This window comes from Amycolatopsis sp. FDAARGOS 1241, from assembly GCF_016889705.1.
Classification (GTDB): domain Bacteria; phylum Actinomycetota; class Actinomycetes; order Mycobacteriales; family Pseudonocardiaceae; genus Amycolatopsis.
Window position 1 is genome coordinate 2,027,273 of sequence record NZ_CP069526.1, and the last position, 56,729, is coordinate 2,084,001.

At 70.8% G+C, this 56,729-nt stretch carries 52 protein-coding genes, 1 tRNA gene and 2 pseudogenes (2 of these 55 running past the window's edge); 31 read left to right on the forward strand and 24 right to left on the reverse strand.

The genetic code is table 11. The features are described 5' to 3' along the window. Window positions 1–47, forward strand: the 3' portion of a protein-coding gene (locus I6J71_RS10050) for a sigma-70 family RNA polymerase sigma factor (protein WP_204094474.1). The gene continues 868 nt to the left of window position 1, outside the view; only the last 47 of its 915 coding nucleotides appear in the window; the start codon falls outside the window, past its left edge; the stop codon is at window positions 45–47. Window positions 48–50: 3 nt separating this feature from the next. Here the strand turns inward: I6J71_RS10050 and I6J71_RS10055 are convergent, their stop codons facing one another. The 4 genes from I6J71_RS10055 to I6J71_RS47890 are packed head-to-tail and all read right to left on the reverse strand — an operon-like array spanning window position 51 to window position 2,499. Further along, window positions 51–380: a YciI family protein gene (locus tag I6J71_RS10055; protein WP_204094475.1), complete on the reverse strand. Its 330-nt coding sequence runs from the start codon at window positions 378–380 to the stop codon at window positions 51–53. Between the two features lie 34 nt (window positions 381–414). Beyond that, window positions 415–876, reverse strand: coding sequence for a nitroreductase family deazaflavin-dependent oxidoreductase (locus tag I6J71_RS10060; protein WP_370542202.1), 462 nt, complete (start codon window positions 874–876; stop codon window positions 415–417). A gap of 15 nt (window positions 877–891) precedes the next feature. After that, window positions 892–1,629 carry a thioesterase II family protein gene (locus I6J71_RS10065; RefSeq protein ID WP_204094477.1) on the reverse strand — a complete coding sequence of 246 codons (738 nt, stop codon included), beginning with the start codon at window positions 1,627–1,629 and terminating at the stop codon, window positions 892–894. Between the two features lie 48 nt (window positions 1,630–1,677). Beyond that, complete coding sequence (locus tag I6J71_RS47890; RefSeq protein ID WP_239154596.1) at window positions 1,678–2,499, reverse strand: exo-alpha-sialidase; 822 nt, start codon at window positions 2,497–2,499, stop codon at window positions 1,678–1,680. A 32-nt stretch (window positions 2,500–2,531) separates the two neighbouring features. Between I6J71_RS47890 and I6J71_RS47895 the strand changes: the two genes are divergently transcribed. The 3 genes from I6J71_RS47895 (at window position 2,532) to I6J71_RS10080 (ending at window position 4,259) form a co-directional block, all read left to right on the forward strand. Further along, window positions 2,532–3,113 (forward strand): hypothetical protein, encoded by a 582-nt coding sequence (locus I6J71_RS47895; protein ID WP_239154598.1) that lies wholly within the window; start codon window positions 2,532–2,534, stop codon window positions 3,111–3,113. Further along, window positions 3,110–3,550: a TetR/AcrR family transcriptional regulator gene (locus I6J71_RS10075; protein ID WP_239154600.1), complete on the forward strand. Its 441-nt coding sequence runs from the start codon at window positions 3,110–3,112 to the stop codon at window positions 3,548–3,550. The genes I6J71_RS47895 and I6J71_RS10075 overlap by 4 nt, the downstream gene beginning before the upstream one ends. Window positions 3,551–3,653: 103 nt before the next feature. Then, window positions 3,654–4,259 (forward strand): MBL fold metallo-hydrolase, encoded by a 606-nt coding sequence (locus I6J71_RS10080; RefSeq protein ID WP_204094479.1) that lies wholly within the window; start codon window positions 3,654–3,656, stop codon window positions 4,257–4,259. A 1-nt stretch (window position 4,260) separates the two neighbouring features. On the opposite strand, the gene I6J71_RS10085 is transcribed toward I6J71_RS10080, so the two are convergent. The 7 genes and pseudogenes from I6J71_RS10085 to I6J71_RS10110 form a co-directional block, all read right to left on the reverse strand. Next, entirely contained in the window at window positions 4,261–4,509 is a 249-nt protein-coding gene (locus tag I6J71_RS10085) for a hypothetical protein (RefSeq protein ID WP_204094480.1), read from the reverse strand. A gap of 1,352 nt (window positions 4,510–5,861) precedes the next feature. Beyond that, window positions 5,862–6,941 (reverse strand): IS3 family transposase, encoded by a 1,080-nt coding sequence (locus I6J71_RS10090; protein ID WP_239155307.1) that lies wholly within the window; start codon window positions 6,939–6,941, stop codon window positions 5,862–5,864. Then, window positions 6,899–7,198, reverse strand: a pseudogene (locus I6J71_RS50485) (helix-turn-helix domain-containing protein); the annotation flags it as partial. The gene I6J71_RS10090 and the pseudogene I6J71_RS50485, both read right to left, overlap by 43 nt. A 549-nt stretch (window positions 7,199–7,747) precedes the next feature. Continuing rightward, window positions 7,748–8,197, reverse strand: a complete 450-nt coding sequence (locus I6J71_RS10095) for a hypothetical protein (RefSeq protein ID WP_204094482.1) — start codon at window positions 8,195–8,197, stop codon at window positions 7,748–7,750. Between the two features lie 659 nt (window positions 8,198–8,856). After that, window positions 8,857–8,933 (reverse strand) — tRNA-Arg (locus tag I6J71_RS10100). Between the two features lie 1,508 nt (window positions 8,934–10,441). Next, window positions 10,442–10,894: a peptidase inhibitor family I36 protein gene (locus I6J71_RS10105; protein WP_204094483.1), complete on the reverse strand. Its 453-nt coding sequence runs from the start codon at window positions 10,892–10,894 to the stop codon at window positions 10,442–10,444. Between the two features lie 223 nt (window positions 10,895–11,117). Beyond that, window positions 11,118–12,182 (reverse strand): LacI family DNA-binding transcriptional regulator, encoded by a 1,065-nt coding sequence (locus tag I6J71_RS10110; RefSeq protein WP_204094484.1) that lies wholly within the window; start codon window positions 12,180–12,182, stop codon window positions 11,118–11,120. Between the two features lie 81 nt (window positions 12,183–12,263). Here I6J71_RS10110 and I6J71_RS10115 point away from each other — a divergent pair, with 81 nt between their 5' ends. Beyond that, on the forward strand, window positions 12,264–13,436 hold the full coding sequence (locus tag I6J71_RS10115) for an MFS transporter (RefSeq protein WP_204094485.1): 1,173 nt from the start codon (window positions 12,264–12,266) through the stop codon (window positions 13,434–13,436). 837 nt (window positions 13,437–14,273) lie between these two features. Here I6J71_RS10115 and I6J71_RS10120 read toward each other — a convergent pair. After that, window positions 14,274–14,912, reverse strand: a complete 639-nt coding sequence (locus I6J71_RS10120; RefSeq protein WP_204094486.1) for a histidine phosphatase family protein — start codon at window positions 14,910–14,912, stop codon at window positions 14,274–14,276. Between the two features lie 63 nt (window positions 14,913–14,975). Here I6J71_RS10120 and I6J71_RS10125 point away from each other — a divergent pair, with 63 nt between their 5' ends. The 8 genes from I6J71_RS10125 (at window position 14,976) to I6J71_RS10160 (ending at window position 29,659) form a co-directional block, all read left to right on the forward strand. Further along, window positions 14,976–16,994 (forward strand): cytochrome c oxidase assembly protein, encoded by a 2,019-nt coding sequence (locus I6J71_RS10125; protein WP_204094487.1) that lies wholly within the window; start codon window positions 14,976–14,978, stop codon window positions 16,992–16,994. A 99-nt stretch (window positions 16,995–17,093) separates the two neighbouring features. After that, the gene (gene ettA, locus I6J71_RS10130) at window positions 17,094–18,770 is read left to right on the forward strand and encodes an energy-dependent translational throttle protein EttA (RefSeq protein ID WP_204094488.1); all 1,677 of its coding nucleotides are present in this window, start codon (window positions 17,094–17,096) and stop codon (window positions 18,768–18,770) included. 16 nt (window positions 18,771–18,786) lie between these two features. After that, window positions 18,787–21,357: a hypothetical protein gene (locus I6J71_RS10135; RefSeq protein ID WP_204094489.1), complete on the forward strand. Its 2,571-nt coding sequence runs from the start codon at window positions 18,787–18,789 to the stop codon at window positions 21,355–21,357. Window positions 21,358–22,670: 1,313 nt separating this feature from the next. Then, a complete protein-coding gene (locus I6J71_RS10140; RefSeq protein WP_204094490.1) occupies window positions 22,671–27,656 on the forward strand; it encodes an NAD-glutamate dehydrogenase in 4,986 nt (1,661 codons plus the stop codon). Continuing rightward, entirely contained in the window at window positions 27,653–28,075 is a 423-nt protein-coding gene (locus tag I6J71_RS10145) for a thioesterase family protein (protein WP_204094491.1), read from the forward strand. The genes I6J71_RS10140 and I6J71_RS10145 overlap by 4 nt, the downstream gene beginning before the upstream one ends. Beyond that, window positions 28,068–28,703 (forward strand): hypothetical protein, encoded by a 636-nt coding sequence (locus I6J71_RS10150; RefSeq protein ID WP_204094492.1) that lies wholly within the window; start codon window positions 28,068–28,070, stop codon window positions 28,701–28,703. The genes I6J71_RS10145 and I6J71_RS10150 overlap by 8 nt, the downstream gene beginning before the upstream one ends. Window positions 28,704–28,764: 61 nt before the next feature. Further along, window positions 28,765–29,052: a hypothetical protein gene (locus tag I6J71_RS10155; RefSeq protein WP_204094493.1), complete on the forward strand. Its 288-nt coding sequence runs from the start codon at window positions 28,765–28,767 to the stop codon at window positions 29,050–29,052. 238 nt (window positions 29,053–29,290) lie between these two features. Next, window positions 29,291–29,659, forward strand: coding sequence for a DUF6292 family protein (locus I6J71_RS10160; protein WP_239154602.1), 369 nt, complete (start codon window positions 29,291–29,293; stop codon window positions 29,657–29,659). Here the strand turns inward: I6J71_RS10160 and I6J71_RS10165 are convergent. The 4 genes from I6J71_RS10165 to I6J71_RS10180 all read right to left on the reverse strand — a co-directional run bounded on the left by I6J71_RS10165 (window position 29,646) and on the right by I6J71_RS10180 (window position 34,017). Further along, window positions 29,646–30,542: an acyl-CoA desaturase gene (locus tag I6J71_RS10165; RefSeq protein ID WP_204096964.1), complete on the reverse strand. Its 897-nt coding sequence runs from the start codon at window positions 30,540–30,542 to the stop codon at window positions 29,646–29,648. The genes I6J71_RS10160 and I6J71_RS10165 overlap by 14 nt on opposite strands. 476 nt (window positions 30,543–31,018) lie before the next feature. Beyond that, the gene (locus I6J71_RS10170) at window positions 31,019–32,614 is read right to left on the reverse strand and encodes a glycoside hydrolase family 13 protein (RefSeq protein ID WP_204094495.1); all 1,596 of its coding nucleotides are present in this window, start codon (window positions 32,612–32,614) and stop codon (window positions 31,019–31,021) included. After that, window positions 32,614–33,012 (reverse strand): globin, encoded by a 399-nt coding sequence (locus I6J71_RS10175; RefSeq protein ID WP_370542108.1) that lies wholly within the window; start codon window positions 33,010–33,012, stop codon window positions 32,614–32,616. The genes I6J71_RS10170 and I6J71_RS10175 overlap by 1 nt, the downstream gene beginning before the upstream one ends. A gap of 24 nt (window positions 33,013–33,036) precedes the next feature. Continuing rightward, window positions 33,037–34,017: a mechanosensitive ion channel family protein gene (locus I6J71_RS10180; RefSeq protein ID WP_204094496.1), complete on the reverse strand. Its 981-nt coding sequence runs from the start codon at window positions 34,015–34,017 to the stop codon at window positions 33,037–33,039. Window positions 34,018–34,415: 398 nt separating this feature from the next. On the opposite strand from I6J71_RS10180, the gene I6J71_RS10185 reads away from it, so the two are divergent. The 3 genes from I6J71_RS10185 (at window position 34,416) to I6J71_RS10195 (ending at window position 36,387) form a co-directional block, all read left to right on the forward strand. Continuing rightward, window positions 34,416–34,868, forward strand: a complete 453-nt coding sequence (locus I6J71_RS10185) for an HNH endonuclease (protein WP_204094497.1) — start codon at window positions 34,416–34,418, stop codon at window positions 34,866–34,868. A 777-nt stretch (window positions 34,869–35,645) separates the two neighbouring features. After that, complete coding sequence (locus I6J71_RS10190) at window positions 35,646–35,903, forward strand: hypothetical protein (protein ID WP_204094498.1); 258 nt, start codon at window positions 35,646–35,648, stop codon at window positions 35,901–35,903. Beyond that, window positions 35,890–36,387, forward strand: coding sequence for a DUF5130 family protein (locus tag I6J71_RS10195; RefSeq protein ID WP_204094499.1), 498 nt, complete (start codon window positions 35,890–35,892; stop codon window positions 36,385–36,387). The genes I6J71_RS10190 and I6J71_RS10195 overlap by 14 nt, the downstream gene beginning before the upstream one ends. 236 nt (window positions 36,388–36,623) lie before the next feature. Here the strand turns inward: I6J71_RS10195 and pepN are convergent, their stop codons facing one another. After that, entirely contained in the window at window positions 36,624–39,188 is a 2,565-nt protein-coding gene (pepN, locus tag I6J71_RS10200) for an aminopeptidase N (RefSeq protein WP_204094500.1), read from the reverse strand. A 195-nt stretch (window positions 39,189–39,383) separates the two neighbouring features. On the opposite strand from pepN, the gene I6J71_RS10205 reads away from it, so the two are divergent. Next, window positions 39,384–40,004, forward strand: coding sequence for a DsbA family protein (locus I6J71_RS10205; RefSeq protein ID WP_204094501.1), 621 nt, complete (start codon window positions 39,384–39,386; stop codon window positions 40,002–40,004). A gap of 6 nt (window positions 40,005–40,010) precedes the next feature. Here the strand turns inward: I6J71_RS10205 and I6J71_RS10210 are convergent, their stop codons facing one another. Together I6J71_RS10210 and I6J71_RS10215 are read right to left on the reverse strand one after the other, a co-directional pair. Then, complete coding sequence (locus I6J71_RS10210) at window positions 40,011–40,814, reverse strand: MBL fold metallo-hydrolase (RefSeq protein ID WP_204094502.1); 804 nt, start codon at window positions 40,812–40,814, stop codon at window positions 40,011–40,013. Beyond that, the gene (locus I6J71_RS10215; RefSeq protein WP_204094503.1) at window positions 40,811–41,557 is read right to left on the reverse strand and encodes a 2-phosphosulfolactate phosphatase; all 747 of its coding nucleotides are present in this window, start codon (window positions 41,555–41,557) and stop codon (window positions 40,811–40,813) included. The genes I6J71_RS10210 and I6J71_RS10215 overlap by 4 nt, the downstream gene beginning before the upstream one ends. 45 nt (window positions 41,558–41,602) lie before the next feature. Here I6J71_RS10215 and I6J71_RS10220 point away from each other — a divergent pair, with 45 nt between their 5' ends. Both I6J71_RS10220 and I6J71_RS10225 read left to right on the forward strand, forming a co-directional pair. Beyond that, window positions 41,603–42,076, forward strand: a complete 474-nt coding sequence (locus tag I6J71_RS10220; RefSeq protein WP_204094504.1) for a ribose-5-phosphate isomerase — start codon at window positions 41,603–41,605, stop codon at window positions 42,074–42,076. Next, window positions 42,076–42,879, forward strand: coding sequence for an Fpg/Nei family DNA glycosylase (locus tag I6J71_RS10225; RefSeq protein WP_204094505.1), 804 nt, complete (start codon window positions 42,076–42,078; stop codon window positions 42,877–42,879). Before I6J71_RS10220 ends, I6J71_RS10225 begins: the two co-directional genes overlap by 1 nt. An 84-nt stretch (window positions 42,880–42,963) precedes the next feature. Here I6J71_RS10225 and I6J71_RS10230 read toward each other — a convergent pair whose 3' ends face one another. Further along, window positions 42,964–43,815, reverse strand: a complete 852-nt coding sequence (locus tag I6J71_RS10230) for a hypothetical protein (RefSeq protein ID WP_204094506.1) — start codon at window positions 43,813–43,815, stop codon at window positions 42,964–42,966. Between the two features lie 155 nt (window positions 43,816–43,970). Here I6J71_RS10230 and I6J71_RS10235 point away from each other — a divergent pair, with 155 nt between their 5' ends. The 4 genes from I6J71_RS10235 to I6J71_RS10250 all read left to right on the forward strand — a co-directional run bounded on the left by I6J71_RS10235 (window position 43,971) and on the right by I6J71_RS10250 (window position 46,371). Continuing rightward, window positions 43,971–44,855 carry a TIGR03619 family F420-dependent LLM class oxidoreductase gene (locus I6J71_RS10235; RefSeq protein WP_204094507.1) on the forward strand — a complete coding sequence of 295 codons (885 nt, stop codon included), beginning with the start codon at window positions 43,971–43,973 and terminating at the stop codon, window positions 44,853–44,855. A gap of 1 nt (window position 44,856) precedes the next feature. Beyond that, window positions 44,857–45,297 (forward strand): nuclear transport factor 2 family protein, encoded by a 441-nt coding sequence (locus I6J71_RS10240; protein ID WP_204094508.1) that lies wholly within the window; start codon window positions 44,857–44,859, stop codon window positions 45,295–45,297. Window positions 45,298–45,389: 92 nt separating this feature from the next. Then, a complete protein-coding gene (locus I6J71_RS10245; protein ID WP_204094509.1) occupies window positions 45,390–45,794 on the forward strand; it encodes a hypothetical protein in 405 nt (134 codons plus the stop codon). Then, window positions 45,781–46,371 (forward strand): hypothetical protein, encoded by a 591-nt coding sequence (locus I6J71_RS10250; RefSeq protein WP_204094510.1) that lies wholly within the window; start codon window positions 45,781–45,783, stop codon window positions 46,369–46,371. Before I6J71_RS10245 ends, I6J71_RS10250 begins: the two co-directional genes overlap by 14 nt. Before the next feature lie 132 nt (window positions 46,372–46,503). Here I6J71_RS10250 and I6J71_RS47910 read toward each other — a convergent pair. After that, a pseudogene (locus tag I6J71_RS47910) lies at window positions 46,504–47,055 on the reverse strand (DUF6000 family protein). 121 nt (window positions 47,056–47,176) lie between these two features. Further along, window positions 47,177–47,902 (reverse strand): maleylpyruvate isomerase family mycothiol-dependent enzyme, encoded by a 726-nt coding sequence (locus tag I6J71_RS10265; RefSeq protein ID WP_204094513.1) that lies wholly within the window; start codon window positions 47,900–47,902, stop codon window positions 47,177–47,179. A 41-nt stretch (window positions 47,903–47,943) separates the two neighbouring features. Between I6J71_RS10265 and I6J71_RS10270 the strand changes: the two genes are divergently transcribed. From I6J71_RS10270 to I6J71_RS10300, 7 genes are all read left to right on the forward strand, one after another. Continuing rightward, window positions 47,944–48,867: a MerR family transcriptional regulator gene (locus I6J71_RS10270; RefSeq protein ID WP_239154606.1), complete on the forward strand. Its 924-nt coding sequence runs from the start codon at window positions 47,944–47,946 to the stop codon at window positions 48,865–48,867. A gap of 56 nt (window positions 48,868–48,923) precedes the next feature. Beyond that, entirely contained in the window at window positions 48,924–50,108 is a 1,185-nt protein-coding gene (locus tag I6J71_RS10275; RefSeq protein WP_204094514.1) for an LLM class flavin-dependent oxidoreductase, read from the forward strand. 80 nt (window positions 50,109–50,188) lie between these two features. Continuing rightward, the gene (locus I6J71_RS10280) at window positions 50,189–51,304 is read left to right on the forward strand and encodes a cytochrome c biogenesis protein/redoxin (RefSeq protein WP_239155312.1); all 1,116 of its coding nucleotides are present in this window, start codon (window positions 50,189–50,191) and stop codon (window positions 51,302–51,304) included. 152 nt (window positions 51,305–51,456) lie between these two features. Beyond that, window positions 51,457–52,137, forward strand: a complete 681-nt coding sequence (locus I6J71_RS10285) for a haloacid dehalogenase type II (protein ID WP_204094516.1) — start codon at window positions 51,457–51,459, stop codon at window positions 52,135–52,137. 125 nt (window positions 52,138–52,262) lie between these two features. Continuing rightward, the gene (locus tag I6J71_RS10290; protein ID WP_204094517.1) at window positions 52,263–53,978 is read left to right on the forward strand and encodes an APC family permease; all 1,716 of its coding nucleotides are present in this window, start codon (window positions 52,263–52,265) and stop codon (window positions 53,976–53,978) included. Between the two features lie 70 nt (window positions 53,979–54,048). Beyond that, window positions 54,049–54,540, forward strand: a complete 492-nt coding sequence (locus I6J71_RS10295) for a MarR family winged helix-turn-helix transcriptional regulator (protein WP_204094518.1) — start codon at window positions 54,049–54,051, stop codon at window positions 54,538–54,540. Window positions 54,541–54,592: 52 nt separating this feature from the next. After that, on the forward strand, window positions 54,593–54,802 hold the full coding sequence (locus I6J71_RS10300; protein WP_204094519.1) for a DUF2945 domain-containing protein: 210 nt from the start codon (window positions 54,593–54,595) through the stop codon (window positions 54,800–54,802). 5 nt (window positions 54,803–54,807) lie between these two features. Here I6J71_RS10300 and I6J71_RS10305 read toward each other — a convergent pair whose 3' ends face one another. Continuing rightward, a complete protein-coding gene (locus I6J71_RS10305) occupies window positions 54,808–55,077 on the reverse strand; it encodes a DUF6510 family protein (RefSeq protein WP_204094520.1) in 270 nt (89 codons plus the stop codon). A gap of 25 nt (window positions 55,078–55,102) precedes the next feature. Continuing rightward, window positions 55,103–56,113, reverse strand: coding sequence for an alpha/beta hydrolase (locus tag I6J71_RS10310; RefSeq protein ID WP_204094521.1), 1,011 nt, complete (start codon window positions 56,111–56,113; stop codon window positions 55,103–55,105). A gap of 246 nt (window positions 56,114–56,359) precedes the next feature. Here I6J71_RS10310 and I6J71_RS47915 point away from each other — a divergent pair, with 246 nt between their 5' ends. Continuing rightward, window positions 56,360–56,729, forward strand: the 5' portion of a protein-coding gene (locus I6J71_RS47915) for a hypothetical protein (RefSeq protein ID WP_239154608.1). Its footprint extends 314 nt past the window's final position; only the first 370 of its 684 coding nucleotides appear in the window; the start codon lies at window positions 56,360–56,362; the stop codon falls past the right edge of the window.

Sequence of the window (56,729 nt, forward strand, 5' to 3'; positions counted from 1 at the left end):
ACCCGGCGGTGTTCGAGGCGTTCGGGCTGGCTCAGGTCCTCGGGTGACGGTCAGCCGAGCAGGGGCCGGACCTCGACACCGCCGTCGAGGACGGGGACGAAGGTGCCGATCTGAACGGCGTGGTCGAGGTCGCGCGCTTCGACGATGAAAAAGCCCGCCATCGCCTCCGGGCTGACCGCGAACGGTCCCTCCGTGACCGCGGAGCCGCGCAGCGAACGCGTTTTCGCCGACGGCTCCGTGGCGTAACCGGCGATCAGCGCGCCACCCGTATCGGCGATCCGGCTTTCCACCCGCGCGTGTGCCTCGAGTACCTCGGGCGGCAGGTCGGCGACACCACCGGGCGTCTCACGCTCGTAGATCAGGATCGCGTAGTGCGGCATCCGCCTCTCCTTCGCTCCGCCGAACGGCCCAAAGCTACTGCGGCTCGAGCAGGAACACGCGGATTTCACGGTGGGCGGCGCGGACGGCGTACCGGTCGTAGGCCGGCCAGTACGCGGCGACGGCATCCCACATCGCCTGGCGCTCGGCGCCTTTGAGCAGCCGCCCGCGCACCGCGGTGGTGCGACCGCCGCGCTCGACGGTGGCGTCGGGGTGGGCCAGCAGGTTCGCGGACCACGCCGGGTGCTTCTCGCCACCCCAGTTGGAGCCGATCACGACGAACCCGCCGCCGCGCTCGACGTACAACAGCGGCACCTGCCGCGGCTCGCCGCTGGTGCGGCCGACGGTGGTGAGCAGCAGCGTCCGCAGCCCGACTGCCGCGCCGATCCCCACGCGCCCGCCGGTGACCCGCAGCAGCACGCGGTCGGCCGGCACCAGCGCCCGGCCGATCGCGGCGAACGCGGTGCTCTTGCCGAACCCGGTGATCAGCCCTCGCAGTCCCATCGGCGCAGCCTACGGCGCCGCGGCGAGCGTGCTCCGCAGTGCCGCCACGATCGGCTCGGGCCGCTCGGTGAGGTAGAAGTGGCCGCCGGGGTGCGTTGTGAACGCGAAGCCGCCAGTGGTGTGGGCCGCCCACGCGCGTACGTCGTCAGGGGTGGCGCGCGGGTCATTGGTGCCGGCGTGGGCGTGGATCGGCGCGGTGAGCATCCCGGTGGTGGCGGTGTAGGTCTCGACGGCGGTGTAGTCCGCCCGCAGGGCTGGCACGACCAGGGCGCGCAGCTCTTCGTCGGCGAGTACCAGCGGGTCGATGCCGCCGAGTTTCGTGACCTCGGCGAGCAGGCCGTCGTCATCGAGCCGGTGCACGGCTTCCGCACGGCGGACCGACGGCGCGCGGCGCGCGGAGACGACCACGGCGTGCGGCCGCGAACCCCGCGCTTCCAGCCGCAGGCCGACTTCGAAGGCGACCGTCGCGCCCATGCTGTGGCCGAAGAGCACCACCGGCACGTCGAGCCACGGCAGCAGCGCCTGTGTGATCGCGTCGGCGAGCTCGGGGATCCGCGTGAACGGCGGTTCGGCGAAGCGGTCCTGCCGGCCGGGGTACTGGACGGCGAGCACGTCGGCGTCCCCGCAAAGTTCCTTCGAGAACGGGTGGAAGAACGATGCCGCCCCACCCGCGTGCGGCAGGCAGACCAGCCGCGCCCGGGCGTCGTCGGCGGGGTGGTAGCGCCGGATCCACCGGTCGTCGCGCATGGCCTCGATCCTGCCGCACCCCCAGGCGCGGCAGGATCGAGGTGCGGGTCAGCGCACGTCGGTAAGCGCGACCCGCTGGAACACGATCGACTCGTACGGCCCGGCCGTGCCCGTCTCGTACAGCACGCCGAGCGTCTTCGGGCCGGCTTGCACGAGGTCGGAGTAGCCCGCCGGGTTCGGCGTGAGCGTGAGCCCCGGCTGCCAAGTGCTGCCACCGTCGGTGCTGATCCGCAGCTGCATGCGTGCGCGGGTCGCCGGGTCGGCGGGGCCGGAGTAGACGAGCAGCCGGTGGTCGGCCGTCTGCAGCACGCTGCCTTCGACCTTCGTGCCGGAGATTCCCGGCTGCACCTGGTACGGCTTTGCGAGCGTCTTGCCACCGTCGAAGCTGTAGCCGTCGACGCGGTGCTCGGCGGCGTAACCCTGGTTGCGGCTGGAGAAGTACAGCCGCCCGTCGGGCAGCTCGGTCATCGACGTCTCGTTGGCGGCGATCACGCCGTCGGTGCGGTCGTCGGTGAACCCGATGTGCCAGGTGCGGCCGTTGTCGTCGCTGTAGAGGTCGTGGCCGCCGTAGTACTTCGCCTCTGTGCCGACGTCGGCCGAGCCGGCCGGTGGGGCGCTGGAGTGGTTGGCGGGCACGACGATCCGGCCCGCGTGCGGACCGTGCTTCAGCAGCGTGGCGTGGCCCGGGCCGGTCGCGTACCAGCGCCAGTTCGGCAGCTTCGTCTCGTCGGTGGTGTCGCGGGCTTGCGTCCACGTTCGGCCGTTGTCGCGGCTGCGCGAGACGAACACGCGGCGCGTGTCCTGTTGCGAAGCGGTGCCGGACATGATCTGCGCTTCGCTGACCGGTCCGTTGTGGACGGTGAGCAGCACGAGCTCGTCGTCGCGTGCGAGGACCGGCGTCGGTGTTGTCGCCGTTGGCGTCCACGACGCTGAGCAGGCCCCAGGTGCAGCCGTCGTCGCGGGAGGTCTTGGCGACGGTCTGGATGGCGCCGGAGTCGCCGGCCGAGTCGCGCCGGCCTTCGGCGAACGCGACCAGCGACGCGTCGGCGGCGCGCACCACCGCGGGGATCCGGAAGGTGTCGTACCCCTCGGTGCCGGACGTGAACGGCACCGACGACGTGCAGCCGTGGTGCGCGGGAACGGCCGTGGCCGCGGGGGTGAAGGGCAGCCCGAGTGCGGCCGCCGTGAGAAGAGTCGTGCCGAACCTGCGGATCGGGGACACGCTCCGCCTCCTCGTCGGTGAGTTGGGGATCGGGTGGGAAGACTTAAGACATGGGATGTCCGACGTCCCATGTCCGGACAACCTAGGGAGCGGTTTCTCGTTCGTCAAGGTGCGCTGGCGTGGGTTCCGCATGATGGAGGCCCACACCAGCTACCACCACGGCAACCTGCGTGGCGTGCTGCTCGAGAACGCGGACCGGGTGCTGGAGGAGTCGGGGCCCGACGAGCGTCCCTGCGGCAGCTGGCCCGCGACGCCGGCGTGAGCCACGGCGCGCCACGGCAGCACTTCGCGGACAAGCGAGCGCTCCTCGACGCGCTCGCCGAGCGGGGGTCCGAGCAGCTGGGGCGTGAGCTGCTGGCCGCTCGGGTGGCCGAGGGCGGGCCGTTCCGGGAGCAGTTGCTGGCCTTCGCGCGGGCGTGGGTCGGCTTCGCGACGCGGCGCCCGGCGCTGCTGGACCTGATGTTCGCGGCGAAGAGCCGCGATGACGCCCTTCAGTCGGTGGCGGACCGGCCGTTCGCCGCGACGTCGGCGATGATCGCCCGGGCTCAGGAGGCCGGCGAGGGGGTGCCGTTCGCGATCTTCGCGACGCTGCAGGGCCTCGCGTCGCTGGTCACCAGCGGCATGAGCGGCGCGCGGGCGCACGCGCAGCTCGTCGACAAGACCATCACGACGCTCGTCGACGGTCTGCGGCCGCGCTGAGTGTCGATAGTGCCGGGCTGTCGATAGTGCCGGGCTGTCGGTACTGCCGGGCTGTCGATTTTTGAGACAACCGGCCGGGCCCGGGCGTGCGATCGTGCCGGGCGTGGACGTGGACCTCACGGTGACCGCCGGGAACTACCGCTTCGACGGGGTGTCGTTCGCGGTCGACACGAACATCTGGCTCCTCGGCGACGAGGAGGAGGTCCTCGTCGTCGACGCCGGTTTCGACGCCAGCGCCATCACCGCCGCGATCGACGGCCGCGACGTCGTGGGCATCCTCTGCACCCACGCCCACAACGACCACGCCGACGCCGCGTTGTCGCTCGCCGACGCGACGGGCGCGCCGGTGCTGCTGCACCCGGCCGACGCGAAGCTGTGGGAGCGGGTGAACCCGGGTCGCCTCCCGGACGCCGAGCTGGCCGACGGGCAGGTGCTCACGGTCGCCGGTTCACCGGTGGTCGTGCTGCACACGCCCGGCCACACCGCCGGTTCGGTGTGTCTGCACCTACCCGACGAGGGCGTGCTCTTCAGCGGCGACACCCTGCTGTCCGGCGGCCTCGGCATGACCGGCGACGTATTGTCGAGCCGGTCGGCGCTGCTCGATTCGGTGCGCCGGAAATTGCTCGTGCTGCCCGGCGAAACGGTGGTGCACCCGGGCCACGGGTACGACACCGACATCGCGACCGAACGCGAGGAATCGCTGTCCTGAATCAGCCGATTGCTTCGCACGCGAGCGAGAGATCCACGCCGCAGGGCATGTAAGAACATTCGTGCGACGCGTGACCGGCGTCGGTTTCCGTGCACGACCACGGGAATCCGAACACGTCGATCGAGCAGTAGGCGTAGAAGCGGTCGGGCTCGCCCGGCACCTGATCGGCCGCGGCGGGGAGAGCAGTGGCGAGCAGCCCGCCGCACACGAGTGCGCCGGCCGCGGCCGGGGAAACGATTCGGGGTTTCATCGTCGCCGGTCCTCTCCGGTCGAACGCGGGGTTTCCGCGTTCGGGTAATTCCCGATTTCCACCGCTTGATCACCCCCACGTGTAGCGACCCGGTCCGTCCTGGCGACACGCCCCTCGGTGGTGATGGGTCATGGTCGTCAACCGCGCTCTCGGGCTTCGCTTGGCGGAGCACGCGTGGGACCCGTTTCGCTCACCGAAGCCGGCCGGTAGGGCAGCGAAGCCGTCACCGCCGCCGCGCGCGTTGCGCGAACGCGGCGTCAGCCGCCGACCGGCCCCGCAGCGGAGCAGTCGCGGCCGCCGCGGGCGTTGCGCGAACGCGGCGTCAGCGTGGCCGAGCCCATGGCCGCGGCCGGAGTCCCCCAAGGTGGCTTCTACGGGCAGTTCGCTTCGTTCTTCCGGCAGTTTGCCTCGAAGGAAGCCCTCGCCGGCGAGGCGGCTGCGAAGGCTTCCTCAACTGTCTGCCCGGCTGCGCGCCCTGGCCGCGCTGCCGACGCCCGAGCGGGGTGTGCCTTCGCGAACTCCTGTCTCTCGGCTGACTCCAGCGATAAGCCCGGCGCAACCTGCCCTCGCCACCGCTCTCGGCGGTGAGCCGTGCGGGAGCCACTCGGACAGTCGGCCGGATAAGTCCTATGCAGACGGTGTTCGTACTTTTGTTTGACCTGCTCATCTCCACCGACTCCGCCACGCGTCCCGAACACTTTCGCCACTCTGGCGGGCGGCTTGTCCCTCTCCCGCGCGACGGCGGGGGATCCGCTGTCTGCCGAGCCCAGGCTGCCGTGCGCAAACAGCTGATCGAGACGGCGCGGGTTGCGCAGCCTTCTACTGCACAATTGCGCGCTGCTCGTGGCGGGCGGCGCGCGATCGCCGGTCTACAATGGAGTGTGGTTGAGGCTTCCCCGATACTTCCTCCAGGTGTTGATGGCGTCGCGTGTGGCGCGCTGGTTGCGGTCCTGAGCGTGTGAAGATGTGCTACACGAATTCCCACCCGTGTGGGTACGCCGGTCGGCGTCTTCAAGAAGAACAGGTACCCGGCGGCGGGCTCGTCAGCCGTCGCAGCGGGCGGTTCGGCTGGCAGCCACGGAAACTGAGCCGTTTGGTGGCTCGCACTGGCGAGCACATGCGGTGCACTGACAGCAGCCATCCATCCACGGAAACGGGAGCCGACGTCGTGACTCGTATTCGCGAGCACAAACGGTGCGCCGGTAGCGGCCGTCCAGTCTTGGCAGTCGGAGCAGTCTTGGTGGCCCGCCCGTGAGCACACACGCCGCGCTGGCAGCCACCGGCCAGTCCCCGGAAACCACAGCCGCTGCTGCCTGGAGTGGTCCCCGAAAGCTGGACCTTGGAATTAAACCTTATGCGGTGGCGGATGTTTGGGCGAGGTACTCGTCGGGGCTGAGGTAGCCGAGCCGTTGTTGGATGCGGGTCGTGTTCCACCACTGCAGGTAGTCGGTCAGCCCGGCGTGGAACTCGTCAACGGTCGCGGGCTGCTGGATTCGGAACCATTCCTCTTTGAGGTGGCTGAAGAACCCTTCCATGACGGCGTTGTCGAGGCACGTGCCTTTTCGAGACATGGACTGGGTGAGGCCGGCCTCGCGGAGCACGTCCTGCCAGAGGGCGTGGCGGTACTGGAATCCTTGATCGGAGTGAACCAGCGGTTTCTCACCTGGCTGCAGGTTGTCGATCGCGGTGCGCAGGCCATCGGCGACCATCTTCACGCTCGGCGATGGCCCGGCCACGGCAGAGATGACTCGGTTGTCGTAGAGGTCGAGGACCGGCGAGACATACACCTTGGAGGCCCCGATCGCGAACTCGGTCACGTCGGTAACCCACTTGGCGTGCTTGACCGCTGCGGTGAACTGGCGGTTCAACACGTTGTCGGCTGCTTGGCCAACCTCGCCCCGGAAGGAGTTGTACCTCCGCCGGCGGCGCACAGGGCACCGCAAGCCAAGCGTGCGCATCAGTTTCAGCACGGTCTTCTTCGACACCCGCCACCCGCGACGCAGCAGGATCGCCAGGATGCGCCGGTGCCCGTACACGCGTCGTGCGTCGTCAAAGGCCTGACGGATGGCGTCTTTCAGCTCAGCATGCCGATCCGCGCGGGCGAGTCTGTTCCGGTGGTCGTAGAACGTTGACCGGGGAAGACGGGCGATCTGCAGCAAGAGCGACAACGGGTACTGCGCCTTGAGATCTTCGACGGCGTGAACCTTCAGCGTCGTTCCTGTGACCTCAAGGCCCGCAATTTTCCCAGGTACGCGACCTCGGCGCGCAACCGTTCGTTCTCCTTGCGCAGCGTGTCGATCTCGGTCTCCGGTGGAGGATTCCCGCGATCGGCCGGAGGCCGGCCGCGCCTCTTGGGCCGCAGCCCGTCTTCGCCCTCGCGTCGATAGATACTCGTCCAGTTGGCGACGGTACTGGGCGAGGGGAGCCCGTATTCCGCGGCCAGAGCCCGTCCCGACTCGCCCGCAACATGACGGAGCACGATCTCGAGCTTGGTCCCGAAGTCGTACTGCCTGCGTTCCCTCGTCACCAGCGCGTCCCGTCCTCTCAGCTGCCATCGCTGGTACAACATTTGAACAGGATTCGGGGCGAGGTCAAGGGACAGGGACACGGACTTCGCGGTAAAGCCCTGCTCGAACAGTTCGACAGCCGAGACGGCGTCGGCATGGCTCAACGTGCTCCCCGAGTACATCGGCCTCCCCCCTCACAAGATGGACGCTTACTTACGGTGTCCAACTTCTAGGGACCACTCCATGTGCCGTCGCTCGTACTTTGCGAGCACGCGCGGAGCATTGGCAGCGGTCCGGCAACGGAAACCGGAGTCGCCGTCGTGGTGTGCGCTGGCGAGGGCGAGCGGCGCATTGGGAGCGACGGTCCAGTCGTGGAATCCGGAGGTGCCGTTGTCGTGCGCTGGCGACGCTTCGACAGTGGCCGTCCGGTGCGGAACCCGGAGATGCCGATGTGGCTCGCGCTGCCGAGCACAAGCGGCGCATCGACAGTGGCGGTCCGGTGTGGAACTCGGAGGTGCCGATGTGGCTCGCGCTGCCGAGCACAAGCGGCGCATCGACAGTGGCGGTCCGGTGCGGAACCCGGAGGTGCCCTCGTGGCTCGCGCTGGCGAGGGCGAGTGGCTCACCACCGCCAGCCGACTCCGCGTCCGGTGTTGAGGCGATTACTCTCCGCACTTGTGAGGATTGATTGACGTCGAGAATTTGACCGTGCCGGCTGCGCGGACCGACCGGTTAGTTCAACGCATCGAGCCGGAGGACGATCGCACGCCTGGTGCGAGCCTGGCCTGGCCCGTCGGGTTCTTCGCAGGCCTGATCGGGCTCGTCGTTGGGTTGCGCATCCGCGCTGTTGGCGACGGCGAAGGGCGATTCGGTCGTCCGGCGTTGCGCGGCGAGTACGCGGGCCGCCTCGTCGGGGGTGGCGGCGCTGACGCGGCGGACCGTGTCGCGGGCGTCCGGGCCGTCGCGTTCGACGCGGCAGTAGCCGGCAGCCAGGAGGTTGCGCACCCAGTCGCGGTCGGATGCGGGGGCACAGACGTAGTGCAAGCCGTCGAGTTCCGTCACGTTCAGCGCCGCCGGCCGGGGCTCGCCGGACTTCCGGCCGAGGACGTCGACGACCCTGAGCACCGGAACGCCGTCCTCATAGGGCTTGACGGGCGCTTTCCGCAGCTGATCGACGTCCACGATCCCTCCTCGCTGTCGTCACTCGACGATACGGTTCGCCTACGGAGGCGAACCTTCCGGCGCCGACTCAGGCTGCATCCAATGTGGACTGTCCGGTTGTTGTCCCGTCGCTGTCGGGTTTCGCGGCCTGAGGCTCGGGCTGTGCGAAGTCGAACGGAAGCTGAACGGCGTTTTCCTTCCTGCGGCGCCGTCGCTGTGTGGCGTCTGGACGAAGCGGCTCGGCTGTCCCCCGGGGGTTCTCACGGTCCTGCGGGTGGTCGGCGAGGTAGCGGAGCTTGAGCAGGTGCCGCCGGACGAGTCCCGCTCGCCGCGCCTCCTCGAACACCGAACGCGCCGCCTGGTTGCCCGCGCGCCGCCGGTGTCGCGGTTCGTTCTGGTCCACGGAAGTCCTTCCCGGTGTGGCTGCGAGCGACCGCCCGGTCACGCAATTCGCGGTGGCGGCACTAGATAACAAGCGTGTCTCAAGTGGAACTCGGCCCGGATCTGTTGAGCCATTCGGCCGCTGCGGAATCCGTCGTCCGGTCGCGTCGGCGGTTTCCGGGTTCGCGGCGCCGTCCACAGTGGGCGCACGGGCTTGCTGCGCCGCGCATCGCGACAGGAGCGCGCCGTCTCGCGCGGGTCGTGAGCCGCGCGCGGACCGCGCGCGGCATATCCCCTGGTGGTGCCCCCGGCAGGACTCGAACCTGCGACCTAGAGATTAGAAGGCTCTTGCTCTATCCAGCTGAGCTACGAGGGCCCGGGTCGACGACGGTTGCCGATCTCCAGCACCGGCAGCTTAGTCGTCGCCAACCTCTCGATCGTTCGACACCGTCGAATCGTTTCAGGTCTCGTCTCCCGATTTCGCCGGGCGCCTCACCCGCGCCACGCCCTCGCGAGGGTGATCTTGACCCGTCGGCCCGACGGGCACGGCACCACCGCTCACCAGCGCCTCACCGGGGAGCCGCGGAGCGCGCCCAGGCGTTGGCCGCCCACGAAACCCACCCCGAACGGGTGGGATCGCCACCTTCGGCCGGCAGAGCTTGCGACGGCTGGGTTTGGGCAGGTCCGTGGCCGGAATTCGGTCTGCATCGCTGACTCCTGGAGCTGTGAACGGCGCGACTCGCGCCAACGGTGATGAATGCATCGCCCGTGCCCGCGCGGCACGGACGGGTCGCAGGTGACCGGCGGCGGGATGGCGCCGCCGCCGGCCACCGCGGACGGGGACGGGGAGGAGAAACCCGCGGGCGCGCCAGGACTCGGGGAAGCTGACGCGCCCACGGGCCGGGGCCGCTCGGGGGACGGCCCCTTCGGCCCCACCCTCGACGGCGCGACGCGGTGGGGGCCGCGGGTCGCCGAGCGCACGACCGGTCTGTGGGCAGGTTCGAAGTCGGATGGGTGGGCGGGTGGTGGGTTGAGTCGGGCAGGTCAAAAGTTCGGTTGGTGGCTCGCCCGGCGACCTGAACCGCGCTGGTCGGCGGCGTGGACCGGCCGCGCCCGCTTCCGCCCCCACGCTCGCAGCGGCGAGCGACAGCGCACGACACCCGGCCACCCAACCGCGAGCCGGCGCCGTTCGTCGCCGACCACGCACCGAGCGTGGGGGGCGGTCGGCACACGAGCCGAGTGGTGCTCGACGGCCCGTGTGCTGAGCACACTCGTGGCCGGCTACGTGCCACTGCGGGTGTGGTCAGCACCCCCCCCCAGCCGATTGGCGCTCGGTCGCCTACGTGTCGAGTCCACGCCCGTGGCCGACGACACGCCGACCTCGGGATTGCCGGCACCACCGGCCGGGTGGCGCGTGTGCCGAGGCCTCGACCGCGGCCGATCATGGGCGTGGTCAGCACACGGGCGCAGAGCGCTCGGTGGACTGAAGCTGAGCCCGCGCTCCTGGCCGACCAGACACCGACCGCAGCTGTGGCCAGCACAGTCAGCCGTCTGTCGGCTGATTGCTCGGCGCGGACCGCGTACGGGCGATTGACAGGTTCGCCTGCACGAGGACCGCTGCCTGTTCGGCCGATTCGCTGTCCGGCGGTCCCCACGGTCGGTCCGCTCGCCGCTGCGACCCGCGGTTGCTCGCCGGTTCGGGCGGGTCGGGGATCACCGGCCGCGCGACCCGCGGGCGCGGCCGGCGCGCCGTGGGGGCGAGCAGTCGGTCCAGGTGTCGTGCGCCGGCTGGTCGCTGTCCTGCGGGTCAACCCTCACGAACCGCAGGACGAAACGAGCCGGCGCCGGGGCGGCTGGACGGGGCGGGTCGGTCCGCGCGGCCGGTCAGTTCCAGATCTTGATGGCGCGGACGACGAATGGGGATTGCGGAACGTAGGTGCCACCACCCGGATAGGTGGTGAAGTCCCCCTCGGTGGTGCATTCTTCGCTCTGGTAGATGGTGACGTCGCGAGTGAGGCGGTTGGCGAAAGAATGCGCTTCGAATCCCTCGGGTAGGGGAATGCAGTCTTCGGGGTTGGCGGTGCGGAGGTCGTAGTGCTGGGTTTGGCCCGAGTAGGTTTCCGCGTTCCACAGGCACAGTTCGCCCACGGCGCAGGCCGGGTCGGCGCCGGCGGGAGATGCCGGGTGGGCACTGGCAGGTGGTGCCGCCGGGGCCAGGTGTGGAGCAGCGGGCGCCGCTGAAGCCATCCCCGGGGCCGCCAGCAGCCCCGCGGTGGTCAGCAGGAGGACGCGCGGCAGGCGCCGCGGCAAGCCGGGCAGTCGGGAAGGCGTGGCCATGCGGCCGGGGTAGCCGGGCAAGACGGGCAGCTTCGGAAGCAGGCGTCGGAACATGGTGGGAACTCCCCCCTCGTGGCGGCCGGAAGTGGGCGCCGTGGAATGTGTGGTTTCCACGATGGCGGGTGGGAGGGAGTTTGTCTGCCCGCATTCCTACGTCTGTGGACAAGTAGTTCTGCGTCGCTCGAATGGGGCGGAGTTGTCCACAAATCGGTGAACGGTATTGCTAAACGGGCGCTGTGCTGTTTCGGCGGATGAGTGACACGGGCAGGACAACCGGCGGAGGCGGGGCGCCGCCGTCGAGGAGGTGGAGGGCCAGTTCGCCTGCGGTGCGGCCCTTGCCCGCCAGGTCCTGGCGGACGGTGGTGAGCGGCGGTTCCGCCCACGCGGCCTGCGGGGTGTCGTCAAAGCCCACCACGGACACGTCCGACGGCACGTGCAGGCCGAGCTGTCGAGCGGCGGCGACGGCGGCCAGCGCGAGCTGGTCGGACATGCACAGGAGCGCCGTCGGACGAGGGGAACGGTGCAGCAGCTCCACCGCGCTCGCCCGCGCCGTGTCGGCGGACAGCCACGGAGCCTCCGACACCGCGACGTCCGAGATCCCCGCCTCCGACAGCGCCGACAGGTAACCCGCCAAGCGCTCGCGCGTCCCGTGGAATGAGCTGGCCCGCGCGGACTCCAGTCCGGACGGGCCGTCGGACAGCCGCGGCGCCGAGAGGATCGCGAACCGGCGGTGGCCGAGCTCCAGCAGGTGCCGCGCGGCCAGCGCCGCGCCGCCGCGGTCGTCGCAGCCGACGCGGGCGGTGTCGGGCAGCAGGGGCTGGTCGATGACCACGAGCGGCAGCCCGCGGTCGTGCACCGTCTGCAGCGCGGGCGTGCCGTCGGCCAGCGAGTACGCGACGGCGATGTCCGCCTGCGCCGCCAGCACGCGTTCGGCGGGCGGCCCGCCGTGCGCCTCCGCGCCGGGCAGCAGCAGCAGCGCGTGGCCGCCCGGCTCGACGGCCTTCGCGAGCGCGTCGAGCGTGATGGACAACGCCGGGTCCGAGAACGCGGCCGACAGTGACGCGTCGAGGAGGAACGCGATCGCCCCGGTGCGGCTCGTCGCGAGGCTGCGCGCGGTCGGGTTGGGCCCGGGGTAGCCCAGCTCCTTGGCCGCGCGCAGGACCTGTTCGCGCAGCTGCGTGGACAGCTGGTCGGGCCGGTTGTAGGCGTTCGAGACCGTCGCGCGGGACACCCCGACCGCCTCGGCGACGTCGTCCAGCGTCGGACGCCGGCGCCGGGTGCTCGTCATCGGCGGAGCATAGCGTGACCTGGACATGCTGAAGCGCTTAAGTCATTCTGGGCCAAGGGCTCCCGGCAGAGAGGCGGCGAGATGCGCGATCGGACGGCGGTGTTCGCGGTCTTCGCGCTCAATGGGGCCGCCCTCGGTTCGTGGGCTCCGCGCACACCGGCCATCGCCGCGCAGGTGCACGCCGTGCCGGGCGTGTTCGGGCTGGCGTTGCTCGGCGCGAGCGTCGGGATGCTCTGCGCGGCACCGGTTTCCGGCCGGATCACCGAACGCGTCGGTGCCCGCGCCGCCGTCGCCGGCAGCACGGTGGTGGCCGCCGCCGCGCTGGCGTTCGTCGGGTTCGCGCCGAACGTTGCGCTGCTCGCCTGCGCGCTGTTCGTGCTCGGCGCCGGGGTCGGTTCGCTCGACGTGTCGATGAACATCGCGGCTGTCGCCGTCGAACGCCGGAGTGGCCGCGCCGTGATGCCGACACTGCACGCCGGGTTCAGCTTCGGTGCGCTCGCCGGGTCGCTGCTCGCCGGGCTGGCCGCGGGGCACGGCTGGCCGCCCGCGCGACACTTGTCCGTCGCAGCCGTCCTCGCGCTGGCCGTTCTCCTGGCCGTTCTCAAGGACGTGCCGGGGGATCGGCCACCGAAGGAGACCGCCGCGCCGGAACGCGGCCGGGCGCCGATCCGCCGTCCCGCGCTGTGGCTGCTCGCCGCTGTCGCGCTGTGCTCCGCGATCGCCGAAGGCGCCAGCTCCGACTGGTCGGCGCTGCTCATGGTGACGGCGCACGGCGTCGGGCAGGGGGCCGCGGCCTTGGCGTATTCGGGGTTTTCACTGGCCATGGCGGTGGCGCGGCTCGGGGGTGCGTGGTGCCAGCAGCGGTTCGGTGCCACGCGGTCGCTCGCCGTCGGCGCCGGGATCGCCGCGATCGGGTTGATCTGCGCTGCGGTGTTCACTCCGGCGGGATTCGCGTACGTCGGCTTCGCGCTTGCCGGGGCTGGGCTCGCCTTTGCCTTTCCGCTCGCGCTCAGCTTGGCCGGCGACGCGGGCAGACGCGTGGACGGCGGCGGCGGGGAGCGTGAGCTGGCGTTCGTGAGCACGGTCGCCTACTCGGGTTTTCTCGCCGGGCCGCCGATGATCGGCGGGATCGCGCAGGCGACGTCCTATTCGGTGTCGTTCGTGGTGGTCGGTGCGATCGCGGCGCTGATCGTTCCGGCGGCGCTGGTCGCGGCGCGGGCGCGGCGTCGCGAGGCGGTGGAGGCGGCTGTGTGAGGGGCGGGGCGGTTCGTGAGGCGGTGCTGGCGGCTGTGTGAGGTGTGGCGCGGCTGTGTGAGGAGAGGGCGGCTGTGTGCGCCGTCTGGGTAGCCGCGGGATGGCCTGTACACAGGGCGGCCGTGTTGTGGATGAATCGGCCTCGTGTGGCGCTTCGCGCCGGTTTTGTCGGGGCTGGCCGATAGGATGGCCAGGACGCCCCCCTCAGGAGGGCGGGGGTCTGGCACCGTCTCTGGCCTGGTCGAAGCGGCATCTATTCCCTGTCGACCGTGTCAGTGTCTACGTCCCGTGATCGTGTGGGAGAGGTCGTGCCCGCTGCGCGATCGTGTTTGATCCCGGTTGGGCTTGATTTCCAGCCGTGGTCACCGAGGCCAATCAACCTGGGGTACCGACCGGCTCGAGCGTCTTGCCGGCGTGCCTGGGCCCACGGGGTCGGAGGGACGTGCGGCATGCGGTCAGATCGCGCTCACGCTGCACTCGGCATCACCAACCCCACCAGCTTCTGCGCCTGCACCGCCCGCATCCGCCGCGTCGAAACAAGCTCTACCGGACCGGCGATGTCACCTACTGCGAAAACGCATACCGCGACCCCACCGCACTCAGAGGCATCGCCAAGGCGGACACACCGGCGCAGACGGAGCCTTCGGTGGACACCGTCCGCGAACCAACCCGGGCTCTCATCCGGTTCGGCGCCCGATCAGTGGTCGCCGGCGCCTGGCAGATCGGCTGAGTTTCGCGTGGCGGGACCCCGGACCCACGACCTGCCATCGAGCCGAGCCTGATGGCGCGCTCACAGTGAGCGGGGACGTCGACCCGGGGGGCAGCCGATTTCCGCGCTCAGCCCTGGGTTTCGCCGTCGGGTGAGGTTCGCCACTGCCCGAAGGGCCGGTCCAGCCGCCACTTGTCGCCGTCGTGTTCCAGGACGCGGTATTCGCACGTGCGCAGATTGGACAGGGACTCGAACAGGTCCACGCTCCAGCCGAACAGCCGGCGGCACAGCAGCCGCAGCGTGAGGCCGTGGGAGACGACCAGCACCGTCCTCGGGTGAGTTTCGCCACTGTGCAGCAGTTCGGCCAGGAAGCCGGCCACGCGGTCGTCGACGTCGGCGCCCGATTCGCCGAAGGGCAGGCGGTAGAAGAAGTGGCCGAACTCGTGCCGGCGCTGCCGCTGCACCTCCTGGTCCTGCGGATCCTGCAGGTTGCCCCAGTCCTGCTCGCGCAGCCGCGGCTCCTGGATCACGCGGTCGCACTGGCTTTGGATGTCCAGCAAGCGGAAAGTCTCGCGCGTACGCAGGTAGGGGCTCACGTACACGGCCGGCCGTTCGCCGCGCAGCAGTTCCTTGATCGCGGGGCCCGCGGCGCGTGCCTCGGCGCGGCCGGTTTCCGTCAGGGGGATCGCGTGGTCCGGGATCCGCGTGTAGGCGAGTTGGTCCACGCTGCCGAGGGACTCGGCGTGACGCAGCAGGATGATCCGCACGAAACCATCATGCCTGGCCACACCCGCGTGCCGGGGAAAACGAGACCGGCCTAATCTCGAACGGTGAGCACCGAAGCAGTGACGAAACCGGAACCGGCGGCGCGACGCAGGCAGAGCGTTCTCCCGCTGCTGTCGGTGGGCGTCGTGCTCGCCGCGGTCGTCGCGGTCGGGCTCGTCGCGCTCACGGGTGGCGCGGGTTACCTCATCGCGGGCCTGCCCGATCCGGGGCTGGTCACGCAGTACGGCATCACGGTCGTCCGCGTGCTCGCCGAAGCCGCGTCCGTCATCTGCGTCGGGGCGCTGCTGCTGGCCGCGTTCCTGGTGCCGCCGCAGAAGTCCGGCACGCTCCGCCCGGAGGGGTACGCGGCGGTGCGCGCGGCCGGGATCGCCGCGTGGGTCTGGTTCGGCGCGTCCATCCTGTCCGTCGCCTTCACCGCTGCCGACGGGGCCGGCAAGCCGTTCCTGGAAGTCCTGTCCCCGCAGACGCTCCTGGACCTCGTCGACGCGATCGAGCAGCCGAAGGCGTGGCTCTGGACGGCGCTGATCGCGATCCTGCTCGCGCTCGGCTGCCGGCTCGTGCTCACGTGGGGCTGGACGGCCGTGCTGTTCTTCGTCTCCGTCGCGGGCTTGGTCCCGGTCGCGGTCACCGGCCACTCCGCGAGCGGCGGCTCCCACGACGTGGCCACCAACAGCCTGCTGTTCCACCTCGTCGCGGCCGCGCTGTGGGTCGGCGGCCTCATCGCCGTGCTCGCACTGGGCTGGCGCCGCGGTGCACACCTGACGCTCGCCGCACGGCGGTTCTCCAAGCTGGCGCTGGTCTGCTGGGTCGTGATGGCGATCTCGGGCGTGATCAACGCGCTGGTGCGCATCAACCTCGGCGACCTGTTCACCACCGACTACGGCCTGCTCGTCGTCGCGAAGGTCGTCGCGCTGCTGCTGCTCGGCGTGTTCGGCCAGCAGCAGCGCCAGCGCGGCGTGAAGAACCTCGTCGACGGCAAGGGCGGAGGCCAGCTGCTGCGGCTCGCGGCCGTCGAGGTGCTGATCATGTTCGTCACGATCGGGATCGCGTCCGGCCTCGCCCGCACGCCACCCCCGGCCGACGCGGTCACACAGCCCTCCACCACCGAGCTGCTGATCGGCTACAACCTCGACGGCCCGCCGACGTTCTGGCGCCTGCTCTCCGACTGGCGCTTCGACCTCGTCTACGGGACGCTCGCGATCGTCCTGGCCGGGCTCTACCTCGCGGGCGTGCGACGGCTGCGCAAGCGCGGCGACACGTGGCCCACGGGCCGGCTCGTCGCCTGGCTCGCCGGCTGCCTTGTGATCCTGCTCGCCACGTCGTCGGGCATCGGCCGCTACTCGCCGGCGATGTTCAGCGTGCACATGGGCAACCACATGCTCCTGTCGATGGTCGCGCCCGTGCTGCTGGTGCTGGGCGGGCCCGTGACGCTCGCCCTGCGCGCGCTGCCGCCCGCCGGCCGCGACGCCCCGCCCGGGCCGCGTGAGTGGCTCCTGGCGGCCGTGCACTCGCCCGTGTCGCGGTTCCTGACGCACCCCGTCGTCGCGCTGCTGCTGTTCGTCGGGTCGTTCTACGCGCTGTACTTCTCGGGCCTGTTCGACGCCGCGCTCAACTACCACTGGGCGCACCTGGCGATGAACGCCCACTTCCTGCTCGCCGGCTACGTCTTCTACTGGCCGGTGATCGGCGTCGACCCGGCGCCGCGCAAGATCCCGGCCGTCGGCCGGCTCGGGATGATGTTCGCCGCCATGCCGTTCCACGCGTTCTTCGGCGTGATCCTCATGAACATGCAGACGGTGATCGGCCAGGAGTTCTACACGTCGCTGCGGCTGCCGTGGGTCGGCAACCTGCTCACCGACCAGCGCCTCGGCGGCGGCATCGCGTGGGCCTCGGGCGAAGTGCCGGTGCTGCTGGTGCTGATCGCGCTGCTCGTGCAGTGGGCGCGCGCCGACGAGCGCGAGGCCAAGCGCAAGGACCGCCGCGAGGAGAACACCGGCGGCGAGGAACTGGCGGCCTACAACGCGATGCTGAAGAATCTCGCGGAGGGCAAACGGGTCGAATGACCCGGCGATGATGTCGTCCGCGTGATGTGGGCATGACGCTCGGTAGCGCGGTGGTGACCGCCGTCAGGGCGCCGATGGGCTCACATTACGATCGGTTTCATGGCCGAGTTCATCTACACCATGAAGAAGGTGCGCAAGACCGTCGGGGACAAGGTCATCCTCGACGACGTCAGCACCGCGTTCTACCCCGGCGCCAAGATCGGCGTGGTGGGGCCGAACGGTGCCGGTAAGTCCACCGTTCTCAAGATCATGGCGGGGATCGAGCAGGCCAGCAACGGCGAGGCTTTCCTGCAGCCCGGTGCCACGGTCGGCATCCTCATGCAGGAGCCGGAGCTCGACGAGACGAAGACCGTCCGCCAGAACGTCGAGGACGGCCTGGGCGAAACCAAGAAGAAGCTCGACCGGTACAACGAGATCGCCGAGCAGATGGCGACCGACTACACCGACGAGCTCATGGAGGAGATGGGCAAGCTCCAGGAAGAGCTCGACCACGCCGACGCGTGGGAGCTCGACTCCACGATCGAGCAGGCGATGGACGCCCTGCGCTGCCCGCCGCCGGACGAACCCGTCACCCACCTCTCCGGAGGTGAGCGCCGCCGCGTCGCGCTGTGCAAGCTGCTGCTGTCCGCGCCCGACCTACTGCTCCTGGACGAGCCCACCAACCACCTGGACGCCGAGAGCGTGCTGTGGCTGGAGCAGTTCCTGGCCAACTACAAGGGCGCCGTCCTGGCCGTGACCCACGACCGGTACTTCCTGGACAACGTCGCCGAGTGGATCATGGAGCTCGACCGTGGCCGCGTCGTCGGCTACGAGGGCAACTACTCCACCTACCTGGAGAAGAAGCGCGAGCGCCTCGAAGTCCAGGGCAAGAAGGACGCGAAGCTCGCCAAGCGCCTCAAGACCGAGCTGGAGTGGGTCCGCTCCAACGCGAAGGCCCGCCAGACCAAGTCGCGTTCGCGCCTCGACCGCTACGAGGAGATGGCGGCGGAGGCCGACAAGCACCGCAAGCTCGACTTCGAGGAGATCCAGATCCCGCCGGGCCCGCGCCTGGGCAACGTGGTGGTCGAGGTCGAGAAGCTGCGCAAGGGCTTCGACGACCGGGTGCTCATCGACGGGCTGTCGTTCGACCTGCCGCGCAACGGCATCGTCGGCGTGATCGGCCCCAACGGCGTCGGCAAGACCACGCTGTTCAAGACGATCGTCGGGCTCGAGGAGCCGGACGCGGGCACGGTCAAGATCGGCGAGACGGTCAAGCTGTCCTATGTGGACCAGAACCGCGCCGGCATCGACCCGAAGAAGACGGTGTGGGAGGTCGTGTCGGACAAGCTCGACTACATCCACGTCGGGCAGACCGAAATGCCTTCGCGCGCCTACGTGAGCGCGTTCGGCTTCAAGGGACCGGACCAGCAGAAGCCCGCGGGTGTGCTCTCCGGTGGTGAGCGCAACCGGCTGAACCTCGCGATGACGCTCAAGCAGGGCGGGAACCTGATCCTGCTGGACGAGCCGACCAACGACCTGGACGTCGAAACCCTCGGCTCGCTGGAGAACGCGCTCGAGCAGTTCCCCGGCTGCGCCGTGGTCATCTCCCACGACCGGTGGTTCCTCGACCGCGTCGCGACCCACATCCTGGCCTGGGAGGGCACGGACGAGAACCCGGCGCAGTGGTTCTGGTTCGAGGGCAACTTCGAGGGCTACGAGAAGAACAAGGTGGAGCGGCTCGGTGCCGAGGCCGCGCGCCCGCACCGGGTCACCCACCGCAAGCTGACCCGCGACTAGAGGGGGCCGGTACCCCGTGGAAGCCAGCCGGCACAACCGGTCGAGCTCGCCCGCACCCGCGGGCGGGCGGCTCGCTGATGCCGGCGGGGCGACCCTCTCGGACCTCGGACGGCTGATCGAACGGGCGGACGCGCTGAACCTGCGTGCGCCCGAACTCGCCCTGGTGCTCGGTGAGCGCGCGGCCGCGCTCGCCGAGGCCGCGGGCGCGGACGAGCAGTGGATCCGCGCCGAGAGCCTCGTGATCTCGGCGCGGGTGCGGCTCGGCGCCCGCACCGGAAGCGTCGGCCGCGCCGTCGCGGCCTTGCGCGCCGCCGAACACGCGGGCTATGCGGACATCGCCGCGCGGCTGCGGATCGATCTGGCGATCTGCGCCCGCAGCCTCGGGACCCCGCTGACGGGCCTCACCGCGCTGCGGCCGGTCCTGTCGGAGCCGGCGGTTTCGCCCGTGCACCGCGCGGAGGCGCTGTGCCACCTGGTGGGCTGCCTCGCGCAGTTCGGCCGCAAGCCTGAGCTGGACCGGGTGCTCGTCGAGGCCGACAAGCTGGTGGTCGCCGACGAATCGCTCGACGCCGACACCCGGCTGCTCGTGCGCGCGCTGCTGCGCAACGGGGCCGCGGCCCACCGGCGCCGCCACGGCGACCTCACCGCGGCCGCCGATGCCGCCCGCACCGGGCTCGGGTTCCTCGAGAAGCTGGACAACCCGGCCGATGACGGCGGCCTCGTGCGCGTGCGGCTCGTGCTTCAGCTCGTGAGCACGCTGCTCGACCGCGGCGACATCGAAATGGCTCACGAAATCGCGGAACCGATGCTCGACGCGCCGGTGCGCGCCGCGGGCGTCGCGCCCACCGCGTGGCTGCGGCTGGCGGTGGCGACGCGCGTGCACCTGCCCGCGGGCGCCGGTGACGCGGCGGCCGAACTGGTGCGCGAAGCCGTGGCGAGCACGGACCGGCACAACCTCCCCGCCATCACCTCGCGGCTGTGGCTCGAGCTGTCGCAGATCGAGGAGCGGTTCGGCAGTGCCGAGGAAGCCATCGCCTGCCTGCACCGCTCACGCGCAGCAGAACACGTCCACTCGCGGGCGCGGCGGCAGGCGTGCGGCCTGCTCGCGGGCCAGTTCGGCGCGGACACGGTGGCGCCGCTGGACCTCGACGACGTGATCGCGAGATCGGCCCCGCAGGGTGGCCGTCCGGTGCCGATGGCCGTGGAGCCGCCGGTGCGCGACGTCGAGACCACGGCCATCATCCGGCCGGTCAAGGCGGAAGTATCGGCCGCGCCCGTGCGGGAAACCGCCTCCGTGGCGGAGGCCGCTCCGGTGGCGGAGGAACAGCCTGTGCGCAAGCCGGCGGAGCCCGCGCGGAAGCCGCCCAAGACCCCGAAGGCGCCCACGTGGTCTTTCGGGCGGGTCGCCGAGGAGTCGGCGGCCGAGCGGACGTCGGTGATCCCGGTGATCCGGGACGAGCCGGAGCCCGAACGGCGAGCCGCGGTGCGCGAGGAGACGTCGGCGGAGCGCCAGGCTGAGCCGGTGGCTCGGTTCACGTTGTCGGCGCCGCAGCCGGAAAACCCGCGCGCGGAACGGACTTCGGTTCAGGGCCCGGGCAAACGCTCGGCTGATCGCTCGGTGAACGGGGCTCGTGGTGCGGAGCGAGCGTCGGCTGCGGCGCCGGGCGAGACCGGGCGGCGCGCGGCGAAAGAGCGGCCCGCGTTGCCGGGCTGGGTGAAGCCGTTCAAGAAACCGGAAGCGGCTTCGGAGGTACACGCGGCGGACGTGCGGCCGGCGGAGAGCCGGGCCACCGAAGTGCGTGCGCCCGAGGTTCGGCCCGTGCCGAAACCACCGCCTGAGCCGGTGGCCGAGGTGCCGCGAGAAGAGCCGGTGCGTAAGGCGCCGGCGGTGGCGCACGATCTGCCGCGGTTGTCGTTGCCGGACCTTTCGGACATCTTGCCGGAGCTGCCGTTGGCGCCGGCGCCGGCCGACGAGCACGCGGCCCCGTTGTGGGAGAGCGACGAGTGGGCTCGCGAAGAACGCGCGCGGCGTGGTGAGGGTGCGCGGGGGCGCAAAACCCGCCACGACGCGGAGCACGGTTCGGTCGCGGCGCGGTCGGTGCTGGACCGGCTGGGGATTTCATCCGGTGGCGGCGGTGGCCGCAGGCGGGCGGACGAATCCGGGGTTCGGGAAGAAACTTCCCGGGTCGAGGAGCCCGAGCCGGTCGCGGACGTGACGGGGCCGCCGTGGAAGCGGGACACGCCGGAGCTGGCGCCGGCACCGCGGGATGAGCTGGCTTCTCCGGAAGTGGCCGCGGACCCGTGGCTGCCGAAGCTGCGGATGCCGCCGGCGTTGGACCCGCTCGAGGACTTCGATTCGTGGACGCCGACTTCGCAGCCGTTCCCCGAGAGTTACGCGCGGGCCATCGCGGAGGACGAGCCACCGCCGGATGCCGGGCTGGCGGAGTTGCTGGCCAGAGCGCTGGCGGAGCACCAGGCCGGCACCGCGAGTGCAGCGGCGTTGGTGAAGAAGTTCGGGTCGCAGGACGAGGAGAAGCGGCCGGTGAACGGGCATGGTGTGGGGGAGAGGAAGAGGAACGGGGACTGAGGTCCGGTTCTTCTGCTTCTGGTTCTGGCGTGGTTGTGTGGGCTGTCTCGGGCGGCGGGCTGTCTCGGGCGGCTCGTTGCGCTGGCGCGCAACATTGCGCCCGGGGTGGTGCAGGGGCACCCCGATTTCTAACGTGACGACGGATTGGATCACCTTGTCAAGGCTGAAAAGCGTGCCTTGACAAGGTGATCCAGACCGCGTGGCAGGCGGGGATCGAGGTGCAGGGCGGGGGCTGGGTGCGGGGTTTCGTTGGGTTGTTGGCCGGCGGTGGGCCGCGTCGATTGGCGTGGGGATGAGTTGATTTGCCGGCTGGCGGTGGCCGGGCTGGTTGTGTGCGGTGGGTGGCGGGCCGGGTCGGTTGGCGTGGGGGTGCGTCGCGTCGGTGGTGGGCGCGGAGTTGATTTGCGGGCCGGCGGTTGGATTGCTGGTTGTGTGTCGGTTTGAAGAAGCGTTGCCGGTGGGGTGGTGGGCCGGTCCGTTTGCGTGGGGCTGAGTTGGTTGGCGGGCCGGTGGTGGGCTGGGCTTGTTGGCGTGTGGGCTTGAGGCGTTGCGGGCTGGTGGTGGGCCGCGTCGGTGGGTGGTCGCGGAGTTGATTTGCGGGCCGGCGGCGCTGCTTGTGCGTGTGCGCTGAGTTGCGTTGCCGGCTGGTGCTGGGGGCCGGGTGGGTGGGGACGGGCGCTGAGTTGGATTGCCGGCTGATGGCGGGCCGGGACGGTTGGTGTGGGGAGGATCGGCGTTGCCGGTGGTGGCGAGCCGAGCGGATGGTGCGCGCTGAGTGACTGCGGACCGGTGCCGCCGGCACGTGGGGGTTCATGGTTTTCGCCCGCCCCTGGTGGGGCGGTCGGTGATGCGTGGGCGTGTGCGGCCCGCGGTGAACGTGGCGCGTGGAGGGCACCGGCTGGGGGCGGGTGGCCCGATAATCACCAGAAGTACAGCTGGCCGGTAGCCCGTCTGGGCGGTTCGGGTGTGGGAATCCTCGCAGTGCGGGCAGGCAACCTTTTCCGGTTTGACCGCCCGTGCGCCGGTGCGTCGGTGGTCACTGAACCGATCACGAAAAGCTGCCTGGTCGCTGTGGTAGGTGGGGTACTGGTGGGGCACGCAGTGTGCCAAGGGATTCGCGATCCGCCGGGCGTTACCCGACCGCTGGGTAGCTGAACCGATCAACGCGGGAACCCGTGGCCGGGCAAGGCAAACGGAAGTCTGGACAACTCCCGGGCTTCGGCACGGGCGTGGTGGGGTCGGATTAGTGTGTGGGGTGTTCGCCACGTTGTGGTGACGGACGCGTCTCGATCTCGCACAGGAGAGTTGCCTCAATGAGCTCGACGGGAGTTTCGTCCCCGCCCGGAACAGATGTCGGCGCCGAAGCCGGCGTGGCGCGCCGATCGGCCAGCCCGGAGCAGATCCGGGACGAGCTGATCGACGCCGCCGCCGGGCAGGCGCCCGAGATCGGTGACCTGATCCGCCTGTACTACCGCCACATCCCGGCGGACGAGATCGTGGGTGACGACCCCGTGGCGCTGGTCGGCGCGGTGCGGTCGCACCTGCAGCTCGCGAAACAGCGGATGCCCGGGCGGCCGGCGGTTCGCCTCCTGAACCCGACCGCGGCGCAGGACGGCTGGAGCCGCGAGGCCACCGTCGTGCAGGTCGTCACGGACGACATGCCTTACCTGGTCGACAGCGTGGCCGCGGAGTTCGCGCGCGACGGCGTGCAGGTGCACCGCATCGTGCACCCGATCGTCGTCGTCAGCCGCGATGTCACCGGCGAGTTGATCGGCCTGCACCCCGACGCCGACCCGGCCGACCCGCCGGCGATGTCGGCGGCGGAGTCGTGGATGTACGTCGAGATCGACCTCGTCACCGACCCCAACCGCGCGCGCGAGCTGGACAACCGGCTCTCGTCGGTGCTGGGCGACGTGCGCGAGGTCGTCGAGGACGCCGACAAGATGGCGCAGACGGCGATCTCCGTCGCCGAGGAGCTGGAGCAGGACCCGCCGAAGCTGACGGACCCGAGCCAGGTCACCGAAGGCGCCCGGCTGCTGCGCTGGCTGGCCGACGGCCACTTCACGTTCCTCGGCTACCGCCGCTACGAGCTGGTCGACAATCCGCACCCGGACAGCGACGATCCCGCGCTGCGCGGCGTCCTCGCGACCGGCCTCGGCGTGCTGCGCCAGGACAGCCTCGCCGCGCGCAGCCTCACCGCGGGCCCCGACAACGGCGCCAACGCACTGTCGCCGACGCTGCTGGTGCTCACGCAGGCGAGCGCGCCCTCGACGGTGCACCGGCCTGTGTACCCGTACTACGTCGGCGTGAAGACGTTCGACGAGAACGGCACCGTGACCGGCGAGCACCGGTTCCTCGGCATGTTCACCACCACGGCGCTGCACGAGAACGTGCTCGACATCCCCGTGGTGTGCAAGCGCGTGCGCGAGGTCATCCACCGCGCCGGCTTCCCCATGGAGTCGTTCTCCGGCCAGCGCATGCTCGAGGTGCTGCAGAACTGGCCGCGCGCCGACCTGTTCTCGGCCGACACCGACTCGCTGTACGCCACGACGACGGGCGCCATCACGCTGTCGGACCGCCGCCGGCTGCGGCTGTTCCTGCGCCGCGACCCGTACGGCCGCTTCTACTCCTGTCTGGTCTACCTGCCGCGCGACCGCTACACCACGCGGTCGCGGCTGGCGATGCAGGAAGTGCTGCTACAGGAGCTGGAAGGCACTCAGCTCGAATACAGCGCGCGCATCGGCGAAACCGTGCTCGCGCAGGTGCACTTCATCGTGCACACCGACCCCGCGCACCGGATCGAGCCCGATACGCTGCGGATCCAGGAACGGCTCAACACCGTCGTGCGCAGCTGGGACGACCGCATGGTCGAGGCGATCCTGGCCGAGCGCCGCGAACGCGCGGGCGATGGCCAGCCGCTCGGCGTGATGGGCGAGGAGTCCGCCGTCGACCAGGGACAGCGCTTCGCCGCGGTCTTCCCCGAGGGCTACAAGGAAGACTTCACCGCCGAGGAGGCGCTCGCCGACCTGCGGAAGCTCGACACGCTGGCCGACGAGGGCGACCTCGCGCTGGCGTTCTACCTGCCCGCCGGCGCGGAGCCGGGCGAGCGCCGGTTCAAGCTGTACCTGCGCGGCGAAGGCGTGACGCTGTCGAAGGTCCTGCCGTTGCTGCAGGCCATGGGCGTCGAGGTCGTCGACGAGCGGCCGTACGAGCTGTTCCGCGAAGACGGCGGCCCCAGCTGGATCTACGACTTCGGCCTGCGCATCGACGCGCAGTACCTCGACGCGTCCAGCGAAGCCGCGGTCGACGAGCTGCGCGAGCGGTTCGAGTCCGCCTTCCAAGCCGCCTGGCAGGGCGATGCGGAGGTCGACGGTTTCAACGGCCTCGTGCTCCGCGCCGGCCTCACGTGGCGCCAGGCCGCCGTGCTGCGCGCGTACTCGCTCTACCTGCAGCAGGCCCGCAGCCCGTTTTCCCAGTCCTACATCCAGAACACGGTGCTCAAGCACACCGAGGTGGCCACGCGGCTGCTGAGGCTGTTCGAGACGCGCTGCGACCCGCAGCTGTCCGATGTGGACCGCAAAATCCGCGAGGACTCGCTCGTCGGCGAGATCACAGGGATGATCGACGAGGTCACGAGCCTCGACGAAGACCGCATCCTGCGCCGCCTCATGGCCGTGATCAACGCGACGCTGCGCACCAACTACCACGTGACGGACGGGGAAGGCACCCCGCGGCCGTACCTCGCGATCAAGCTCGACCCGAGCGGCGTGCCGGAGCTGCCGGAGCCGCGCCCGCAGTTCGAGATCTTCGTGTACTCGCCCCGGGTCGAGGGTGTGCACCTGCGCTTCGGCGAGGTCGCGCGCGGTGGCCTGCGCTGGTCCGATCGGCGCGAGGACTTCCGCACCGAGATCCTGGGCCTGGTGAAGGCGCAGGCGGTGAAGAACGCCGTGATCGTGCCGGTCGGCGCGAAGGGCGGCTTCGTGGTGAAGCGCCCGCCGGCGCCGACGGGCGACGCCGGCCTCGACCGCGACGCGCAGCTGGCCGAGGGCATCGCGTGCTACCGCATGTTCATCTCGGGCCTGCTCGACCTCACCGACAACCGCGTCGAGGGCAAGACCGTGCCGGCTCCGGGCGTGGTGCGCCACGACGCCGACGACAGCTACCTCGTCGTCGCGGCCGACAAGGGCACCGCCAAGTTCTCCGACATCGCCAACGAGGTCTCGGCGCAGTACGGGTTCTGGCTCGGCGACGCGTTCGCCTCCGGCGGTTCGGTCGGCTACGACCACAAGGCCATGGGCATCACGGCCAAGGGTGCGTGGGAGAGCGTGAAGCGCCATTTCCGCGAGCTGGGCAAGGACACCCAGACGCAGGACTTCACGACCGTCGGCATCGGCGACATGATGGGCGACGTCTTCGGCAACGGCATGCTGCTGTCCGAGCACATCCGGCTCGTGGCCGCGTTCAACCACATGCACGTGTTCCTCGACCCGAACCCCGACGCCGCGTCGACGTACGCGGAGCGACGCCGGCTGTTCGACCTGCCGCGCAGCTCGTGGGACGACTACGACCGCTCGCTCATCAGCGAGGGCGGCGGCATCTACCCGCGCTCGGCCAAGACGATCCCGATCAGCCCGCAGGTGCGCGAGGCGCTCGGTATCGCCGAGGGCGTGACGCACCTGCCGCCGATGGAGCTCATCCAGGCGATCCTGCTGGCGCCCGTCGAGCTCCTGTGGAACGGCGGGATCGGCACGTACGTCAAGGCGGAGACCGAAACGCACGCCGACGCGGGCGACAAGGCCAACGACGCGATCCGCGTCAACGGCAACCAGCTGCGCGTGAAGGTCGTGGGCGAAGGCGGCAACCTGGGCCTGACCCAGCTCGGCCGCATCGAGTTCGCCCGCGCCGGCGGCAAGATCAACACCGACGCGCTCGACAACTCGGCCGGCGTGGACTGCTCCGACCACGAAGTGAACATCAAGGTCCTGCTCGACCACCTCGTGGCCACCGGGAACCTGGAGCACACGCGGCGCAACGAACTGCTCGAGGAGATGACCGACGAGGTCATGGACCTGGTGCTCGACGACAACTACCGCCAGAACGCGGTGCTCGGCGTGAGCCGGGCCCACGCGGGGCCGATGGTGTCGGTGCACGCGCGGCAGGTGTCCTCGCTCGTCGCGAAGGGCGCGTTCGACCGCAAGCTCGAAGCGCTGCCGAGCTCCTCGGAGTTCCGTGCGCTGGAGAAGGCGGGCGAAGGCCTGTCGTCGCCGGAGCTCGCCACGCTGCTCGCGCACGTGAAGCTGGACCTCAAGGACGAGCTGCTCGCCAGCGAGCTGCCCGACTCGGAGGTGTTCGCCCGCCGGCTGCCGGAGTACTTCCCGACGCCGCTGCGCGAAGGGTTCGCCGAAGCGATCATGCAGCACCCGCTGCGTCGCCAGATCATCACCACGCTCGTGACCAACGAGCTGGTCGACGGCGGCGGCATCTCGTTCGTCTACCGCCTCATGGAGGAGTTGAACGCGACGGCGACCGACGCAGTGCGCGCCTACGCCGTGGTCACCCACGTCTACGACCTGCCGAAGCTGTGGGCCGAGATCGACGCGCTCGACAACGTGGTGCCCACCGAGGTCGCCGACGCGATGGTGCTGGAGACCCGCCGGCTGCTCGACCGCGCCGCCCGGTGGTTCCTCACCAACCGGCCGCAGCCGCTCGCGCCGCTCGCGGAAATCAACCGGTTCGGCCCGGTCATCGCGGAGTTCGGCCCTAAGCTGGGCGACCTGCTGCGCGGCCGCGAGCTCGAGTCGGTCGAGGAGCGCGCCGCGCGGCTCGTGGCCGGCGGCGCGCCCGCCGACCTGGCCCGGCGCGTCGCGCTGCTGCTGCACAGCTACGGCCTGCTCGACGTCGTCGAGGTGGCCGAGCTGGCCGAGCAGCAGGTGGGGCTCGACGCGCAGCACAGCCCGGCCGAGACGGCCCGGCTGTACTACGCGCTCTCGGAGCACCTGGACATCGACAAGATGCTCACCGAGATCAGCAAGCTCGAACGTGGCAACCGCTGGCACGCCCTCGCGCGGCTCTCGCTGCGCGACGACGTGTACGGCTCGCTGCGCGCCATCACCCTCGACGCCCTGCGCCACAGTGACCAGGACGTGGAGCCCGACGCGCAGATCGCGCAGTGGGAGAAGACCAACGCGTCGCGCCTGTCCCGCGCCCGTGTGGCGCTCGACGAGATCACCCGCTCCGGGCGGCTCGACCTCGCCACGCTGTCGGTGGCCGCGCGCCAGATCAGGAGCACGGTGCGGTGACCTACGTTTCGCACGTCCAGCCGCGCTGGTCCGACATGGACGTGTACGGGCACGTCAACCACGCGAACCTGGTGACGCTGCTCGAAGAGGCGCGGATCCCCGTGCTGTTCGGCGACGCGGTGAAAGCCGGGCTCACGGAGCTGCCCCAGGGCGTGGTCGTGGTGAAGCTCGCCGTGCACTACCGCACGCCGATCGTGGTCGAGCCCGAGCGCAAGGTGCGCGTGGAGATCACGCTGGCGGAGCTCAAGGCCGCCAGCATCACGCTGGCCTACCGCGTGCACACGGGGCCCGAGGAGTCGGACCCGGTGGCCGTGACCGCCGAAACCGTGCTGGCACCGTACGACACCGGCAAGCTGCGGCCACGGCGGCTCACGACCGCCGAGACGGAGTTCCTCAAGAAGGTGTTCGCCGATGCCTGAGCTGCGCATCCCGGATCCGGCCGACCGCGAGACGCTCGGCGCGTTCGTCGCGCGTGCCGTGCGGCTCGACGGCGGCGCTGCCGTGCGGCTGCGCAACCGCGGCGACGGCGTCGTCGAAGCGTGGACGGCCACGCCGTTCGAGGTCCTCGCCACCCGGGCGGTGGCGGGGACCGTCACCCCCGCCGACGTCACGGTGTCCGGCAACGAGCTGCTCGCGGCCCTCACGGTCGCGGGCGGCGAGGTGATGGACCCCGGCCCGGCACGCGACCTGCTCTGGCATGCGGAGTTGCCCGCGTCCGGGAAGTGGCAGCTCGTGGACGACCTGCCGGTCGGCGTGGTGTCGGACCTCGCCGACCGCGGGGTGACCTTGGCCCGCGACAACGTCGGCCCGCACGGCACCCCGCCGGCTTCGCTGATGGACCAGGCCGTGCTCACGGTGACCGGTGGGGAACTCGAGGTCAAGGTGCAGCTGCGCTGCTTGTTCGCCTTGTCCGGCATGGGCCTGTTCGACTCGTCGATCACCGGCGACGTCGTACGCGTGACGGCCACCGATTCGTGGCTGCGGCTCGACGCCCGCTACGGCGCCGTGCTGAAACGCAGGCACGCGCTGTTGCCCATTGTCTTCTGAATTCCTTGCGATTCCCTTGCAGACCGTGGTGCATTTCCGACTGCGGTGCGAGGGTGGGCACATGACCGACCCCGAGGATGACCCGACGGAGGATTTCCTCATCTCGGTGCGCACCGGTGATACGCCGTGGCGCACCGAGCGCCCGGTCGACGCCGAAGAGTCACCGAAACCCGACCGCCAGCAGCTTTCGGGGCGGTGGAACAAGGTCGGCCGGGCCGTCGGGGAAGCCGCACCCTACGTGCAGGCGGCACTTTTCGCAGCGTGGATCGCCACGTCGGTGGCGGATTCCGGCGACTGGGGCACAGATCAGAGCGATTCAGCGGTCCCTGTGACGCAAAACATTGGGTAGAGTCGGTGCCGGATCAGCCGCCGATGTCCGAAAAGATCGGCGCGACTCAGACCAACCGCACCGCCGGGCCCCGGCGTCGTGCGGGCACGCGGTTCCGAAGGCCGTTCCCGCCCGAGCCGATCCCAGGACGGTGGAGGGGAGACAAATGCTCCTGTCCGGTCCCGATCGTCTGACAACCGAGTCCGTTCACGAAGACCCGCTGCTGCTCAGACGCGCGCTCGCGGGGTACGTACGTGCGGTGGCCGATGCCGTCGGCGTCTCCGAGGAGGGGACGTCGTGCGAGGTCGCCGACACGGTCACGGCGTACGTCGCGCTGAGCCGTCGCTCGCCGCGGTTCCCGGGCCGTGACCTGATGTTGCTGTGGAGTTCCCGGCAGGGCTGGACCTTGTCGGTGGAGACCGCGCCGGCCGAGCAGCCGCTGCTGGTCTCCCGTCTGGGCGGCGACGCTGTCCCGGAACCCGCCCTCGTCGGGCGGTTCGTCACCCAGGTCGTCTCGGCTCCTGATGGCGGCGCATGGACCCCTCAGCCGGTCCGCCCCGCCCGAGACCACCGCGATCTGCGGTCCCGCCTCGAGCGGTGCGTCCGGCCCGTCGTCAAACAGTTCTGAGCTTCCGCGCGAGCCGTTCGGGGCGCGGCCAGCGCACGTGCGACACCCAGTTCACCTTCTCGAACAACCAGATCAGCCGCGCCGACGTGTCGAGCTGACCCCGGCCGACGCCGTGGCGCGCTCCGGTCGGGTCGGCGTGGTGGGAGTTGTGCCACGACTCGCCGAACGACAGGATCGCCAGCGGCCAGAAGTTCGCCGACCGGTCGCGCGCGGCGAACGGGCGGTCACCGATCAGGTGGCACAGCGAGTTCACCGACCACGTCACGTGGTGCAGCGCCGCGACCCGCACGAGGCTCGCCCAGAAGAACGCGGTGAGAGCGCCCCACCAGCTCATGGTGATGAGGCCGCCGAGCAGCGCCGGCGCCAGCAGCGTCACGACCGTGAGCAGGGGGAAGAGCCGATCGACGAGCCGGATGTCCGGGTCGTCGAGCAGGTCGGGGGCGAACCGGCGCGGGTTGGTCTTGTCCCGGTCGAAGATCCAGCCCATGTGGGCGTGCCAGAAACCCTTGGCCAGCGCAGCGGGCGTGGTGCCGAAGCGCCACGGGGAGTGCGGGTCGCCTTCGCGGTCGGAGTACGCGTGGTGGCGCCGGTGGTCGGCGACCCACGCGATGACCGGCCCCTGCATCGCCATGCTGCCGGCCACGGCCAGCGCGATCCGCAGGCCGCGACGGGCGCGGAACGCACCGTGGGTGAAGTAGCGGTGGAACCCGATGGTGATGCCGAGACCCGTGAGGTAGTAGAAGCCGACGGCGAGGCCGATGTCGAGCCAGCTCAGGCCCCAACCCCAGGCCAGGGGCACCGCGGCGGCGACCGCCAGCAGGGGGACCACGGCGAACAGCTTCACGAGGAAGGTTTCGGTGCCGGTCTTGCGGCCGGCGAGCATGGGCTCGGCCACCGGCTTTTCACGGACGGCCGTGGCGGTGGCGGACTCTGAGGAGGCGGACTCGGAGGTGGCGATGGGGGTCGTGCTGGGTGTGTCGATGCTGGAACGCTCCTGTCGAGCTGGTCCGGTTCTGCACTCTGCAGCGCCGAGGCCGTTTCGACGGTGGCCCGTCTTGCCGGGTCACCGTGCGTGCGGTCGGCGTCAGGGGTCGCCGACCGCGACCTGTCCACCCCAACGAGGGTCATCGCGTGAAGGTTCCCCGGATCGTAAGCTGGAACCGGTGTGACCACTCCGGAAACCGTTGTGGTGCTGGAAAAATCTCCTCTGACCTGCGCGTGTGCCGGATTTCCCGCTTTGTGGACCGAAAATTCACCTCGCGCCGCGTCACCGGTTCACCCGTCCCCGGCGGTGTACACCTCGAGTGCGCAACGCGTTGCTACCGGCGGGTATTCGTCCGTCTTATGTGGACGGACGAATCAGACGAGCCACGCGGCGGAGTCCGGCGCCAACCGGCCGTCCACCAGGGGACTGCTCGACAACAGCACCTCACCCGGCGGCAGCGCGATGGAACTCGCCGACGTGTTCAGCGCGCAGATCAGGCCGCCCCGGCCGCGGCGGAACGCGAAGCAGCCGGCGGGCGCGCCGTACCACTCGAGCTCGTCGCCGACGCCGAACGCGGGGTGCGTCTTGCGCACCTCGACGGCCCGGCGGTAGAGCGACAGCGTGGATGCCGCGTCCTCGAGCTGGTGCTCGACGGTCAACTCGGCCCATTCGGGCGGCATCGGCAGCCAGGTGCGCGGGTTGCGCGAGAAGCCGAACGGCGGCAGCGTGCCCTCCCACGGCATCGGCACGCGTTCGGCGTCCCGGCCGAACTCCGGGCCCTGCGTGCGCGCCCGCGGGTCCTCCATCGCCTCGATCGGCAGGTCGACGTTCGGCAGGCCCAGCTCTTCACCGTTGTAGAGGTACACCGCTCCTGGCAGCGCCAACTCCACCAGCGCCATCGCCCGCGCCCGGCGCAGCCCGGCCGCGCCGCCGCCGTAACGGCTCACGGTGCGCCAGACGTCGTGGTTGGACAGCGTCCACGTCGCCCAGGCGCCCGCCGCACGCGGCACGGCGAGCGAGCGTTCGATCGCCGTGCGCATCGCGTCGGCGTCGAAGTGGGTGAGCACCAGCCGGAAGTTGAAGGCCAGGTGCAGCTCGTCCGGGCGCAGGTAGCGCGCGAGCCGCTCTTCGTCGTGCACCCAGATCTCGCCGACGGCCATCGTGTCCGGGTACTCGTCCAGCACCTTGCGGATCATCTGGTGGATCTCGTGCACGCCGTCGTCGTCGAAGCGGGGGTCGTAGTGCTCGCCGCCGCCCCAGCCGGCCGCCCGCGGGTCCATGTCGGGCAGGCCCGGGGGTTTCGCCATGCCGTGGCCCACGTCGATGCGAAACCCGTCGACGCCGCGGTCGAGCCAGAACCGCAGTGTGCGCTCCAGGTCGTAGCGCACGTCGGCGTTGGCGTAGTTGAGGTCCGGCTGCTGCTGCGCGAACAGGTGCAGGTACCACTGCCCGTCCGGCACGCGCGTCCACGCGGGCCCGCCGAACACCGACACCCAGTTGTTCGGCGGTTCCGCGCCGCCGGGGCCGCGCCCGTCGCGGAAGACGTACCGGTCGCGCTCGGGGCTGCCGGGCGCGGCGGCCATCGCGGACTTGAACCACGCGTGCTGGTTGCTCGTGTGGTTCGGGACGAGGTCCACGGTCAGCTTGATGCCGCGCCCGTGCGCCTCGGTGAGCAGCGCGTCGAAGTCGCCGAGCGTGCCGAACAGCGGGTCGACGTCGCGGGGGTCCGCCACGTCATAGCCGTGGTCGGCCATCGGGGAGCGGTAGAACGGCGTGAGCCACAGCGCGTCGACGCCCAGCAGCTCCAGGTAGCCGAGCTTGCCGCGAATGCCTTCGAGGTCGCCCACGCCGTCGGCGTCGGAGTCGGCGAACGAGCGCACGTAGATCTGGTAGAAGACGGCGTCGCGCCACCACGACGGACGGGGCCGGCGCTCCGGTGGCCGCCGTTGCCCCGCCACCCCGCGTCTCATCAGACGAAGCTGTTCATCATGCTGTGCGCCGCCATCTCGAGGTAGGCCCACAGCTGCTCGCGGTACGGCTCGGGGAGGTTCTCCTCGTCGACCGCGATCCGGATCGCGCGCAACCACGCGTCGCGCTCGATCGGGCCGATCTTGAACGGCGCGTGGCGCATCCGCAGCCGCGGGTGCCCCCGCCGGTCGGAGTAGGTGTGCGGGCCGCCCCAGTACTGCATCAGGAAGAGCCGGAAGCGCTCCTCGGCCGGGCCGAGGTCCTCCTCCGGGTACAGCGGGCGCAGCACCTCGTCCTTCGCCACTTCCTGGTAGAAGCGCGCGACGATCCGGCGGAACGTCGGCTCGCCGCCGATGGCTTCGTACAGGTTCGCGGGGTCCTGGCCACTCACAGTCGACACACCTCCATCTTGCCCTGCCCGCCGCTACTTGTCGGCTCCCGGTGCCGACAGGAAACGCCCGAGCGGCGGCTCGAACCCCGCCTCCTCCAGCGCGGCGAGCAGGTGCCCGCGCAGCGCCCGTTGCACGGCCCACTGCTTGCCCGGCCGCACCTTCACCGTCAGCCGCAGCAGGATGCCCTCCGGGGTCACCTTCTCGACGCCGAGCATCTCCGGAGGCTCCATCACGTTGACGGCGAGCGTCTCGCTCTCCACGGCCTTCGTGGCGGCCTGGGTGAGCACGGTCGAGGCGAGGTCCACGTCGGCGGAGTACCCCAGCGGCACGTCGACCACGGCCACGGCGAAGCCCTGGCTCGAGTTGCCGACGCGCAGCACCTCGCCGTTGCGGACGTACCAGACCGTGCCCTGCAGGTCGCGCAAGGTCGTGATGCGCAGGCCCACGGCTTCGACCGTGCCGGTCGCGGGGCCGATGTCGACGACGTCGCCCACGCCGTACTGGTCCTCGATCATCATGAAGATGCCGGACAGGAAGTCGCGCACCAGGTTCTGCGCGCCGAAGCCGAGTGCGACGCCGACGATGCCGGCCGACGCGATGATCGGCGCCAGGTTGATGCCCAGTTCGCCGAGCACGAGGATGAACGCCAGGCCGTAGATGAGGAACGTGGACATCGACCTCAGCACCGAGCCGATGGTCTTCGCCCGCTGCCGCCGCCGTTCCACCACGGCGGTGCCGAGCACGTCGGGAGCGCGTTCGCGCAACGGTCTCAGCAGGGCCGGCAGCTTGCCGCTGCCACCGCGCGGCAGCGTCGTCACGCGGTCGATCAGCCGGCGTGTGAGATAACGCACGAGGAAGGCGAGGACGACGATCAGGATGATCCGCAGCGGCTTCGTGACGAGCCAGCCCGCCGACCCGGCGAGCCACTCGTTGTGCGTGATCGAATAGACCTGCGAGCACCAGGTGCTGGGATCCGAAATGCACGCTGGCGGGGCGCTGAGCACGGCGTTCACGAGCTGGGACAGTCCTTCCGTCGCTTCGGTTCAGCCAATGGCAAGTGGATGTTGGGTCGCGCGCACGTGACACGTCACGTAACACACGTGCACTTTGGGGCTGATGTGTGGTCGACTATGCCTGCACCGGTGGAGGTGGTCGAGTGCCAGACCGACAACCCATCCCCCTCGGCGGCGCCGGCCAAGCCATGGCCGAGCAGTCGCCGGAGGCGGTCCTGCGTGCCTGCCCGGGAGGCTCCGCAACCGGCGGAGCGAACCCGGCCGGGCCGGGGACCCGACCAGGGGGTGTTTCCCGTCCGCCCGGACAGCGTAGAGGCCGGGACCCGGCGACCCTGTCCTGGGGCCGCCGTCGCGTTCTGCTGCTGAACGCGACGTTCGAGCCCCTCACCGCACTACCGATGCGCCGCGCGGTGGTGCTGGTGATGTGCGGCAAGGCGGAGGTCGTCCACGGCGACCCGGCCGGCGTGGAACTGCACGCCGCGACCGTGTCGCTGCCCGTCCCGTCCGTGATCCGGCTCAGCACGTACGTGCGGGTGCCGTACCGCGCTCAGGTACCCCTGACCAGGGCGGGGCTCATGCACCGCGACCGCTATCGCTGCGCCTACTGCGGTGGCCGGGCCGAGACGATCGACCACGTCCTCCCGCGCAGCCGCGGCGGTCCGCACAGCTGGACCAACTGCGTGGCGTGCTGCGCCAAGTGCAACCACCGCAAGGCCGACCGGCTCCTGTCCGAGCTCGGCTGGCGGCTGCGCGTGGTGCCGCGGGCGCCCCACGGCCCGCACTGGCGCCTGCTGGCGCACTCCAAGGAGGCCGACCCCCTCTGGCAGCCGTACTTGGGTTCCGCGGCCTGAACGGGCCCGGACACGTCGGCGCCCCGGCTGCCTTGCGGCGGCCGGGGCGAGCCGATGAACCGTGTCCGGCGAAGCTGTTCCGAGCAGTTGTGCCAATCTCACGACCCGGGCGGGGGCGGGCGTTCTCGCGTGGATCGGGTCAGGCGGCCAGCGCGTAGTCGGACCGGGCGGTCACGCGGGTGCCGCGGGTGACGCGCGTGCCCCTGGTGACGCGGGTACCGCAGGTGACATGCGTGCCTCGAGTCACGCGGGTGCCACGAGTCAGGCGGGTGCCGGCGGTCACGCGGGTGCCGTTCGTGACACGCGTGCCGCGGGTGACTCGGGTGGCACGTGTGACGCGGGTGCCGCCGGTGACGCGAGTACCGCGAGTGACGCGAGTACCACGGGTAACCCTTGTGCCGGACGTCACACGGGTTCCGGGCAGCAATTCCGTCTCGCTGGGTGACGAAATCGGGTCGGTGATCGCCTGAGCGGGGGGCTGGACGCTCTGCATGAGGTGGCCTCCTGGGACCGGTGCGTGACCTGCTGGGGCTGAGGAGCGGGGCGCAAGGCCCGTACAGGTGAAAAAGCTACGAGGATTTCACCACTTCGACAAGGCGGGGGCGACCGGTACGGCCGCCTGTACGTTGAGTTGCAACCTTTCGGCCCGCCCGGCTTCGCCCCAACGTTCCAGCGGCCGCCAGCCAAGCGGCGGACGGGCGTTCCCACACGACGAGCGGTCGCCCCTGGCACGGCGCCGCGCGGTGGCCACCAGGGCCATCCGATACGCTCACCGGCGTGAACGTTGTGGAGACGATCCTGGTCTACGCGGTCATCCCCCTGGCCATCTACTTGGTGGTCGGCGCGGCCACCCTGCGGAAGAAGTTCTCGGGGACGCCGCGGTACCGGCCGGGGCAGCCGTGGGAGTACCCCGCGATGTGGTGGACCGCGAACCCGGACGGGGTCGGTGCCGGCCACCACCACGCCGTGGAATCGGAAGCTGCGGTGCCTGCGGGCGCCCCGACCGCCGCCGGAGGCGCACGTGGCAAGTGGTGAACTCGCGCACTCGGCCACCGCGGTCGACGTTGCGGAGAAGGACCTGCCGTTCGGTGAGGTCATCACGAACAGCGGCCGCCGGTCCGCGGCCAAGATGTACGAGCCGGCCCCGCCGACCAGCCCGTTCACGGTGCAGCAGCTCGCACGGCTCGACGAGGCGCTGACGTTCGCGACCCGCGAGTCCGGCGTCGCCTTCAGCGTGTACCTCGGCGACCTGGGCGAGGACACCCGTGCCGAAGCCGAGAAGCTGCACCAGTCGACTGACGACCCGGCCAACGCCGTGGTCATCGCGGTGTCCCCGGCCCAGCGCGCGATCGAGATCGTGACCGGCCGGCGCGCCCACGTGCGCCTGCCCGACCGCGGGGCCAACCTCGCCGTGGCGAGCATGGTCGCGTCCTTCAAGGAAGGCGACCTGGTCGGCGGTCTCGTCAACGCCCTGCGCATGCTGAGCGACCAGGCCGGGCCGGACCCGAAGCAGCACTGAGCTTTCCGCGTCCTCCGGACGCACGAAGGGGCCCCCTCGAATCGTCGGGGAGGCCCCTTCTTGGTTGACGAGGTCGCCGCGGAACTCCCCGCGCGCAGGGCGGGTGTGCGGTCCGAATTGCCGCCCGACGTGCAAAGGGGTCTCCTCGTGAACGGCGAGGAGACCCCTTCTTCGGTGTCCGGGCGCGGCCGACTCCGCCCCGCGTGGTGCGTGAGGGCCGACGCCGCCCGGTCGCGTCACGCCTGACTGTCGAACTCCCGCGCCGCGAGTGCCCGCACGATGCCGGCTCGACCTTCGGAGACGAGGCGGCGCAGCGCGGCCGGGTGCTCGCCCGCGAGCCACGCGTCGGACGCTGTCACCGTGGCCGGCTCGACGGCCCACGACGGGTACAGGCCGATCACGGTCGGCTGCGCGCGCTCGCTCGAGCGGCGCGCCCACACCTCGTCGATGACCTCGAAGTAGCGCTCGACGTACTCGGCGAGCAGCTCCTTCTGGCCTGGGTGCGAGAAGCCCGAGATGAGCGCGTCGCTGACCGCGTTGGGGATTTCGTCGTCGTAGATCGCGCGCTGCCAGGTGTCGGCCTTGGCCTCGGCGGTCGGCTGCAGGGCGCGTGAGCGCTCCGCCTGCCGGCGGCCCGCGGCCGTGTCGTCCTTCGCCTGCTCGGCGTCGATCTCGGTGGTGCCGGCCTTGCCGTGCGCCACGAGCGCCTGCAGCAGCCGCCAGCGCAGGTCGGTGTCGACGGTGAGGCCCGGCAGGGGCGCGGAACCGTCGAGCCAGCCGGCGATCACGGCCAGCGTGGCGTCGTCGAGGACGCCGCCCGCGAGCGAGTTCACGAACGCCAGCTGGTGGTCGGAGCCGGCTTCGGCCTGCTGTGCGAGCTCCAGCAGCCGCCCGCTGAACGACGGCCAACCCTGCTCGGTGGCCCACTTGCGCTCGGCGTAGGAGTTGAGCGCGGTCTGCGCCTGCAGCAGCAGCCGCTGCACCACGCCGACCTCGCTCTCCGCGTGGATGCCGCGCGCCACCAGCGTCACGAAGTCGCGCGCCTTGAGCTCGGCCTCGCGCGTCATCTCCCAGGCGGCCGACCAGCACAGCGTGCGGGGCAGCGGCTCGACGATGTCGGCGATCCGGTCGATCAGCGTGGTCAGCGACGCCGGGTCGAGGCGCATCGTGCAGTAGGTGAGGTCGTCGTCGTTGACGAGCACGAGCTTGCCCGCGGGCTTGCCGACCAGCTGCGGCACCTCGGTGCGCTCACCGGTGACGTCGAGCTCCACCCTCTCGGTGCGCACGATCTTGCCGGCTTCGTCGTCGTACACGCCGACTGCGACCCGGTGCGTGCGCAGCTCGCCGGCACCCGGCTTGGCGCCCGTCTGCACCAGGGCGAACGAGGTGAACGTGCCGTCGGAGCCGACCTCGTAGCGGGGGCTGAGCGAGTTGAGACCGGTGGTCTCGAGCCACTCGGCGCTCCACCACGACAGGTCGCGCCCGGACGCCTCCTCCAAAGCGGCCAGCAGGTCGGCCAGCGTGGCATTGCCCCACGCGTGCTTTCCGAAGTAGACCTTGAGCCCGTCGAGGAAGTGGTCGATGCCGACGTAGGCGACGAGCTGCTTGAGCACGCTCGCGCCCTTGGCGTAGGTGATGCCGTCGAAGTTCACCTCGACCGCGTGCAGGTCGACGATGTCGGCAGCGATCGGGTGCGTGGACGGCAGCTGGTCCTGGCGGTAGGCCCACGACTTCTCGATGTTCGCGAAGCTGGTCCACGCGTTCTTGTACTCGGTGGCCTCGGCCTGGGCGAACACGCTCGCGAACGTCGCGAACGACTCGTTGAGCCACAGGTCGTCCCACCAGCGCATGGTGACCAGGTCGCCGAACCACATGTGCGCCATCTCGTGCAGCAGCGTTTCGGCGCGCCGCTCGTAGGCGTAGCGCGTGACGCGGCTGCGGAACACGTAGTCCTCGAGGAAGGTGACCGCGCCGGCGTTTTCCATGGCGCCCGCGTTGAACTCGGGCACGAACAGCTGGTCGTACTTCGAGAACGGGTAGGGCGTGCCGAACTTCTCGTGGAAGAACCCGAAACCCTGTTTCGTCTCGGCGAACAGCCGGTCGGCGTCCATGTGCTCCGCGAGCGACGCCCGGCAGTAGATGCCCAGCGGGATGGTGCGGTGCGCGTCGGAGAACTCGTCGCGCCACTCGGCGTACGGGCCGGCGATCAGCGCCACCAGGTAGGTGGAGATCCGTTCGGACACGGCGAAGTTCGTCACGCGAGCGCCGTCGGCGGAGTCCTCTGCGGACTCGATCAGCGCGTTGGACACGATCTTCCAGTCGCGCGGCGCGTGGACCACGAGTTTGTACACCGATTTGAGGTCGGGCTGGTCGAAGCACGCGAACATGCGCTTGGCGTCGGCCGTCTCGAACTGGGTGTAGAGGTAGACGCCGTTGTCGACCGGGTCGACGAAGCGGTGCAGGCCCTCGCCGGTGTTCGTGTAGCGGCAGTCGGCGGTCACCACGAGTTCGTTCTCGGCCGCGAGCCCGGGCAGCGCGATGCCCTTGTCTTCGACGTAGGCGCTCACGTCGAGTTCGGTTCCGTTGAGCACGGCGGAGCGGACGCCCTCGGCGATGAGGTCGATCCACGACGACTCGCCCGGCCGCCCGGCGGAGAACCGCACGGTGGTGGTGGAGAGGAAGGTCTTCTCCCCGGGACGGCCGTGTCCGTCGGTCAGGTCCAGCTCGATGTCGTACGACGCGACATCCAGCAGGCCGGAGCGCTGCTTGGCTTCGTCACGAGTCAGGTTGGGGGCGGGCACGGGCACCTCTGGTCTTCGATTCCGGTTGTGGCTTTCGGGCTGTCGAGCATCCAATCATGCGAACCGCCACTGGGGCGACGGGGAACAGGCGACGGGGAACAAGCGTGCCCGTGATGCCGTTGGCTGCCAGTGTGGGGGTGACCCCCCTCTGCTACGCCACACCCGACGTCGAAATCTCCCCGAGGAGTTCGAGAGATGACCGCTGTGTCCCAGCCCACCAAGGTGGACTTCTACTTCGACCCGATCTGTCCGTTCGCGTGGATCACCTCGCGGTGGATCCTCGAGGTCGAGAAGCACCGGGACCTGGACCTGCGCTTCCGGATCATGAGTCTGTCCGTGCTGAACTCGGGCCGGGAAGAGCTGCCGGAGCGCTACCAGGAACTGATGGACAAGGGCTGGCGCCCGGTCCGCGTGGCCACCGCGCTGGCCGCCGCGAAGGGTGAAGAGGCGCTGCGCGACTTCTACACGGAGTTCGGCACGCGTTACCACAACGAGGGCAACAAGGACTTCGACGTCGTGCTCAAGGAGGCCCTCGAAGCCGTCGGCGCTCCCGCCGAGCTGATCGCCGCCGCCGACTCGGCCGAGTACGACGAGGCATTGAAGAAGAGCCACCACGAGGGCATGGACCCGGTGGGCATGGACGTCGGCACGCCGACGATCCACATCGACGGCGTCGCGTTCTTCGGCCCGGTGCTCAGCTCGATCCCGCGCGGCGAGGACGCTCTCAAGGTGTTCGACGGCGCCGTCGCGATGGCGAGCTACCCGGACTTCTTCGAGCTGAAGCGCACCCGGACGGGTGAACTGAACTTCAACTGACGTTCGTCAGGAGGTCGCGAACGCGGCCCGGGTGACGTCGGCGGGGTAGGGCGAGGCCGCGACGGCCTCGTCCACCCCGGTGGCCCCGGCTGCCACGGTGGCCTTGAGCTCGATGAGGCGGCGCAGCCCGTCGCGGTGCTCGCGCAGGAACGCGGGGCCCACGGGCTCCCCGTGGCCTGGCACCACGATCACCGGATCGAACGCGAGGATCGCGTCGAGGGCACCGGGCCAGTCTGCGAGGTGCGTCTCGTCGCTGAACGAATACTCCGTGAACCCGTCCGGTCCGTGCTCCACCACGTCGCCGGCGAAGACGACCCGCGCGTCGGGCACGTGCACGACCAGGTCGTGGTCGGTGTGCGCGGGACCCGGGTGCACGAGTTCGACCGTGCGGCCGCCGAGGTCGATGCCGGCGCGGTCGGTGACGAGCCGGTCGGGTGCCATGATGCCGGTGCGCGCGATCGCGTCGGCGATCTCCGGTTTGCCCGCCCTGCGGTACTTTTCGCTCCACCCGGCTTTCGCGGCTTCGCCGTGGTGCACCAGTTCGCTGAGGCAGCGCTCCTGCGCCCAGACGTCGCACGGCAGGAACGCCGTGGTGCCGAAAGCGTGGTCGAAGTGCGCGTGCGTGTAGACGACGCTCCACGGCAGGTCCGTGAGCTCGCGGACGGCCGCGGCGAGTTCCGCGCCCTGGTCGGCGTCGCCGCGGGTGTCGACCACCAGGCAGCGCTCGGTGCCGAGCACGAGACCCGTGGTGAGGTCGAGCTCGTCGTAACGGCGTGCGTACACGCGGTCGGCCACCTCGGTCCAGGTCATCGTGCCTCCAGCAGTCCGGCTCGCAGCACCGGCGCGGCGGTGCTGACGTTCTCTTCAGCCGCCAGTGCTACGTCGTCCGGGTGTCCCGCCGCCGCCAGTTCGCGGCCGGACGAGCAGGTGCGCAGCGCCTCCGCCACGTCCGCGGCGGTGCAGGCCGCCGCCGCGAGCGCCGCTTCCGCCGAGAGCGTGCGGCCTTGCCCGGCCAGCGCGGCGGCGATCGCGCCGGCGCCCAGCTGGTCTTCCACGCACGGGCGCAGCGGGCCGGACTCCCGGCCGTCGCCGAGCAGGTCGATGCCCCAGCGCTCGCCACCGGGGATGAGCCCGATCGGGCGGCCGTCGGCCAGTTCGAGCGCTTTCGCCGCCACCGCGGACGCATTGCGCAGGCAGCCGGCGAGCACGTGCGCGCCGGTCGCGGCGGCGGCCGCGCACAGCGTCGCGCCGTTGGGGGAGGGCAGCGCGAGCACTGTCCCGGTAGGGATTTCCCTCACAGACGAGGGCCGCAGCGTCCACTCGCCCTCGCCCGCGATCGTGGCGCCCGCGGCGCGTGCTTCGGCGATTCCGCGCTCGTCGCGCCACCGCACGGGCAGCACGCGGCCACCGCGCGCCGTCACGAGATCCGTGGTGGTGCTGAAGGAAAGCACGTCGACGACCACGAGCACGGCACACGCGCGGCCGAGCGCCGCGACGCCCTCACCACCCCATTCGAGCCGCACGTCGCGGCCCGGTTGCTCCCACGTGTCCACCCCCAGATCATGCCCGGGCTGCCCCGGGGTGGCAGACTCCGGGCTGTGCGCGTCTACTTGGGATCCGATCACGCCGGTTTCGAGCTGAAGAACCACTTGGCCAGCCACCTCGGTGCGCAGGGCCACGAGGTCGTCGACGTCGGTCCGCACACCTACGACCCGGGCGACGACTACCCCGCCTACTGCGTCGAGACGGCGCGCCGCGTCGTCGCCGACGAAGGCAGCCTCGGTCTCGTGATCGGCGGTTCCGGCAACGGCGAGCAGATCGCCGCCAACAAGGTGCCGGGTGCCCGCGCGGGCCTCGGCTGGAGCGTCGAAACGGCGAAGCTGTGCCGCGAGCACAACCACGCCCAGCTCCTCGGCGTCGGCGCCCGGATGCACACCGCCGAGCAGGCGACCGCGATCGTCGAGGCGTTCCTGGCCACGCCGCCGTCGCCGGACGAGCGCCACGCCCGCCGCGTCCAGCAGCTGCTCGACTACGAGCGCACCGGCACCCCGCCGCCGCTGCCGGAGGCCTGATGCCCGAGGGGCACACGCTCCACCGCCTCGCCCGTCTGCACAAACGCCGCTACGCCGGTGCGCCCGTCGCCAGCCCGCAGGGCCGCTTCGCCGCCGAAGCGTCGCGATTGGACGGGCAGGTGCTGCACTCGGCCGAGGCGTACGGCAAGCACCTGTTCCACGACTACGGTCCACTCGGGACGGTGCACGTCCACCTCGGCCTGTACGGCACGTTCAGCGAATCGCCGCTGCCCGCGGCCGAGCCGGTGGGCCAGGTGCGGATGCGCCTGGCCGGCCGCACGCACTGGGCGGACCTGCGCGGCCCGACGCGCTGCGAACTGCTCGACGCCGCGCAGGTCGACGCCATCAAGGCCCGCCTCGGCCCGGATCCGCTGCGCCGCGACGCCCGGCCCGAGCAGGCGTGGGAGCGGATTTCGCGTTCGCGCACGTCGGTGGCTGCTTTGCTGATGAATCAAGACGTTCTGGCCGGGGTCGGGAACGTGTACCGCGCGGAAGTGCTGTTCCGCCATGGTGTCGCCCCGCTGATCCCGGGCCGCGCGCTCGACCGCGGCCTGTGGGACGAGATGTGGGCCGATCTGGTGACGCTCATGCGCGCGGGTGTGCGCGTGGGTCGCATCGACACGGTCGCCCCGGAACACCTGCCGGCCGCCATGGGCCGCGCGCCGCGCGAAGACCGCCACGGCGGCGAGGTCTACGTCTACCGCAGGGCCGGCCTGCCGTGCTTGGTGTGCGGGACGCCGGTCGCGCACCGGGAACTGGTGGGCCGCAACCTGTACTGGTGCCCGACCTGCCAGCCGGGCTGAGCGCCCGATAGCCCGTTCGTCCGATGTGGACACAGCAAGAGGGCCTTGCGGAACGGATGTCCCGCAAGGCCCTCTGCGTGCCGGTCAGAAGTCGAACCCGCCGCCGTCGAAGCCGCCTCCGTTGAAGCCGCCTCCGTTGAAGCCGCCGCCGTCGAACCCCCCACCGTCGAAGCCGCCGAAGTCCTGGCCGCCATCGAATCCGCCGCCGTCGCCGCCTCCGTCGAAGCCGCCGTCGCCACCGTCACCGCCGCCGTCGCCGTAGTCGCCGGACTCCAGGGCGTCGGCCTGGCCCGCGTCGTAGCCCGACTCCCAGGCCGAGGCACTCGCGATGCCGCTCATGCCGTCGAACAGGGCGCTGAACAGGAACACCGAGCCCAGGCCCCACGCGCCGGCGACGAGCGCGGGCTTCCACCACGGCTCGCTGTACCAGCCCTGCGGCACCGGGCGACCGGCCACGCGGCCGCCGGGGTAGTAGTAGGGCGTCTGGTCACCGGGGTCGGGCGAGGCTTCGTAGCGCTGGCCTTCGACGTCGACCTTGCGGTGTTCGGTCACCTTGCCGGCGCGCTCGCGCTCGGCCTCCTCCGGCAGCATCGGGCCCGGGTCCAGTCCCATCGCGGTGCGCGCGGCGCGGACGTAGTACAGGCCTTCGAGGGCGGTCTCCTTCACGAGCCGGGCCTGCTCCACGGTCTTCGCCTGCTCGAGCTGCGAGCCGGCGGCGTTGTAGCGTTCGCTGGCGTCGGCCATCGCCTGCTGGGAAGCCGTGTCGGTGCCGGTGAGGTTGAGGACCTGCCCGCCGAGGCGCTCGACGAGACGGCGCGCGTCGGCCTTGGCGTCGTCGAGCTGCCGCTGCCGCGAAGCGGCCTGCGACCGGGCGAAGTACAGCCCGCCCCCGACGATCACGACGACGAGCACGATCAACAGGATCGCGGTGCCCATGGGTCACTCCACGTGGTGAGCTGTCGCGGCGGTCGCGCGACCGCCTCTTGAACCGGACAACGCGGACAGTACGCTGTGGGTTCCCGGGAGGTGATGCGGAGCACCCTCCGCACGGCGGCTGGCCGGGTAAAGTTAGAACACGTTATAGTTCGGTCATGAAGTTCTCCCTGTCGATCGCGATGAACCCCCTCGATCAGCTGGGCGAGCTCGCCCGCGCGGCCGAGGAATCCGGGTTCTCCTCGATCGTCCTGCCGGATTCGCTCTTCTACTCCGAGCAGGTGTCCGCGGACTACCTGTACACCCCCGACGGCAGCCGGTTCTGGAACGAGGAGACCCCGTGGGTCGACCCGCTGGTCGCGGCGGCGTCGATGGGTGCGGTGACCGAGCGGCTCGAGTTCTACACCTCGGTGCTCAAGCTCGGTTCGCGCAACCCGGTGCTGCTCGCGCGGCAGGTGAACTCGGTCGCGGCGCTCACGGGCGGCCGGTTCGGGCTCGGCCTGGGCATCGGCTGGTCACCGGAGGAGTTCGAGTGGTGCGGCACGCCGTATGAGCGTCGTGGCAAGCGCTTCGACGAGGCCATCGACGTGCTGCGCCTGATCCTCGGCGGCGGAATGGTCGAGTACCACGGCGAGTTCTTCGACTTCGACAAGCTGCGCATGAGCCCCACGCCGCCGAACCGCGTGCCGTTCTACATCGGCGGCCACACCGACGTCGCGCTGCGCCGGGCCGCGCGCGTGGGCGACGGCTGGTCGTCGGCGATGATGACGCTCGACCAGCTGCGCGACACGATCAAACGGCTCAAGGAACTGCTCGCCGAGCGCGGGCGCGAGAACGACCCGTTCGAGTTCCAGGCGGTGTGCGTCGACCGGTTCGGGCTCGAGGGTTTCCGGCAGCAGGCCGAGGTCGGCGTGACGGACGCGATCACGATGCCGTGGGTGTTCGAGGGCCTCGGGTTCGACGCGGCCGTCGGTCCGAAGGTCGACGCGATCCGCAAGTTCGGCGACGAGGTCATCGCGAAGTTCGGCGAAGCGGGGGAATGACATGGGGGTCGAGGTCAGCTGGGACGCCGACGCGGAGCAGTCGCCGGCGCGCCTGGCCGCGTTCCGCTCGATGACGGCCGTCGCGGGCGGGGACAAGGACGGCTGGCTCGCGTTGTTCGCGCCGGACGCTGTGGTCGAGGACCCGGTGGGCCCGTCGATGTTCGACGAGCAGGGCAAGGGCCACCACGGGCGTGAAGGCATCGGCGCGTTCTGGGACCTGACGATCGCGCACGTGGAGCGCTTCGAGTTCGTCATCCGCGACTCGTTCGCGGCAGGCTCGGAGTGTGCCAACGTCGGCACCATCACCACCTTCCTGCCGGGCGGCTACCGCGTCGACACCGACGGGGTGTTCGTCTACCGGGTGGGTGAGGACGGGTCGATCACGTCGATGCGCGCGTTCTGGGAGACCGAGCGCGCGATGGCGACGGCGCGCCAGGTCTGAGCCGCCCGATCTCACCTGTGCGGGCCGTCTGACCGGCCACTGTTGGTTCTTCGCGCGCCGGCCGGCGTTGCCGCGGCCTTACCGTGTGCCGCATGAATCGTGGCGTGCACCTCGTCGGCAGCGTGCCCCTCGGCGACGCCGAGGAGGTGTTCCGCGTGGTCACCGCGTCGGTCGGCCGCCACGTGCGGCGCGTGACGGACGGTGAGACGGGTGCGCGCGCGAACCGGACGTGCTGGCAGGCGGGCGTGTTCGCGAGGACCCAGGGCCTTCTCGCCGACGACGCCGGCCGCGGCGAGTACCGCACCACGCCGAAGTACCGGCTTGCGGGCGACCCGTCGGCCGTGCGGTTCGGGGCGTTGGGGTACGCGGCGGCCGCGCTGTCGTCGTGGGTGGTCTTCCGGCGGGCTGCGGGCCGCGGGCGTGCTGCCGGACATCCGGTTCCAGGTCAGCCTGCCCACGCCCGTGGCGCCGATCCGGTCGCACGTGGACACCCGTGACCGGGCGGCCGTCGAGCCCGCTTACGAAACCGCTCTGCTGCGCGAACTGGAACTCATCACCGACGCCATCCCCGCCGACGACCTCTCGATCCGGTGGGACACCGCGGTCGAGTTCGGGATGATCCCGGATCTCTGCGGATGGTTTCTCGATCTCCTGACGCGTGTTGGCGACGCCGTACCGTCCGATGTGGAGCTCGGCTACCACCTGTGCCACGGCGACAGCGGGCACGAGCACTTCGTGGAGCCGAAGGACACGTCGCACCCGGTCGCCGTCGCCAACGCCTTGGCCGCGCGGCTCTCACGGCCGCTCGGGTGGCTCCACCTGCCGGTGCCTCCCGGCCGGACGGACGTGGAGTACTTCGAACCCCTGCGGACGTTGGCCCTGCCGCCGGCCACGGAACTGTACCTGGGCCTGATCCACTCGACCGACGGCGCTGCGGGCGCCACGGGCCGGATCACCGCCGCACTGTCCGCTGTGGACAGCTCCGGCGTCGCCACGGAGTGCGGCTTCGGCCACCGCGCACCCGCCACGGTGCCCGCGCTGCTGGCGCTGCACGCGGTGGTCGCCGACCTCTGACGCTACCGCCCTGCGTACGGCAGTTGCGGCACGAACATCCCGATACCGGCGACCACGAGGAACACCTGGGTGATCCGCGCGAAGATGGACATGGGTGGACAGCCGAACCGGCGAATCCGCCTGCGCTGAGGTTCACTCCGTCGGTGGCTGCTCCACCAGTGCCAGACATTCGTCGGCGAAGGCGCACTGCGCTGCGATGTTTTCGTACTGGTCGAAGAGGAGGCCCCGTTCGCCGTCAGGGCCGAGGAGCCAGGGAACGCGTTCTTGCGCCCAGTGCAGCCAGGGGCCGTCGGGGCCGAGGAACTCGGCGGCGTGGTTCGTCCCCAGCAAGCGGTCCAGGTAGGCGAGCGCGCCCATGGCTTCCGGCTGGTCGCCGATGTCGGCCCGAGGGAGGTAGGAGCGGAGGTACTCGACGAGGATCAGCGCGTCGGGCTCCGTGCCGAAACGCGCGAGCGCGAGGCAGTAGCTCTTTCCGGCGTGGACGACTTCGCTGGCCAGGAGCAGTTCGCGTAGGCGGGCGCGGTGCGCGTCCCGGCACGGCAGGGCGACGAGCCAGGCCGCCGTGCGCCGCGCCCGCTACTCGTCGCCGAACAGCGTTTCGAGGTCGTCATCGGTGATGCGCAGGGCGTCTTCGGCCGGCGACCGGCCGAACTCGGCGCGCACCGCGGGCTCGAAGTCCAGCATGTGCCCACCCAAGTGCAAGTGCCGTCGGCCCGGGGTCACGTACCGCTCGACGACGACGCCCAGAGCCGGGTCGTTTCTGTGGCCGCGCACCCGGAGGACGGTAGCAAGGCGACTGCCGGGCCTAAGCTCGCGTGTGCGCCAGCCAGTGGTCGACGAGGCTGCGGTCGCCGGTGGTGGTGATGTCGGCAGCGGGCCGGCGCCGGGTGACGACGAGCAGCAGGTCGCGCAGCGGGCCGGCGAGGGTCGCGTCGGCCAGGGCGGTTCGGCGGGACCACGTGATGCCTTCGCGGGTGCGGGTGAGGTGCCAGCCTTCGGTTTCGGCCGGGCTCAGCTGCAGGGTCTGACCGGTACCGCGCAGGGCGGCGAGGTCGGGGCGCAGCGTTTGTGTCACGGGGTCGGCCAGCAGTTCGAGCCACTCGGTGATCACGTCCTCCGCGAGGCCCGGCTCGACTTCGAAGGCGTCGCCCGCGGCGTCGGCGTGGTGGACGATGGTGTCGTTGAGCATGCGGCGCAACCAGAACGTCGCGGGGCCGTCGCCGAAGAACGTCCACACGGGACTGTCGCTGGCGGACACGGCGGAGATCAGGCCCGCCGCGCCGGCGTGGAGCCACTCGGGCCAGCCGGCCGGCTCGCCCGGGTCGGCGTCGAGGGGGTCGGGCACCGGCGACGGCTCGCCGCGGACGGTGCTCGCGGCCCAGCGGTGCGCCTGGCCGACGTGGCCGACGAGCACGCGCAGCGGCCAGTCGGGACAGGTGGGGACGCGGGCTTCGGGGTCGCCGCCGGCCGCGGCTTTCGCGAGCGCGGCTGTGTGGCGCAGGAGGGCGTCGGCTGGGTGCGTGGTGTCCATGGCCGTACCGTAGGAACTCCATCCGGCTGGAGGTTCTACCGATGGTGACCGGGGACACACTGGGGATCGGCGACCTGGCGCGGCGCACCGGCGTGCCCGTGCGCACGATCCGCTTCTACTGCGACGAGGGCCTGCTCGAACCCACCCGCAGCACGGGTGGCCACCGCCGCTTCGACGCGTCGGCCGTCGACCGGCTCACGCTCGTCCGCCGCATGCGCAGCCTCGGCCTGGGCCTGGGGTCCATCACCGACGTCCTCTCCGGCCGCCGCTCCCTGGACGACGCCGTGGCCGCCGAGCGCGCTTCGCTGGACCGCGAGGTCGCGACGCTGGCGTGGCGGCGCTCGGTGCTGCGCGCCGTGGAGTCGGGGCCGGACCGCCTGGAGGTCCTGTCCGCGGTCTCCGACGGGTTCGCCGCGCGCGATGTCCTCGTCCGCCTGTGGCGACCGATGACGATGGCGCCGATCCCCGCGCACACGGCCGAGATGTTCCTGACGATCAGCGCGCCGGAGCCGCCGGAAGTGCCGACGCCGGAACAGGTTGTGGCCTACGCCGAGTTGGTCCTGCTGGCGACGGACCAGTCCTTCGTCCGTTCGCTGCGGTCGAGCACGCTGGTCGATCACGAACGGATCCGGGACCTGGCCGCACTGCACGCCGAGGTGGCGGACGCGTGTGCCCTGGCGTTCGCCGACGTGGCCGCCGGCTCGCCGCCCGTGCCGGGCGCCGCTCTGGACCGCTTCGTCGCGGCGCACGCCTCCGCCCTCGGTGCTGCGGACTCGCCTGCCTTCCGCCGCGCGCTGAACCACCGCACGGCCCCGGACCGGGATCCGCGCGTGCGGCGGTATTGGCACCTCGCCGGGACGATCACCGGTGAACCGGCCCCGATGGGAGTCACGCACACGTGGCTGCTTGACGCGCTCCACCGCTCGACGTCCCAGCCGGTCCCAGATCTTGGACATAGTCGCTAGACGTCTGACGTCCAACCTACTGTCGCGGACGGAGAAGAGGGACAAGGAGTCGCACGATGTCCGTACGCGATCGGGCCCGGTTGGTGGTGCCCGCGCAACCGCAGGACTTCCCGGACAGCCCGTTGAGCCGGAAGCTGCGGCAGCCGTTGTTGCTGGGCGTGTTCCTGCCGTTGCAGACGGGTGGGTGGTCGCAGTCGACATTGCCGCGGGGGACGGACTGGACGTTCGACTACAACCGCACGTTGACGCAGCAGGCGGAGAAGTTCGGGTTCGACATCGCCTTCGGGTTGTCCCAGTGGCTGCCCAAGGGCGGGTTCGGCGGCGAAACGCACTACCGCGAGAACTTCCTCGACCCGTTCGTCTCGGCGATCGCGCTCGCGTCGGCCACGGAGTCGATCCTGTTGCTGGGCACGGTGCACGTGCTCTACGGCCCCTGGCACCCGTTGCACCTGGCGAAGTTCCTCGCCACCGCCGACCACGTCTCCGGTGGCCGCTTCGGCGCGAACATCGTCACCGGGTACGCCGACACCGAACCCGCGATGTTCGGCCAGCTGCGCCCCGAGCACGACAAGCGCTACGCGATGGCCGACGAGTTCATCGCCGTCTGCAAGGACCTCTGGGCGGGCGAGGACAACCTGACGTTCCACGGCGACCACTACGCGCTGCAGGAGGCCTACGCGTCACCGCTGCCGAAGTACGGGCGGCCGATCCTCGTGTCCGCCAGCGGCTCGCCGGCGGGATTCGCTTACGCGGGCAAGAACTCCGACCTCGTGTTCATCTCGAGCCCCGCCGGCGAGGACATCGACCGCGCGCTCGAAGCCCTGCCCGACCACGTCGCCAAGGTCAAGCAGGCCGCGCGCGAAGTCGGGCGCGAAGTGCGGGTACTGATCAACCCGACCGTCGTGTCCGCGCCCACGCACGCCGAGGCGCACGCGCGTTACCAGGCGATCATGGACCACGCGGACCTCGGCGCGATCGGCGCGTTCACCGATCGCCACAGCGCGGGCGACAGCCAGTCGTGGCTCGAGCACTCGGCGCGGGGCCGCGCCGTCGGCGGGCACCTGCACATCGTGGGCTCGCCGGAGGAGGTCACGGACAAGCTGCGCCGCCTGCACGAAACGGGCATCGACGGCGTCCAGCTCACCTTCTACGACTACCAGCCCGAACTCGCGTACTTCGGCACGGAGATCGTGCCACTGCTGGAAGAGGCCGGGCTGCGCAGGAGTGTTACGAATCCCTGACCTGCCCTCGCCGCCGCGTCTCCGGGGCCCCGGCCCGGCCTAGGCTGGCCGCGACGGAAGAGGTCACCCTGATCACGTTGGTGCTGATCGGCCTGGTCGGCGGACTGATCACGGGTATTTCCCCGTGCGTGCTGCCGGTGCTGCCGGTCCTGTTCATGACGGGCGGCGCCGGCGCGGCACCGACGCGCCGGCGGCCATTCCTCATCGTCGCGGGGCTGGCGCTGAGCTTCAGCGTCGTCACGCTGCTCGGCACACTCGTGCTCGCCGCCCTGCACCTGCCCGGTGACGTGGTGCGCTGGGCCGGGCTCGTGGTTCTCGTGGTGCTCGGGATCGCGATGATGTTCCCGCGGGTGCAGGACCTCCTGGAACGCCCGTTCGTCCGGCTCGGCCGCAAGTCCGTGCCCGGCGACCGCGGCGCGTTCGTGCTGGGGCTCGCGCTCGGGACGGTGTACGTGCCGTGCGCCGGGCCCGTGCTCGCCGCCATCACCGTCGCCGGGGCGACGCACGAGATCGGTCCGTCGACGATCGCGCTCACGATCGCGTTCGCCGTCGGCACGGCGGTTCCGCTGCTGTTCTTCGCGCTCGCGGGCAACCGCGTGGCCGAGCACGTGAAGGCGTTCCGCGACCGGCAGCGCCAGGTTCGCTTCGCAGCGGGGATCGTGGTGATCGGGCTGGCGGTGGCGCTCACCTTCAACGTCACCGACGTGCTGCAACGCGCCGTCCCCGACTACACCGCCGGCCTCAACCAGGCGCTGGGCGCGGAGCGCGGCCTGCAGCCGTGTGACCCGTCCGGCGAGCTGCGGGACTGCGGCACCACACCGCAGCTCGCCGGGATCAGCCGGTGGTTCAACACGAGCGGGGGCCAACCGCCCGCGCTGCAAGGGAAAGTGGTCCTCTACGACTTCTGGGCCTACTCCTGCATCAACTGCCAGCGCGCGATCCCGCACGTCGAGGCGTGGTACCGGCGTTACCACGACCTCGGACTCGAGATCGTCGGCGTGCACACGCCGGAGTACGCGTTCGAGCACGTGGCCGCGAACGTCGCGGACAGCGTTTCGCGCCAGCACATCACCTACCCCGTGGCGATCGACAACGACTACGCCACGTGGAACGCGTTCCAGAACCAGTCGTGGCCCGCCGAGTACCTCTCGGACGCGAGCGGGCACGTCCGCCCAGGAGTTCACGTGAGGGCATGAGGTGCTTTCTGTGGCGGGCGAAGGGATTTCCGAAGCGTAACCACGATCGCGGCCGAGAAGGTGTTTCCGAATCTTTAGCGTCTGCGCGGAAACTCCCGGACGGGTGAATCATTCGTTCCCGGCTGAACTGTTCCCGTGCGATCGTGAGGGGTATGACGACGACCAGGGAAGCGCTCGCCTTCGACGTGTACGGCACGCTCGTCGACCCCCTCGCCATGGCGGATCGGATTCGCGGTTACGCGCCGGACTGCGACGCCGCCGCGGTCGCGGAAGTGTGGCGGCGCAAGCAACTCGAGGTGAGCTTCCGGCTCGCGGCCATGGGCCGCTACGAAGACTTCGCGTGGTGCACGCGCCGCGCGCTCGGCTTCGCGCTCGCGACGGCGGGGCAGCCACTCGGCTCCCGCGACCAGGACGCGCTCGCCGCCGAGTACGAGCACTTGGCCGCGTACCCCGACGCGGCGCCGGCGATGGAGGAGCTGCGCGGCCGGGGCCACGCGCTGGCCGTACTGTCGAACGGCACCCCGGACATGCTCGCCGCCGTCCTGCGCCGGACGGGGCTGGCCGAGTACTTGACGGAGGTGATCAGCGTGCACGAGGTCCGCACGTTCAAGCCCGCGCCCGAGGTGTACCACCACGCAGCGCGGCGCCTCGGCCGCTCGCCGCAGGAGGTGCGGCTGGTCACCAGCAATGCGTTCGACAGCATCGGCGCCGAGGCCGCCGGCCTCCGGGCGGCGTGGGTCGACCGCGGTGGCCGTCCGTTCGAACCGGACGGCGCACCGCCGGACGTGGTGGTCACGTCCTTGGCCGGACTCGCGGCTGCGTTGCCCGGTTAGAACGCTTCGACCAGTGGTGACCTCACCAACAACTGTTGTAGGTGGTAACAATCTGGCATCCGTGTGTTTCACTGTCACCTGATGGGGTAGCTGCCCGTCGGAATCAGCACGGCAGGAGGCAACACATGGGAGTGGACGCCGGAACCGCACCGCCCGCACGGGCAGGGGCGGCGGGCGACGACAAGCGGCTCAAGAAGCACTTCGGGCCGATCGGGCTGCTGTTCACTGCGGTCGGGTCGGTGATCGGGTCCGGGTGGCTGTTCGGGGCGCTCGACGCGGCGGAGCTCGCCGGACCGGCGGCGATCGTCTCGTGGGGCATCGGCGCGGTGATGTTCGTCCTGATCGGGATGACCTACGCCGAGCTCGGCACGATGTTCCCGCACTCGGGTGGGGTGGCGCGGTTCCCGCACTACTCCTTCGGGTCGTTCGCCAGCTTCTCGATGGGCTGGGTCACCTGGATCGCCGCCGCGGCGGTGTCGCCGATCGAGGTGCTCGCGGTGGTGCAGTACGCCACCAACTACCTGCCGTGGCTGGAACGGCTCGACGCCGACAAGAACGCCGTGCTCACGCCCGCCGGCACGGGGATCTGCATCGCACTGCTCGCCGTGTTCGTGCTGGTGAACTTCTTCGGTGTGCGCTGGTTCGCGCGGATCAACAACGTGCTGGTGTGGTGGAAGCTCGCGATCATCGCGCTGGTGATCGTCGTCTTCCTCTTCACCGCGTTCGACGGCAGCCACTTCAGCTCCTACGGTGGCTTCGCACCGTATGGCGTGCACGGCATCTTCTCCGCCGTCGCCAGCGCCGGCATCGCCTTCTCGTTCTTCGGGTTCCGGCAAGGCGTCGAGCTGGCGGGGGAGACGTCGAACCCGAAGCGCAATGTGCCGCTCACCCTCATCGGCTCCGTCGTGCTCACCGGCGTGCTGTACGTGCTGCTGCAGATCGCTTTCATCGGCGCCGTCCCGTCGGACGCGGTCGCGAAGCAGGGCTGGGTGAACGTCGGCACGAACTTCAGCACCGGTGGCGACGTGCTCGCCACTTTCGGGCCCCTCGCGGCGATCGCGGGCGTGCTCGGCATCGGCTGGCTGGCCGCGTTGCTCTACGCCGACGCGATCATCTCGCCCGGGGACACCGGCCTCATCTACACCGGCGTCACGGCCCGCATCTCCTACGCGATGGGCCGCAACCGCAACGCGCCGTCCGGCCTGGCGAAGGTGAACAAGACCGGGGTGCCGTGGGTGAGCCTCATCCTCGCGTTCATCGTCGGCTGCTTCTTCTTCCTGCCGTTCCCGGGCTGGAGCCAGCTCGTCTCGTTCGTCACGAACAGCACGGTGCTCTCGTTCGGCTCGGGCCCGCTGGTGCTGCTCGCGATGCGCCGCCAGCTCCCGAACCAGGTGCGCCCATTCCGGCTCGGCCGCGGCTGGGCGGGGGTCATCGCGTTCCTCGCGCTGTTCTCCACCAACCTGATCATCTACTGGACCGGCTGGGACACGAACTGGAAGCTGTTCGTGGTGATCGTGTTCGGCTACGTGCTGATGGCGCTCAACCAGGCGCTGGGCAAGGGCCGCACGCCGCGGATGGACTTCCGCCACGGCTGGTGGGTGCTGGTGTGGTTCGCCGGCCTGGCCCTGATCAGCTACCTCGGCAACTACCCGGAGGCAGACAAGCACGCCGGCAACCTCTCGGTGCTCGACTTCAACCTGGGTGCGCTCGCGTCGCTCGTGCTGACGGTGATCGTCATGGCGCTCGCTCTGAACAGCGCACTGCCCCAGGAGCGCGTCGAGGAGATCCTGGCGGAGCACCGCGAGGACGACGACGCCGCGGGCGAGGCAGCTCTGCCCTGACCTCTCCCCGGGAACTGGCCCCGTGCCCTGCGGGGCCAGTTCCCGCGGTTGTGGGGCAAACTGGACAACCATGACCCGTCCGAGACCGGCGAGCGGCTCCGCCGACGTCGACACCCTCACCGACGCCGTCCTGACCGCGTCCCGGTTGCTCGTGGGCGTTTCGGTCCGCTCCATCGCCGCGGTGGGCGATCGCGTGACGTTGGCGCAGTTCCGGATGCTCGTCGTGCTGCACACCCGGGGACCGCTCAAACACGCCGTGCTCGCCGACCACCTGGGCGTGACCCCGTCGACGGCCAGCAGGATGGTCGACCGGCTCGTCGCGGCGGGACTGGTGCACCGGCAGCACAGCACGGTGTCGCGCCGCGAGATCGTGCTGGCCGTGACCGAGGAGGGCGCCCGCGTCGTCCGGCAGGTCACCGCCCGGCGCCGGCGCCAGATCGCGAAGATCGTCGCCAAGATGCCCGAGGAGCACCGCCGCGGCCTGGTGGAGGCCCTCACGGCGTTCACCGAGGCCGGCGGCGAACCCCCGGCGGCCACGACGCCGGAGGGCATCTGGGGCTGACCGTCTACTGTGGAACGTGTGTGATCGCGGCGCCGCGAGGGTATCCGCGCGCATGACGAAGGAGTTCCGCAAAGGCGACCGCGTCCGGTGGGACGCGGGCAACGAAAGCTCGGTCGGCACCGTCGAGGACGTGCTCACGACCGAGACGGAGGCGGGCGGCGGGCACGTCAAGGCATCGCCGGACGCCCCGCAGTACCTGGTCCGCAGCGAGAAGACCGGCCGGACGGCGGTGCACCACCCGGACAAGATCCACCCGGCCTGACCCGGTCAGCCCAGCGTGACGGTGCCGGGCAGGCTCAGCGCGGAGAACCCCGAAACATCCACACAGGACACCCCGCGCTTGTCCACGATGACCATCAGCACGCCTTCGCAGTGGCTGCAGCGGCCCACGATGCCGGGCGCGTCGACGTAGACGTGGACTTCGGCCAGCGGCCCGGTCGCGCCGCAGTGGGCGCAAGTACCGTCGGCGGCGGTCACCTCGTCGCCGAAGACGGTGCGGAGCGTGCCGGCGATCGCGTTGCCGTCGAGCATGGCCATCACGTCCCTTCGGGTTGACCGGAAGCTACACCCGGCGGACCCGCGGTGGGGACCGGTTGAAAAGCCGGGTGTCAGCGGGTTTCGGGAGCCCGGTGCCGAGCGCTTCCCGCAGCACGGCGGCCGCCTGGGCGACCGCGCCACGGCAGGCGCGGGTGCCGGCCAGGGAATTGAGCACCATGAAGTCGTGGATGACGCCGGCGTAGCGGACGGTGGTGGTGCGGACGCCGGCCGCGCGCAGGTTCGCGGCGTAGGACTCGCCTTCGTCACGCAGCACGTCGGCCTCGGCGACGAGCACGAACGCCGGCGGCAGGCCCGCGAGCTGGTCGCGCGTCGCCCGGTTGGGCGAGGCCGTGATGTCGGCGCGCTGGGCGGCGCCGGGCGCGTAGGCGTCCCAGAACCACTCCATCGCCTCGCGGGTGAGGGAAAAGCCCGTCGCGAATTCGGCGTAGGAACCGGTGTCCATCGCGGCGTCGGTGACCGGGTAGTACAGCGATTGGTGGACGAAGTGGACGTCGCCGCGGTCCTTGGCGAGCAGGGTGAGCGCGGTGGCCAGTGCGCCGCCCGCAGAGTCGCCGGCGACGGCGAGGCGGGCCGCGTCGAGCCCGTGTTCCGCGCCGTGGGCCGTGATCCACTGCGCCGTCGCGTAACCCTGCTCGAGGGCCACGGGGTAGCGCACTTCGGGTGAGTGCGTGTACTCCACGAACGCGATGGTCGCACGGGCGCCGGTCGCGAGTTCGCGCACGAGCCGGTCGTGGGTGAGCGCGTTGCCGAGGATCCAGCCGCCACCGTGCAGGTACACGACGACGGGCAGGGCGCCGGTCGCGCCCGCGGGCCGGACGAGCCGCACCCGCACGTCGCCGGCCGCGGCGGGCACGGTCACCCACTGCTCGGCCACCTCGGGTTTCGCGATCGGCCCCGACTGCAAGTCGACCAGCACCTTTCGGGCGGCCTTCGGCCCCAGCTCGAACAGGAACGGTGGTGCCGACGCGGCGGCGGCCACGGCCTCGGCCTCCGGCTCCAGGACGACCTCGGGCATGCGCGTGCTCCTTCCCTGTTACGAACGTGTCGACGATGCCAGAGCGACCGCGGCCGAACACCTGTCGAAGCCCCGGGCTCGCACCCGGGCGTCGGGCGCCGGCCCGGGTCCCGGGCACCCGGGGGTGCCACGGGTCCGGCCGGGGGCGGGTGTGGGGCTCACTGGAGTGAGGCAACCGGCGCACACCAGGCCGCGGGAACGGACCCGGGGCCAGGCGCCGACGACGGGGTGAGCAGGTGTTGTCCCATGACAGTGGTTCAATTTGCCTTGCACGCCCGGGACATCCCGGTCCTGGGCGACGACGCCGTCACGGAGGCGGACCACGCCTACGGGCACCTTGCGCAGACCGATCCGGTGCTGCGGTCGCTCGTTGAGCGGTTCGGCCACCCGGACCCGTTCGGGCGCCGCGAAGAAGCCGGCCGGGGTGACCACTTCGCCGCGGTGGTCCGGTACGTCACGCTCCGCCCGCTGCACGCGCCGCCGACGTCGATCCTGTACGCCAGCCTCCGCCGCGCCACGCGCGGCCACCCCTCGGCGGCGCGGATCGTCGCCCTCGGGGTCCGGCGGCTGACGGCTCTTGGCCTGCCCGCCGACGACGCCGCCCGCGTCGTGCGGC

Coding starts and splice junctions, on each gene's coding strand:
- I6J71_RS10265 (WP_204094513.1), bottom strand. CDS start 47,902: ATGGACACCACGCACCCAGCCGACGCCCTCCTGCGCCACACAGCCGCG.
- I6J71_RS10290 (WP_204094517.1), top strand. CDS start 52,263: ATGGGAGTGGACGCCGGAACCGCACCGCCCGCACGGGCAGGGGCGGCG.
- I6J71_RS10285 (WP_204094516.1), top strand. CDS start 51,457: ATGACGACGACCAGGGAAGCGCTCGCCTTCGACGTGTACGGCACGCTC.
- I6J71_RS10165 (WP_204096964.1), bottom strand. CDS start 30,542: ATGCTCGCCGGCCGCAAGACCGGCACCGAAACCTTCCTCGTGAAGCTG.
- I6J71_RS10235 (WP_204094507.1), top strand. CDS start 43,971: ATGAAGTTCTCCCTGTCGATCGCGATGAACCCCCTCGATCAGCTGGGC.
- I6J71_RS10300 (WP_204094519.1), top strand. CDS start 54,593: ATGACGAAGGAGTTCCGCAAAGGCGACCGCGTCCGGTGGGACGCGGGC.
- I6J71_RS10170 (WP_204094495.1), bottom strand. CDS start 32,614: ATGAGACGCGGGGTGGCGGGGCAACGGCGGCCACCGGAGCGCCGGCCC.
- I6J71_RS10225 (WP_204094505.1), top strand. CDS start 42,076: ATGCCCGAGGGGCACACGCTCCACCGCCTCGCCCGTCTGCACAAACGC.
- I6J71_RS10295 (WP_204094518.1), top strand. CDS start 54,049: ATGACCCGTCCGAGACCGGCGAGCGGCTCCGCCGACGTCGACACCCTC.
- I6J71_RS10085 (WP_204094480.1), bottom strand. CDS start 4,509: ATGAAACCCCGAATCGTTTCCCCGGCCGCGGCCGGCGCACTCGTGTGC.
- I6J71_RS10245 (WP_204094509.1), top strand. CDS start 45,390: ATGAATCGTGGCGTGCACCTCGTCGGCAGCGTGCCCCTCGGCGACGCC.
- I6J71_RS10055 (WP_204094475.1), bottom strand. CDS start 380: ATGCCGCACTACGCGATCCTGATCTACGAGCGTGAGACGCCCGGTGGT.
- ettA (WP_204094488.1), top strand. CDS start 17,094: ATGGCCGAGTTCATCTACACCATGAAGAAGGTGCGCAAGACCGTCGGG.
- I6J71_RS10205 (WP_204094501.1), top strand. CDS start 39,384: ATGACCGCTGTGTCCCAGCCCACCAAGGTGGACTTCTACTTCGACCCG.
- I6J71_RS10270 (WP_239154606.1), top strand. CDS start 47,944: ATGGTGACCGGGGACACACTGGGGATCGGCGACCTGGCGCGGCGCACC.
- I6J71_RS10105 (WP_204094483.1), bottom strand. CDS start 10,894: ATGGCCACGCCTTCCCGACTGCCCGGCTTGCCGCGGCGCCTGCCGCGC.
- I6J71_RS10305 (WP_204094520.1), bottom strand. CDS start 55,077: ATGGCCATGCTCGACGGCAACGCGATCGCCGGCACGCTCCGCACCGTC.
- I6J71_RS10115 (WP_204094485.1), top strand. CDS start 12,264: ATGCGCGATCGGACGGCGGTGTTCGCGGTCTTCGCGCTCAATGGGGCC.
- I6J71_RS10275 (WP_204094514.1), top strand. CDS start 48,924: ATGTCCGTACGCGATCGGGCCCGGTTGGTGGTGCCCGCGCAACCGCAG.
- I6J71_RS10230 (WP_204094506.1), bottom strand. CDS start 43,815: ATGGGCACCGCGATCCTGTTGATCGTGCTCGTCGTCGTGATCGTCGGG.
- I6J71_RS10155 (WP_204094493.1), top strand. CDS start 28,765: ATGACCGACCCCGAGGATGACCCGACGGAGGATTTCCTCATCTCGGTG.
- I6J71_RS10065 (WP_204094477.1), bottom strand. CDS start 1,629: ATGCGCGACGACCGGTGGATCCGGCGCTACCACCCCGCCGACGACGCC.
- I6J71_RS10310 (WP_204094521.1), bottom strand. CDS start 56,113: ATGCCCGAGGTCGTCCTGGAGCCGGAGGCCGAGGCCGTGGCCGCCGCC.
- I6J71_RS10185 (WP_204094497.1), top strand. CDS start 34,416: ATGCGCCGCGCGGTGGTGCTGGTGATGTGCGGCAAGGCGGAGGTCGTC.
- I6J71_RS10150 (WP_204094492.1), top strand. CDS start 28,068: ATGCCTGAGCTGCGCATCCCGGATCCGGCCGACCGCGAGACGCTCGGC.
- I6J71_RS10240 (WP_204094508.1), top strand. CDS start 44,857: ATGGGGGTCGAGGTCAGCTGGGACGCCGACGCGGAGCAGTCGCCGGCG.
- I6J71_RS10110 (WP_204094484.1), bottom strand. CDS start 12,182: ATGACGAGCACCCGGCGCCGGCGTCCGACGCTGGACGACGTCGCCGAG.
- I6J71_RS10140 (WP_204094490.1), top strand. CDS start 22,671: ATGAGCTCGACGGGAGTTTCGTCCCCGCCCGGAACAGATGTCGGCGCC.
- I6J71_RS10210 (WP_204094502.1), bottom strand. CDS start 40,814: ATGACCTGGACCGAGGTGGCCGACCGCGTGTACGCACGCCGTTACGAC.